The organism is Variovorax sp. AB1(2024), from assembly GCF_037482385.2.
Taxonomy (GTDB): domain Bacteria; phylum Pseudomonadota; class Gammaproteobacteria; order Burkholderiales; family Burkholderiaceae_C; genus Variovorax.
Genome location: NZ_JBBHKP020000001.1, coordinates 2,260,390 through 2,316,306, shown reverse-complemented (window position 1 = coordinate 2,316,306; position 55,917 = coordinate 2,260,390). Strand labels below are relative to the sequence as shown.

Below are 55,917 nucleotides of genomic sequence, written 5' to 3'. Positions count from 1 at the left end.
GCGGGGCCGGCGCTGCCGCCTTCGCCGTCGAGCGCCGCGCCGATGTCGTTGACCACCACCTTCGCGCCATGCGCCGCCATCGCCAGCGCGATGTCGCGCCCGATGCCGCCGCCCGCGCCGGTGACGACGACCACTTTTCCTTCAACCATGCTTGTCTGTGCTCCGGATGTTCGCCCGCGCAATCGGCGGGCAAATCCAGAATGCCACAGGAGCGGCGGGCACGGGTTTCGGGTTTCCGAAGAGGGGCTTCGGCAAGGCCCCTGCGGCCTACTGCCGCGCGGTACGGATGTTCGCCGGCAGCGCCTGCGGCCAGCTCGTGCGGAACGGGTTGATGTCCAGCCCGCCGCGCCGCGTGTAGCGCGCATACACCGCGAGCTTGGTCGGCTTGCAGCGGCTCCAGATGTCCGTGAACATGCGCTCGGCGCAGGGCTCGTGGAATTCGTTGTGGTTGCGAAAGCTCACGATGTACGCGAGCAGCCCGGCCTGGTCGATGGGCGGGCCGCTGTAGCGGATCTGCACGCTGCCCCAGTCGGGCTGGCCGGTGACGAGGCAGTTGCTCTTCAGCAGCCGGCTGGTGAGGGTTTCGTTCACGTGCACCTGCGTGGTGTCGCTGCTCAGCAGATCGGGGGCGGGCTGGTAGCGGGTGCACTCGATGTCGAGCCGGTCGAGGTCGAGGCCGTCGATCTCGTGCACCGGTTCGCGGTCGAACAGCTCGGGCGTGAGCAGTTTCACGCCGATGCCGCCCGACTGGTCGCTGCCGCGCCAGGCGGCCTCGGCGAGGTCGGTGCGCAGGTGCTCGCGCACGGCGTCGATGCTGGCGAAGGTGCTGTTGTTGAAGCTGTTCAGATAGAGCTTGAAGCTCTTGCTTTCGATGATGTTGGGCGTCTCGCACGGGATGGTGAAGTGCGCGATGGCCAGCTGCGGCTTGCCGCGCGCATTGAGCCAGCTCACCTCGAACGCGGTCCACAGGTCGGCGCCGAAGAAGGGCAAGGCGCCGGACCTGATGCCCATGGCCTCGCGCTGCGTGGCGCGCGCGATGGGGAACAGCAGCGAGGGGTCGTAGCGGTCCGCGTAGGCCGAGGCGCGGCCCAGTTGCGATTGCTCGGGGGTGTTGGGGTTGTGGTCTGTGCTCATGGCTTTGGATCTCGGGCTTCGGCCGCGTGCGCGAACGGTGCGATGTGGTTGGCGAGGATGGCGCACACCTCGGGCGGCAGGTCGTGGCCCATGCCGGGTACGGAAACGAAACGCGAGCCCGGAATGCGCCGGGCGGTGTCTTCGCCGCAGGCCATGGGCACGAGCGCGTCGGCGTCGCCGTGCAGCACCAGCGCCGGGCACTGGATGCGTGGCAGCACCTGGGGGCGCTCGTCGTCCGCGCCGATGGCGAGCATCTGCCGCATCAGGCCGGCCGGGTGGTAGGAACGCCGCATGCTGAAGGTCAGGCGCTCCGCCAGCTCCTGGTCGGTCTGCGGGTAGGCGGGGCTCTGGATCAGCCGCAGCAGCCTGATGCTGTGCGCCACCAGTTCGGCCTCGCTCTTGCCCAGGGGCCGGCGCATGAGCATGGCCGTCACCTCGCGGCGCGGCCCGGGCAGGCCGCGCGCGCCGCTGGAACTCATGATGCTCACGAGGCTGGTGCTGCGCCGTGGCGCGAAGGCGGCGATGCGCTGGGCGATCATGCCGCCCATCGAGGCGCCGACGATGTGCGCCCGCGCGATGCCCAGCGCGTCGAGCACGCCGAGCGAATCGAGCGCCATGTCCTGCAGCGTGTAGGCCGAGCGCACCTTGAGGCCGAGCCGGTGGCGGATGGTCTGCCACACCACGTTGCCGGTGCCCGCGTGGTCGAAGCCCTGGCTCAGGCCGATGTCGCGGTTGTCGTGGCGCACCACGCGAAAGCCCGCGTCCACCAGCCGCTGCACGAAGCCGTTCGGCCATGCCACCAGCTGCATGCCCAGGCCCATGATGAGCAGGATGACGGGGCGCCCTTCGCCTCCGGTGTCGTCGACTTCGATCTGCAGCCCGTTGGCAGTGACTTTCATCGGTTCCTTTTTGCCTACTTGAACTCGCGCTCGCGCAGCCACTTGGTGGCGACCCACTTCTCGCCCGCCAGCACCGGCGCGCCGCCGTGCAGGGTGCGGGTGGCGGGGTCGGGCCGGTCGTAGCTGAAGAACACGCCGGTGCCGCGCACCGGGGCCACCTCGAGGCCCACGTCGGGGAAGGTGGTGGCGCCGCCGCCCTCGGGCTCCTGCAGGTACATGACGAGCGTGGCCACGCGCTGGCCGCCGCGCTTGAGGATGGTGGGCGTGCCGGGCTCGCCGGGGTCGAAGTAGTCGTAGTGCGGGCGGTACTGCGCGCCGGGGGCGTAGCGCAGTATTTGCAGGCCCTCGCCGAACTCGAGCGGCCAGCGCAGCAGCATGGCGATGCGCTGCTCCAGGCGCGCGACGATCTCGTTCTCGCCGCGCTCGAAGAACATGCCGTCGCTGGTGCGGTCGACGTTGAGCACCTCGCCGCCGGTGCGCGTTTCCACGGTGAGCGAGCGCGCCAGCCGCACCCGCGCGGCGGCGATCAGGCCCTCGCATTCCTCGCCCGACAGCAGGTTGCCGAACACCACCACGCGCGGATGGCGCATGGTCTGCAGCACCTGCACGCGGCGGTCGCTGGCATCGAGGTACAGCGGCGCGCCGTCGAGGTCGGGGCCGGGCATTTCGGTGCGCACGGGCGGCAGCGCCACCTCGACGTTGGGGAAACCGGCTTCGAGCTGGGCCAGTGCCGTATCGGCGGCGGCGTCATGCCAGCCGGCCGCGCGCATGGACGCGCGAAGCGCCGGCACCGAGTGCCCGGCCGCGAGCTGGGCCACCAGCCATTCGCGCAGTTCCGGACTGATCGCTTGCGACATCTCAGTAAACCTCCAAGTTGCGCCAAGACTCAAGACGCATGAAACCACCGCTGCTCGCGCCAGGAACACCGCGGAACCGGCTTTGCCGGGCCGCCGGTGTTGCCCCTTGGAAGGGGGTTGGGGAAGCGACACGAAGTGCGCGAAGACTGGGGGTCATCCCAGCCTTCTCCTGAACACCAGCCTTTCGGCTGTCGACACTTGAGCGTCGAAACCATAACCCTCGAGGTCGAACTTTTCCAGTGCCTTGGGCGTCGCTGCCTTGTGCTGCGCCGCCCATCGGGCCAGCAGGCCGCGGGCGCGCTTGGCGAAGAAGCTGACGATCTTGTACCTGTCGCCCTTCCACTCCTCGAACACGCATTCGACCACACGGGCCTTGAGCACCTTCCTGTCGACCGACTTGAAGTACTCCTGCGAGGCCACGTTGACGACCACCGGCGTGCGGTCGGCCGCGAGCCGCTCGTTCAGGTGCTCGGCGATGCGCGAGCCCCAGAAGGCGTAGAGATCCTTGCCGTGGCGGTTGGCCAGCGCGGTGCCCATCTCGAGGCGGTAGGGCTGCAGCAGGTCGAGCGGGCGCAGCAGGCCGTAGAGGCCGCTGAGGATGCAGACGTGGTCCTGCGCCCAGTCGAGCTGCGCCCGGGTGAGCGTGCGGGCGTCCAGGCCGCCGTAGACGTCGCCGTCGAAGGCGAAGGCGGCCTGGCGGGCGTTCCTGGGCGTGCTCTTGCTCGACCAGGCCTCGTAGCGGGCCACGTTCAGCGCCGAGAGCTTGTCCGACAGGTGCATCAGCTCGGAGATCTGCTGCGGCGACTTCTCGCGCAGCAGCTTGATGAGTTCGACCGAGGGGCCGCGCGGGGACTCGAAATGGGGTTGGGTGGCGGGGATTTCGGCGGGGACCGGGGTGTCGTAGTCGAGCGACTTCGCGGGGGAGAGCAGGAACAGCATCCCGGAATTATGAGTGGCCGAAGTGACCGGAGGCAGCGCCGGTAAAATCACCGGCAATCCCACCTCGTTACGACGGCACCCGAGGGTGCCGTTTTGCATTCCCCATGAGCGAACCCACCACCTCCCCCGCCCAACCCGGCCTCGACAGCCTGTCGAAATCGTTCGAACCCGCCGCCATCGAGGCGCACTGGGGCCCGGAATGGGAAAAGCGCGGCTACGCCAAGGCGGGCTACCGCGGCACGCAGCAGCCCAGGGAAGGCGCCGAGTCGTTCGCGATCCAGCTGCCGCCGCCCAACGTGACCGGCACGCTGCACATGGGCCATGCGTTCAACCAGACGATCATGGACAGCCTCACGCGCTACCACCGCATGAAGGGCGCCAACACGCTGTGGGTGCCGGGCACCGACCATGCCGGCATCGCGACGCAGATCGTGGTGGAGCGCCAGCTGCAGGAGCAGAAGATCAGCCGCCACGAACTCGGCCGCAAGAATTTCGTGGCGCGCGTGTGGGAGTGGAAGGAAAAGTCGGGCAACACCATCACGCAGCAGATGCGCCGCATGGGCGACACGGTCGACTGGAGCCGCGAGTACTTCACGATGGACGACGACCTGTCGAAGGTCGTGATGCACACCTTCGTGAAGCTGTACGAAGAAGGCCTCATCTACCGCGGCAAGCGCCTGGGCAACTGGGACCCGGTGCTCAAGACGTCGGTGAGCGACCTCGAGGTCGAAAGCGAGGAGGAAGACGGCTTCCTCTGGCACCTGTCGTACCCGCTGGAAGACGGCAGCGGCGCGCTGACCGTGGCCACCACCCGGCCCGAGACCATGCTCGGCGACACGGCCGTGATGGTCCACCCCGAGGACGAGCGCTACAAGCATCTCATCGGCCAGCGCGTGAAGCTGCCGCTGGTGGGCCGGCTGATTCCGATCATTGCCGACGACTACGTGGACAAGGAATTCGGCACCGGCGTGGTCAAGGTCACGCCGGCCCATGACTACAACGACTACGCGGTCGGCCAGCGCCACAAGCTCGAGATGATCGGCGTGCTGACGCTGGACGCGACCATCAACGACAACGCGCCCGAAAAATACCGCGGCATGGACCGCTTCGTGGCGCGCAAGGCCGTGGTGGCCGACCTCGACGCGCTGGGCCTGCTGGTCGAGGTGAAGAAGCACAAGCTGATGGTGCCGCGCTGCGCGCGCTCGGGCGCCATCGTCGAGCCGATGCTCACCGACCAGTGGTACGTGGCCATGACGCGCCCCGGCGCCGACGGCCAGTCGATCGCGCAGAAGGCCATCGACGTGGTGAAGTCGGGCGAGGTGCGCTTCGTGCCCGAGAACTGGGTCAACACCTACAACCACTGGATGGAGAACATCCAGGACTGGACCATCTCGCGCCAGCTCTGGTGGGGCCACCAGATTCCCGCCTGGTACGACGAGGAAGGCAACGTGTACGTGGCCGAGGACGAAGCCGCCGCGCAGGCCAAGGCGCCCGGCAGGAAGCTGACGCGCGACGAGGACGTGCTGGACACCTGGTACTCGTCGGCGCTGGTGCCCTTCTCTTCGCTGGGCTGGCCCGAAAAGACCAAGGAGCTGGAGCTGTACCTGCCCTCCACCGTGCTGGTGACGGGCTACGACATCATCTTCTTCTGGGTCGCCCGGATGATCATGATGACCAAGCACTTCACCGGCAAGGTGCCGTTCAAGGACGTCTACATCCACGGCCTGGTGCGCGACGCGCAGGGCAAGAAGATGAGCAAGTCCGAGGGCAACGTGCTCGACCCGGTCGACCTGATCGACGGCATCGCGCTGCCCGAGCTGCTGGACAAGCGCAGCCAGGGCCTGCGCAAGCCCGAGACCGCGCCCACGGTGCGCAAGAACACGCAGAAGGAGTTCCCGGAGGGCATTCCAGCCTTCGGCGCCGATGCGCTGCGCTTCACCTTCGCGTCGCTGGCCTCGCTGGGCCGCAGCATCAACTTCGACTCGAAGCGCTGCGAGGGCTATCGCAACTTCTGCAACAAACTGTGGAACGCCACGCGCTTCGTGCTGATGAACTGCGAAGGCCAGGACTGCGGCCTGCTGGAGCACACCAAGGAAGACTGCAAGGTCGGCGGCCCGGCCCACGGCTACCTGAAGTTCAGCCGCGCCGACTACTGGATCGTGTCGCAGCTGCAGCGCGTCGAGGCCGAAGTGACCAAGGGCTTCGAGGAATACCGCCTCGACAACGTGGCCAACACGATCTACCAGTTCGCCTGGGACGAGTTCTGCGACTGGTACCTCGAAATCGCCAAGGTGCAGATCCAGACCGGCGACGACGCGCAGAAGCGCGCCACCCGCCGCACGCTCATCCGCGTGCTCGAAACGCTGCTGCGCCTGGCGCACCCGGTGATTCCGTTCATCACGGAAGAACTGTGGCAGAAGGTGTCGAAGGTCGCGGGGCGCGAGGGCGAGTCGATCATGGTGGCGGCGTATCCGCAGAGCCAGCCGGAGAAGATCGACGAGGCGGCCGAGGCTCACGTGGCGCGGCTGAAGAGCCTGGTCGACGCATGCCGCACGCTGCGCGGCGAAATGAACGTGTCGCCCGCGATGCGCCTGCCGCTGTACGCCGTGGCCGACGACGCCGAGGGCGCTGCCTTCCTGCGCGAAGCGGCGCCCGTGCTGCAGGCGCTGGCCAAGCTCAAGGAAGTGAAGGTCTTCGACGACGAGGCCTCCTGGCAGGCAGCCGCGGAAGCGGCGCCGGTGGCGGTGGTTGGCGCCGCGCGCCTGTGCCTGCACATGGAAATCGACAAGGCGGCCGAGAAGCTGCGCATCGGCAAGGAAATCGCTCGCATCGAGGGCGAGATCGCCAAGGTGCACGGCAAGCTCGGCAACGAGGCCTTCGTGGCCAAGGCGCCGCCGGCCGTGATCGAGCAGGAGCGCAAGCGCCTGGCCGATTTCACCGCCACGCTGGAGCGCCTGCGCGACCAGCTTGTGCGCCTCGGCTGACAGACGGACAAAATACCGGGCGTTTAGGATGCTGGTTCGGCACTTGCTTGCCGCTCCTGCGACCACTCCCGGGACCCCCCCCCTTTCTTTCTTCCAACGAACCGACGCCGAACTGCCCATGTCCACACCATCGACACGTATCCGCAAGGCTGTATTTCCCGTTGCGGGCTTTGGCACCCGCTTTCTGCCCGCCACCAAGGCACAGCCGAAGGAAATGCTGCCGGTGGTCGACAAGCCGCTGATCCAGTACGCCGTCGAAGAGGCCTACGCCGCGGGCATCCGCGACATGATCTTCGTGACCGGCCGCAACAAGCGCGCCATCGAGGACCACTACGACACCGCCTACGAGCTCGAAAGCCAGCTCGAGGCCAGCGGCAAGACCGCCCTTTTGAACATCGCCCGCTCGGTCATGCCCGACGACATGACCTGCTCCTACGTGCGCCAGCCGCGCATGCTGGGCCTGGGCCATGCCGTGCTGTGCGCCGAGCACCTGGTGGGCAACGAGCCCTTCGCCGTGCTGCTGGCGGACGACCTGATGGTCGGCCCCAAGGGCGGCGAACCCGTGCTGGCGCAAATGACCGCGGCCTTCGCCCGCCTCGGCGGCTCGCTGCTGGCGGTGCAGGAAGTGCCGCTGGAGCACGTCAAGCGCTACGGCATCGTGGCCGGCGACCCGATCGAGGAAGGCCTGGTGAAGGTCAGCCACATGGTCGAGAAGCCGAAGCCCGAAGACGCGCCCTCGCGCCTGGGCGTGGCCGGCCGCTACATCCTGACGCCAGGCGTGTTCGCCGAGATCCGCAACCAGCCCAAGGGCGCGGGCGGCGAGATCCAGCTGACCGACGGCATCGCGGCGCTGATGAAGAAGGAATCGGTGTACGCGTACTCGTACAAGGGCATCCGCTACGACTGCGGCAGCAAGGAAGGCTTCCTGCAGGCGTCGGTGGAGCTGGCGCTGGCCCACCCTGAAGTGGGCGCGGAGTTCCGCGAATACCTCAAGAGCCTGAAGCTGTAACAGCGCTCGTCGCGCTTGTGCAAAGGGCCGCTTTCGCGGCCCTTTTCTTTTGCTTCCTCAGCGGCGCTTGAGCACGTGGATGAAGTCGGTGCCGACGGTTTCCTGCTCCATCAGCTCGTTGCCGGTCTGGCGCGCGAAGGCCTGGAAGTCGCGGATCGACCCGGGGTCGGTCGACACCACCTTCAGCAGCTGCCCGCTCGTCATCTCGTTGAGCGATTTCTTCGCCTTCAGGATGGGCAGCGGGCAGTTCAGCCCGCGCGTGTCGAGCTCGCGGTCAGCTTGCACTTCCACGCTCCTCGGGTTCCGGCGGCAGGTTCAGGCCTCGGCGGCGCTCTTCGTTTTCCGCCGCGGTGAAGAACACGGGCTCATGGCCGCGCGTGCGCAGCCAGTCGGCCAGCGCGTAGCCGGTGCCGGCCGGCCAGCACTTCAGGTCGGGCAGGTCGTAGAGGCGATAGTCGACCAGTTCAGGCGAAAGCTTCACCTCGCCGTCGGCCACCACGTGGTAGGCGATGATGACCTGGTTCATGCGCTGGAAGTCGTAGGCGCCGACGATCTTGAGGGCGCTGACGTCGAGGTTGGTTTCTTCCTTGACCTCGCGCGCAACGCCTTCCTCGGGCGTCTCGCCGGCCTCCATGAAGCCGGTGATCAGCGCGAACATCTTGCCCGGCCATGCCGCATTGCGCGCCAGCAGCACCTGGCCGCGGTACTCGACGATGGCCGCGAGCACGGGCGTGGGGTTGTTCCAGTGGGTGTGACCGCAGTTGGAGCAGCGCAGGCGCTCCTTGGGACCGCCGTCTTCCATCAGCGCGATCCACTCGAGCGGCGTGGCACAGACCTGGCAAAACTTGGGATGGGGCATGGGGTCTCTTTTCTTTTTATGGCGCCGCCTCGGTCAAGGCGGACGCGGGTTGGCTGAAGACGATCAGGCCGGGAACACGCCGGTGGAGAGGTAGCGGTCGCCGCGGTCGCAGACCACGAACACGATGGTCGCGTTCTCGACCGTCTTCGACACCTCGAGTGCGGCCCAGAGCGCGCCGGCAGCCGAGATGCCGCCGAAGATGCCCTCTTCGCGCGCAAGGCGGCGGCACATTTCTTCGGCGTCGTCCTGGCTCACGCTGATTTCCTGGTCGACCCGGCTCGGATCGAAGATCTTCGGCATGTATTCGGCCGGCCATTTGCGGATGCCCGGAATGCGCGAGCCTTCGGCCGGTTGCGCGCCGACGATGCGGATGGCGGGGTTCTTCTCTTTCAGGAAGCGCGAAACGCCGGTGATGGTGCCCGTGGTGCCCATCGCGCTCACGAAGTGGGTGACCTTGCCCTTGGTGTCGGCCCAGATCTCGGGGCCCGTGGTCTCATAGTGGATGCGCGGGTTGTCGGGGTTGGCGAACTGGTCGAGCACCCGGCCCTTGCCCTGCGCGACCATCTGCTCGGCGAGATCGCGCGCATATTCCATGCCGCCGCTCTTGGGCGTGAGCACCAGTTCGGCGCCGAAAGCCTTCATGGTCTGGGCACGCTCGACGGAGAGGTCCTCCGGCATGATCAGCACCATTCGGTAACCCTTGATGGCCGCGGCCATGGCCAGCGCGATGCCTGTGTTGCCGGAGGTGGCTTCGATCAGCGTGTCGCCGGGCTTGATTTCACCGCGCTCCTCGGCGCGCTTGATCATCGAGAGGGCCGGCCGGTCTTTCACCGAGCCTGCCGGATTGTTGCCTTCCAGCTTGCCGAGAATCACGTTGCCACGCTTGGCATTTTCTGCGGCATGGATGCGTTGCAGGGCGACCAGGGGGGTCTTGCCGATGGCATCTTCGATCGTCGGATAATTCATGGCAGCCACTGTGCCATAATTTTGGGCTTCGTTCAGAACCCTGCCCGGGTGGTGAAATTGGTAGACGCAGGGGACTCAAAATCCCCCACCGAAAGGTGTGCCGGTTCGATTCCGGCCCCGGGCACCACACTTTGGCTCGCCCCCAGGCTGCGCGGCACTTCGTGTCCGCTTCGCCTTCCCCCTGCCGGGGGCAACACCTGAGGCCCGGCTAAGCCGGTTCCTCGGTGTTCCTGGAATGGGCCTCTCCCACTACGACTGCCCGTTGGCCTCTATCAGGCCTGTATGCACCGTCGGGTGCGCCAGCCGCACCCGCAGTTCGCGCTTGAGCCGCGTGTTGTCCAGCCGGCGCGATTCCCCCATGAAGCTCAGCAACTGCAGCGGCAACTGCCGCTCGGCCTCGCCGCGGGCCACGCGCGGGGGGCGGGGCATGCCGTACAGGTCGGCGGCCAGGTCCATGTAGTCGCCCATCTTCAGTTCGGTGTCGTCCGACGCATGCACGATGCGCTGCGGCTTGCCGCGGAACAGCGCGGCCTCGCAGGCTCGCGCCAGGTCGTCGGCGTGGATATGGTTGGTGTAGACGTCGTCCTCGTGCCGCAGCACGGGGGTGCCGCGCTGCAGGCGGGCGCGCGGCGTGCCGTTCTCGCGGTCCGGCGCATAGATGCCGGGAATCCGCAGGATGCTGGCCCGGATGCCGGCACTGCGGCCCAGCCATCGCACGGCGCGTTCGGCGTCCACGCGGCGGTGCGAGCGGGGCGTGTCCGGCCGCACCCCGCGGGTTTCGTTCACGCGTGCGCCGCCGCAGTCGCCATAGACGCCGCTGGTAGAGCCGTAGACGAAGGTCGAAGGCACCGAGCGCAGCCGCAGCGCGCGAGCCAGCGCGGTGGTGCGCTGGTCGCGCCACCAGGCGGCGCCCCCGTCGCGGGCAGGCGGCGCCAGGTGCAGCACCCGGGTCGCGATGCCCGCCAGCCTGCGCAGGGTGGCCGCGTCGTCCAGGTTGCCCACCAGCGGGCGCACGCCGGCTGCCCGCAGGGCGGCCACCCGGTCCCTGGAGGAAGTGAGCGCCACCAGTTGCATGCGGCCCGAAAGATCGCGCGCGACACGCTGGCCGACGTCGCCGCAGCCCACGATGAGAAGGCGCTCGCGCCGGAAACGCGCCGGCAGAGCGCCGGAGGGGCTATTGATTGAAGGCAAAATCCTGTTCCTGTCCCAATTCAGTTGCTCCCGCGCTGTTTGCAGCGCCCAGGAGATTACCCCCCGAAGAATACCGATGACTGCTACCGCGCCGCATGAGGCAGGCTTTTCCATCACCGTCGAGCCCAGCGGGCGCCATTTCGTGGCGCAGGGCGATGAAACCATCCTCGCGGCCGGCATCCGGCAAGGCATCGGCCTGCCCTACGGCTGCAAGGACGGCGCCTGCGGCTCCTGCAAATGCAAGAAGCTCTCGGGCGAGGTCACGCTCGGCTCCCACCAGAGCAAGGCGCTGAGCGCCGAAGAACAGCTGGCCGGCTTCGTGCTGACCTGCTGCGCCCACGCCACCAGCGACGTGGTGCTCGAGTCGCGCCAGGTCACGGAAGCCGGCGCGCTGCCGATCCGCAAGATGCCCGTGCGGGTGATGGGGCTCACGCGCCAGTCGCACGACGTGATTCTCTTGCGCCTGCAGCTGCCGGCGGGCGAGCCGCTGCAGTTCTACGCGGGCCAGTATGTCGAATTCATCCTGCGCGACGGCGCCCGCCGGAGCTACTCGATGGCCAATGCGCCGCACACCGTCGGCGTGCCCGGCACGGGCATCGAGTTGCACCTGCGTCACCTGCCGGGCGGCAAGTTCACCGACCACGTGTTCGGCTCTATGAAGGAAAAGGAAATCCTGCGCATCGAAGGCCCCTTCGGCAGCTTCTTCCTGCGCGAAGACTCCGACAAGCCGATCATCCTGCTGGCCTCGGGCACCGGCTTCGCGCCCATCAAGGCGCTGCTGGAACACATGCAGTTCAAGGGCATCTCGCGGCCCGTGTCGCTCTACTGGGGCGGCCGCCGCCCCGAAGAACTGTACATGGACGCCTGGGTGCGCGAGCAGATGCCCAACATGCCCCAGCTGCGCTACGTGCCCGTCATCTCCAACGCCACGCCGCAGGACAACTGGACCGGCCGCACCGGCTTCGTCCACCAGGCCGTGCTGGAAGACTTCGCCGACCTGTCGGGCCACCAGGTCTATGCCTGCGGCGCGCCCATCGTGGTGGATTCGGCCAAGCGCGACTACGTGGCGCTGGCCGGGCTGCCCGAAGAAGAGTTCTTTGCAGACGCGTTCACCACCGAGGCCGACAAGGCCGTTCCCTGAAGACAACACAAGAAACATGAAGACGAGACACGTCCTTCTCACCCTCCTTGCAAGTGCCACCGCCCTGATGGGCACCGGCACGGCCATGGCGCAGCAGCAGCGCCCCATCCGCCTCGTCGTGCCCTACGCGGCCGGCGGCCCGATCGACAACACCGCGCGCATCCTGGCCGAACGCGTCAAGGACACGCTGGGCCCGGTCATCATCGACAACAAGCCCGGTGCGGGCGGCAACATCGGCGCGGACATCGTGGCGAAGGCACCGCCGGACGGCCTGACCATCGGCATCGCGGCCACCGCCACGAACGCGGTGAATCCGTGGCTCTACAACAAGATCCCGTTCAACGCCGCGACCGACTTCGCGCCCATCACCCAGATGGTCCGCGTGCCCAACGTGCTGGTGATGAACGCCGACACCGCGAAGCGCCTGAACATTAACAGCGTGGCCGACCTCATCCGCTACGCCAAGGCCAACCCCGCCAAGCTCAACTACGGCAGCGGCGGCAACGGCAGCGCGGGGCACCTGGCGGGCGAGCTGTTCAAGAAGGAAGCGGGCATCTTCGCGGTGCACATTCCGTACAACGGCGGCAGCCCGGCGCAGCTGGCGCTGATCTCGGGCCAGGTCGACTTCAACTTCGACAACCTCGCCACCGCCGCGCCGAACATCCGCTCGGGCAAGCTGAAGGCGATTGCGGTGACGACGCTGCAGCGCAGCAGCTCGCTGCCCGAGGTACCGCCCATCGCCGACACGCTCAAGGGCTTTTCCATCGACACGTGGTGGGGCCTGGTGGCACCTGCGGGCACGCCGCACGACGTGGTCGTGAAGCTGAATCAGGCGTTCGTCGCCGCGCTGAATGCGCCGGAAACGAAGACGCGCTTCGCCGGCCTGCTGGCGGAGCCGGTGGCCAGCTCGCCGGAACAGTTCGGCGCGTTCATGAAGAGCGAGCTGGCGAAGTACGAAGCCGTGGTCAAGGCGACTGGCGCCAAGGTCGACTGAAGGCGCCCCCTCGGGGGCCCTTGTTCATTCGCCCAGGTACGCGGCCCGCACGCGCGGGTCGCTCAGCAGGGCCTTGGCCTCGCCGCTCATGGTGATCAGGCCCGACTCCATCACGTAGCCGCGGTCGGCCAGCTGCAGCGCGCGGTTGGCGTTCTGCTCCACCAGCAGGATCGTGACGCCCTGCGAGGCCACGGTCTGCACCACCTCGAAGATCTTGTCGCACATGATCGGCGACAGGCCCATGGTCGGTTCGTCCAGCAGCAGCACCTTGGGGCGCGCCATGAGCGCGCGGCCCATGGCCAGCATCTGCTGCTCGCCGCCGGACATGGTGCCGGCCAGCTGGTCCTTGCGCTCGCGCAGGCGCGGGAAGGTGACGAACACGCGCTCCATGTCGCTGGCGATCTCGGCCTTGTCCTTGCGGATGTAGGCGCCGATCTGCAGGTTCTCGGTGATGGTCATGCGCGTGAACACGCCACGGCCTTCCGGCACCATCACCAGGCCCTCGGACACCAGGTCCCAGGCGCCGCGGCCCTTGATGCTGCGGCCCAGGAACTCGATGTTGCCGGCCCCGGCCGGCAGCGTGCCGGTGATCGCCTTCATGGTGGTGGTCTTGCCGGCGCCGTTGGAGCCGATCAGCGAGACCAGCTCTCCCTCGCGCACCTCGAAGTCCACGCCCTTGACGGCCTGGATGCCGCCGTAGCCCACCTTCAGGCCGCCGACCTTCAGCAGCGTCTTGCCGGCCGCCTTGGCCTGCGCGGCGCTGGCCAGGGTGTCTTGTTCGCTCGTCATCGTTGCTGTCGTCATTTCAGTGGCCTCCGGTGCCGAGGTAGGCCTCGATCACCTTCTCGTTCTTCTGCACGTCGTAGGGCGTTCCCTCGGCGATCTGCTTGCCGTAGTCCAGCACGGTGACGCGGTCGCACAGGCCCATGATGAGCTTGACGTCGTGTTCGATGATGAGGATGGTGCGGTTGTCGCGGCGGATGCGGTCGATCAGCTCGCGCAGCGCCACCTTCTCGGTGGAGTTCATGCCCGCGGCCGGCTCGTCCAGCGCGATGAGCTGCGGATCGGTGGCCAGGGCGCGCGCGATTTCCAGGCGGCGCTGGTCGCCGTAGCTCAGCGTGCGCGCCTTGTAGTCGGCGAACTTGCCGATGCCCACGTAGTCGAGCAGCTCCTGCGCGCGCTTGGCGATGGCGGCCTCCTCGGCCTTGAAGCTGCCCGTGCGCAGCATGGCGCCGAACACGCCCGAATGGGTACGGATGTGGCGCCCGACCATCACGTTCTCCAGCGCCGTCATTTCGGCGAAGAGGCGGATGTTCTGGAAGGTGCGCGCAATGCCGGCCTTGGCCACTTCGTGCACGGCCGTCGGCTGGTAGGGCTTGCCGGCGAGCTCGAAGGTGCCGCTGTCGGGCGTGTACAGGCCGGTGATCACGTTGAAGAACGTGGTCTTGCCCGCGCCGTTGGGGCCGATCAGCCCATAGACCTGGCCGCGCTTGATGGTGATGCCCACGTCCGAGAGCGCCTGCAAGCCGCCGAAGCGCTTGGAGATGCCGCGTACGTCGAGGATGGTGTCCGTGGTCGTCGTCATGTTGATTTCTCCTTCGGCGTTCACGGATTGATCGACATGGGACGCGAGGCCGCACCGGGCAGCTCGTCGGCGGGCGTATCGATGCCCGGCGCATGGGTCTGCAGCGAGCCCGGGGCCACGGCCGCATGGGTCGGGTCGACGGGGGCGCCGCCCTTCTTCGTCAGGGACTTGCCATGCTCCGGCGACGGCCACAGGCCGCGCGGGCGCACCAGCATGATGACGATCATGGCCAGCGCGATGAACAGCTGGCGCAGGATGGATGCGTCGAGGCGGCCGTCGGTGGCCGCCTGCAGCGGGCCGGCCACGTAGCGCAGCACCTCGGGCAGCGCGGCCAGCAGCACCGCGCCCAGGATCACGCCGGGAAGATGCCCGATGCCGCCGAGCACCACCATCGCCACGATCATCACCGACTCCATCAGGCTGAAGGACTCGGGCGACACGAAGCCCTGGAAGGCCGCGAACATCGCGCCCGACACGCCGCCGAAGCTCGCGCCCATGCCGAAGGCCAGCAGCTTCATGTTGCGGGTATTGATGCCCATGGCCTTGGCGGCGATCTCGTCTTCGCGGATGGCCATCCAGGCGCGGCCGATGCGCGAGGTCTGCAGGCGGTGCGAGATGATCACGGTCGCGACCACGAGCGCCAGGAACAGGTAGTAGTAAAGCGACACCGAGGAGATCGTGAAGCCGTCGAACTTCCATGCCTTGCCGAGGTCGAGGCCCCAGAACTTGATGGAGTCGATGGCCGTGATGCCCTTGGGCCCGTTGGTGATGTTGACAGGCTGGTCCAGGTTGTTCAGGAACACGCGGATGATTTCGCCGAAGCCCAGCGTGACGATGGCGAGGTAGTCGCCGCGCAGCTTGAGCGTGGGCGCGCCCAGCAGCACGCCGAGCACGGCGGCCACCACCAGCGCCAGCGGAATCACGATCAGCAGCGAGGTGTGCATGCCGTTCGGGAACATCTGCGCGAACCACGGGAAGGTCTCGGTCAGGTGAGACGAGCCCATGAGCGCGAAGAGATAGGCGCCCACCGCGAAGAAGGCCACGTAGCCCAGGTCGAGCAGGCCGGCGTAGCCGACCACGATGTTCAGGCCCAGTGCCAGCAGCACGTAGAGCAGAGCGATGTCGGCGATGCGCACCCATGCGTTGCCCTGCATCTGCAGCAGCAGCGGCAGGGCGAGCACGGCGATGGCGCCGATGACGTAGAGCGCGAGGTTCTTGCTGTTCTTCATGGCTCGCTCCTTACGCACGGTCCGCCACGCGTTCGCCGAGCAGGCCCGACGGACGCAGGGTGAGCATGACGATCAGCACGATGAACGCGAAGATGTCGCTGTAGTTGCTGCCCAGCACGCCACCGGTGATGGTGCCGATGTAGCCCGAGCCGATGGCCTCGATGAGCCCCAGCAGGATGCCGCCGACCACCGCGCCCGCGAGGTTGCCGATGCCGCCGAACACCGCCGCGGTGAAGGCCTTGAGGCCGGGCAGGAAGCCCATCGCGTGCTGCGCGATGCCGTAGTTCGACGCGTACATCACGCCCGCGATGGCCGCGAGCACGGCGCCGATGATGAAGGTGGCCGAGATGACCATGTCGGGGCGGATGCCCATGAGGGCGGCCACGCGCGGGTTCTCCGCGGTGGCGCGCATCGCGCGGCCGAGCTTGGTGTAGTTGACCAGCCACATGAGCACCACGAGCGAGAACGCCGTGACGCTGAGGATCATCACCTGCGTGGGCGAGATCACCGCGCCGCCCACGTGGATGGGGTCGGTCGGCAGCAGGTTGGGATAGGCCTTGTTGGTCGGCTTCCAGATGATCATCGCCAGCGTCTGCAGCAGGATCGACATGCCGATGGCGGTGATCAGCGGCGCGAGCTTGGGGCTGTTGCGCAGCGGCCGGTAGGCCACTTTCTCGATCACGAAATTGAGGGTTGCCGCGACGATGCAGGCAATGATCAGGGCAATGAGCAGAACCAGCCAGCCCGGTGTGTTGGGCATGCCGTCCTTCATGAGGCCGATGATGGTCCAGCTCGTCAGAGCCCCCACCATTAATACTTCTCCGTGCGCAAAGTTGATCAGATTGATGATGCCGTACACCATGGTGTAGCCCAAGGCTATCAAGGCATACATGCTGCCGAGAACCAGACCGTTGATGATCTGCTGCAGCAAAATGTCCATATCGCGTTCCCTATGTGTTGCACCGTTGCGGGGTGCCATTCACCCACCGGGGCACCGGTTTGGCGCCCCCAGCTTGATAAGCAAAAAACCAGCCAACATGTGTCGCCGGCGGATTTGTGGGCGGGATTGTAGTCACGCGCCAGCGCTGATTTGGTGCGTGTTGACCGGGGTTTACCCGCTCACCTCATGCTGTATGCGCGTGAGTACATGCACGGCTTGCGTGCATGTTGCAAGACCGTATCAGTCGTTGCCTTCAGCGTTCAGGCGACGCAGCTCCCGGAGCTTCTCGCCGATGCGGATCTCGAGTCCGCGGTCGACCGGCTCGTAGAAGACCTGGCCTTCCAGGCCGTCGGGAAGGTAGCGCTCGCCGGCGGCGAAACCGCCCTCCTCGTCGTGCGCATAGCGGTAACCCTTGCCGTAGTCGAGCTCTTTCATGAGCTTGGTGGGTGCATTGCGCAGGTGCATGGGCACCGGGCGCGTGCTGTCCTTCTTCACGAGGGCGCGCACTGCGTTGTAGGCCTTGTAGACCGCGTTCGACTTGGGCGCGATCGCGAGGTAGACCACGCACTCGGCCAGCGCCAGTTCGCCTTCGGGGGTACCCAGCCGTTCGTAGACCTCGGCCGCGTCGAGCGCGAGGCGCAGCGCGCGCGGGTCGGCCAGGCCGATGTCCTCGCTCGCCATGCGCACCAGCCGGCGAGCCATGTAGCGCGGGTCGGCGCCGCCGTCGAGCATGCGCACGAACCAGTAGAGGGCGGCATCGGGGTCGCTGCCGCGCACGGACTTGTGCAGCGCGCTGATGGTGTCGTAGAACTGCTCGCCGCCCTTGTCGTAGCGCCGCATGCGCTCGCCCAGCACACGCAGCAGCCATTCGTCGGAGATGTTCGAGAGCTTCTCGGCGCGCGCCGCTACGGCCAGTGTCTCGAGGGTGTTGAGCAGCCGGCGCGCATCGCCGTCGGCATAGGCCACGAGGCGGTCGACCGCTGCAGCGTCGATGGCGGGCACGGCCTGGATGTCCTGCGCGCGCGCCACGATCTGCTTGAGATCGCCTTCGTCGAGCGACTGCAGCACGTACACCGCGGCACGCGAGAGCAGCGCGGAGTTGACCTCGAACGACGGGTTCTCGGTGGTCGCGCCGATGAAAGTGAAAAGGCCCGACTCCACGTGCGGCAGGAACGCGTCCTGCTGGCTCTTGTTGAAGCGGTGCACTTCGTCGACGAAGACGATGGTGCGCTGCTGCGTGAGCCCGTCGCGCGCTGCGGTGGCAAGGTCCACCGCTTCGCGGATGTCCTTCACGCCGCCGAGCACCGCGCTGATGCTGAGGAACTGCGCGTCGAACGCATCGGCCATGAGCCGCGCGATGGTCGTCTTGCCGGTGCCGGGCGGTCCCCAGAGGATGCACGAGTGCGGCTGGCCCGACTCGAACGCGATGCGCAGCGACATGCCCGGCCCCAGCAGATGCTGCTGGCCGATCACTTCGCCGAGCGTGCGCGGACGCAGGCGCTCGGCGAGGGGTTGATGCGCGCTGGTGGCCAAACCCGTGGTGCGTCCTGGCTTACTGCTTGACGACGTCGGCACCGGCGGGTGCCTTGAAGTCGAACACACCGGCCGGCAGCGACGGATTCACTTCGACCTTGTTGAACTTGAGCACCGAACGCTGGCCGAAGCTGTCGAGAATCTCGAGCGCCGCGAGCGCATCGCCCTGGAAGCCCACCTGCACGCTCTGCAGCTGGCCGTCCTTGTTCTTAGGCGTGGCCTTGACCCATTGCAGGCCGTCGCGGTCGGGCATGGCCTCGAGCGTGAAATCGGCCTGCAGCGCCTTCAGGTCGGGCGCGGCGGCAATCAGCGCGGCGGGCGTGGAGCCCAATGCCTGAGCCTGTGCGCGCTGCGTGACCTGGTTCAGGTCGGCGTCGTAGAGCCACAGCGTCTTGCCGTCGGCCACGATGCTTTGCGCGAAGGGCTTCTGGTAATCGAACTTGAATTTGCCGGGGCGCTGGAATTCGAAGGTGCCGGTCGAAGTCTTGGTGCGGCCCGGCTGGCCTTCGCGCGACGGCGCGGTCACGGTCTGGGCGAAGTCGGCACGGCCGGACTTGACCGTCTTCACGAAGGTTCCGAGGCTCTCGAGCCCGCCCGCCCACGCGTTGGCGGAACACATGAGGCCGATCAATAGCCAATGACGCAATTTCAATTTGAATTCCTCGCAATAGCTTTTGGGCTGTGCCACGGAGCGTGACACTCGACTTCGACCCTAACCGCCGCGAATTGCGGCAGGTGTAGGTCTTGATGAAGATTTGCAATGCCGGATGGCTTTTTGCAAATTTCCTTTCAGCCCGTAACCTGAAATACCGGTTCGTCCCCGCGAATTATTCGGCCGCGCGCGCCGGCACCAGGATTTCCCGCTGGCCGCTGCCGCTCATGGCGCTGACCAAGCCGGCCTTTTCCATGTCCTCGACCAGGCGGGCCGCGCGGTTGTAGCCGATCTTCAGGTGCCGCTGCACGAGCGAGATACTGGCCTTGCGGTTCTTGAGCACGACTTCCACCGCCTGGTCGTACATCGGGTCTTTCTCGGCATCGCCGCCGCCGAGCATGTCGCCGTCACCGTCGCCATCGACCGTGCCGCCTTCGAGCACGCCCTCGATGTAGTCGGGCTCGCCCTGGCTCTTGAGGTAGGCCACCACGCGGTGCACTTCCTCGTCGCTCACGAAGGCGCCGTGCACGCGGATCGGCAGGCCGGTGCCGCTGGGCATGTAGAGCATGTCGCCCATGCCGAGCAGCGCTTCGGCGCCCATCTGGTCGAGGATGGTGCGGCTGTCGATCTTGCTCGACACCTGGAACGCGATGCGGGTCGGGATGTTGGCCTTGATGAGGCCGGTGATCACGTCGACGCTGGGGCGCTGCGTGGCCAGGATCAGGTGGATGCCCGCGGCGCGCGCCTTCTGCGCGAGGCGGGCGATCAGCTCTTCGATCTTCTTGCCGACCACCATCATCAGGTCGGCCAGTTCGTCGATCACCACGACGATGTGCGGTTCGCGCTTGAGCGGTTCCGGATCGTCCGGCGTCAGGCTGAAGGGGTTGTAGATGAACTCCTCGCGCGCCTTGGCTTCGTCGATCTTGGTGTTGTAGCCGGCCAGGTTGCGCACGCCCAGCTTGCTCATGAGCTTGTAGCGGCGCTCCATCTCGGCCACGCACCAGTTCAGGCCGTGGGCCGCCTGGCGCATGTCGGTGACCACGGGCGCCAGCAGGTGCGGAATGCCTTCGTAGACCGACATTTCGAGCATCTTCGGGTCGATCATGAGCAGGCGGACGTCGCGCGCCTCGGCCTTGTAGAGCAGCGAAAGGATCATTGCGTTGATACCCACCGACTTGCCCGAGCCGGTGGTACCGGCCACCAGCACGTGCGGCATCTTCGCGAGGTCGGCCACCACGGGGTTGCCGATGATGTCCTTGCCGAGGCCCATGGTGAGCATCGACTTGCCTTCGTTGTAGATCTGCGAGCCCAGGATTTCGCTGAGCTTGATCGACTGGCGCTTGGCGTTCGGCAGTTCGAGCGCCATGTAGTTCTTGCCCGGGATGGTCTCCACCACGCGGATGGACACCAGCGAGAGCGAACGCGCGAGGTCCTTCGCGAGATTGACGATCTGCGAGCCCTTGACGCCGGTGGCGGGCTCGATTTCATAGCGCGTGATGACAGGGCCCGGCGAAGCGAGCACCACGCGCACCTCGACGCCGAAGTCCTTGAGCTTCTTCTCGATCATGCGCGAGGTCATCTCGAGCGTGTCGGAAGAGACGGTTTCCTGGCGCACTTGGGCGGCATCGAGCAGGTCGACCTGCGGCAGCTTGCTGTCGGGCAGTTCCTTGAAGAGCGGCTTCTGGCGCTCCTTGACGACGCGATCGCTCTTGGGCACCTCGGTCATCGCGGGCTCGATCTGCACGGGCGGCGAAGGGACGCGGCGCTTGGGCCGCGGCTCGATGCGGATTTCGTCATCGTCGTCCGCGAAGGCCGACGACGCGGAAGACATGGACGGCTCGCCTCCCCTGATGTCCGACGCACCGCCGCCGCGCGTGAACGCGGGCTCGTCGGCCTCGGCGCGCTCGCGGGCCGCCTGCTTGCCCATGGCGATGTCGGCGGCCATCTCGCGCTTCTCGCGGCGCGACTCGAAGAGCGAATAGGCGCGTGCGCCGATGCGCTCGGCGATCAGGCTCCAAGAGAAGCGGAACACCAGCGCCGAACCGATCACGCCGCCGGCGATGGCGACCAGCGCCGAGCCGGTGAAGCCGAGCCAGCGCACGCTGGCCGGCCCCACCAGGGCACCAATCGCGCCGCCGCCGGCACCGCCCGGCAGGTGGCCTTCGAGACGGTACAGGCGCGACCATTCGAGCATCGCGCTCGCGCACAGCAGCAGCGCAAGACCGAACCAGAAGGCGAGGCGGCTGCGGTTGAAGCGGCCGCGCGGCGCCTGCTCGGCCGCCGAAGTCGGTTCGCCACCGCGCAGCCAGCTGGCCAGCGAAGACAGCCACGCGCGCAGCCCGGCCGCAAGGCACCACCACACGGAAAAGCCCGCGGCAAAGTAGCTGCCATCGGCCAGCCAGGCGCCGAAGCGGCCACCCCAGTTCTTGATTTCGCCCCCGGTGCCCGATGTCGACCACGCGGCATCGGACAGCGTGAAGCTCAGCATTGAAAGCAGCCAGAACAGCAGCGCTGCGAATCCAGCAATCAGCGTGATTTCGTGGGCGAAGCGCATGGCGCGCGTGCGCACGGGTTGCCCGTCGGCGGCAGAGGAAGATTGAAGCGTATTGAGCGAATAGGTCATGAAAAACGCGGCACCCGGTCCAGAAAATCGGGGGCCGGACACACGAACACTACAACAAAAGGCCGGAGCCGCCCGCAGCGGACCCGGCCCCGGAAGCTCAAGCCAGGGACAGGAGCCGTTCCTTGACGATCATCGACCCGTCGTCCAGGGTCTGCACGAAGCCGCGCTCCTCGAGGTCCTTCATGACGCGGCTCACCATTTCGCGCGAGGCGCCGACCATCTTGGCCAGATCCTGGCGGGAGATCTTGTCGCGCACCTTGAGGATGCCCGCGCCGTCTTCGATGGCGAACTCGAGCAGCGAGCGGGCCACGCGGCCGTACACGTCCATCAGCGCCAGCGATTCGATCTTGCGGTCGGCGTGGCGCAGGCGCTGCACGAGGCCACGCATGATGTTGTAGGCCATCGAGGAGTTATCGGGCAGGCAGCGCGCGAAGGCGTCGCGGCCCAGCATGAGCACGTCGCACTGGATCTCGGTACGCACGGTGGCCGAGTGCGGCTCGTCGTCGATCAGGCTCATCTCGCCAAGGTAGTCGCCAGGATGCAGCGTGGCCAGGATGACCTCGCGGCCGCGGCTGTCGGCGCTGGTGACGCGGGCACGCCCGGTCAGGATGATGTAGAGCGCGTCGGACTTCTTGCCCTGCTCCACGACGACTTCCGCGCGCTTGAAGCGCTTCTTGATGATCGCGTCCGCGATGCTGGCGGACTGCGTGGCCGTCAGCGACGCGAACAATGGAACGCGCCGAAGCAATTCGAGGTTGGACAGCATCGACATTTATCAATCCCTGCTACAGCGCGCGGAGCGGTCCAAAAGGCAGGCCAATGGATTACTACAATCGCGCGCATTGAAAACACCGTTCACCCGGTGTTGAACCGGGCGGTGATACTCCATATATATCGCTACCACCCTGAAAATGTACACGCTGAATCAGCGTATATCCTAGGTTTTCTACTCATGTCCGCTCCCCAACACGCCAAGGTTTTGATTCTCGGCTCCGGCCCCGCCGGCTACACCGCCGCCGTCTACGCAGCCCGCGCAAACCTGCAGCCGCTGCTCATCACGGGCATCGCCCAGGGCGGCCAGCTGATGACCACCACCGAGGTCGACAACTGGCCGGCCGACGTTCATGGCGTGCAGGGACCGGAGCTGATGCAGCGCTTCCTGGAGCATGCAGAGCGCTTCAAGACGCAGATCGTGTTCGACCACATCAACAAGGTCGACCTGAGCAAGCGCCCGTTCACGCTGACCGGCGACAGCGGCACCTACACCTGCGACTCGCTGATCATCGCCACGGGCGCTTCGGCGAAGTACCTGGGCCTCGACTCTGAACAGAAGTTCATGGGCCGCGGCGTCTCCGCATGCGCCACCTGCGACGGCTTCTTCTACCGCGAGCAGGAGGTCTGCGTGATCGGCGGCGGCAATACCGCCGTGGAAGAAGCGCTCTACCTCGCCAACATCGCCAACAAGGTGACGCTGGTGCATCGCCGCGACAAGTTCCGTGCAGAGCCCATCCTGATCGACAAGGTCAAGGAAAAGGTCGCCGAAGGCAAGATCGTGCTGAAGCTGCACAGCGAACTCGACCAGGTGCTGGGCGACGACACCGGCGTGACGGGCATCCGCATCAAGAATACGCAGACCGGCGCCACCGAGCAGATCGACCTGAAGGGCTGCTTCATCGCCATCGGGCACCATCCCAACACCGACATCTTCCAGGGCCAGCTGGAAATGAAGGACAACTACATCCTGACCCGTTCCGGCCTGCAGGGCTTTGCCACGATGACCAGCATTCCGGGCGTCTTCGCCGCCGGCGACGTGCAGGACAACGTGTATCGCCAGGCCATCACGAGCGCCGGTACCGGCTGCATGGCGGCACTCGACGCACAGCGCTTCCTGGAACAGGACGGCACGCTCTGAGAGGCGGGCCCTCCAAAAGGGCTATAATCCGAGGCTTTGCCGAAACAGGGCTCTCTCACGAGTCGCGGCAAAGTCGGGGTACCGCCACCCGTTTCTGGCGAGGTCAAGCTGCAAAACACCTGCAATCGCCACGATTGCGCCGGTGCCAGCTGTTCAAGAAAGAGTGTCCACATGGCACGCGTATGCGACGTAACGGGCAAAGGCCCGATGGTCGGAAACAACGTTTCCCACGCCAACAACAAAACCAAGCGCCGGTTCCTGCCGAACCTGCAATACCGCCGTTTCTGGGTCGAGACTGAAAACCGCTGGGTTCGCCTGCGCGTTTCGAGCGCCGCGCTGCGCCTGATCGACAAGAACGGTATCGACTCCGTGCTCGCAGACCTGCGCGCACGCGGCCAAGCTTAAGGAGCTGAATCATGGCAACGAGCAAAGGCGGACGCGAAAAGATCAAGCTGGAATCCACCGCGGGTACCGGCCACTTCTATACGACCAGCAAGAACAAGAAGACGATGCCTGAAAAGATGTCGATCATGAAGTTCGACCCCAAGGCGCGCAAGCACGTCGAATACAAGGAAATCAAGCTGAAGTAATTCAGCCCTGGTTCCCAACACAAGAACCCGCTGCTTACCCAGCGGGTTTTTTGTTGCCTGTCGAATCGCAATCGACGAACGCAAAAAGCCGACCCGGAGGTCGGCTTTTTGATTTGGAGGCGAGAGCGGTTGTTAAGCGCGCGCGGCCCGCAGACGCGTCGAGAAGTCACGCAGACCCGCAATGCCGCTGGCTTCCGCACGGTGGCACCAGGCCGCCAGATCGGCTGCCAGTTGCTCGCGCGACTGCGAAGTGTTCATCCAGAGCTGACGCAGCTCCTCGCGCATCGTGACCATCTTGTCCAGCACCGGGTGTGCGGCACGAGCCTGGGTGACATGCGTGCGGGCCGAAGCAGGCACCTTGTCGTCGTCGCGATGCAGCCAGCGCTTGGCAGCCTTGAGCACCGACAGGTCGGCACCCTTGTTCTTGAGGGCTTCCAGTTCCTGGCTGGTGGCACGGCGCATTTCGCGCGCATAGCCGGCCATGACTTCGTAGCGGTTGGCAATGACGGCTTCGAGCGTCTTCTCATTGGCCACGGGCTGGATGTCGCCCATCAGCATCTTCGGCGGCACCTTCTTGACCTTGGCCCAGCCCAGCTTCTGCAGCGCCTGGATGTAGATCCAGCCGATGTCGAACTCGTACTTCTTGACCGAGAACTTGGCCGAGGTCGGGTAGGTGTGGTGGTTGTTGTGCAGCTCTTCGCCGCCGATGATCAGGCCCCAGGGCATGATGTTGCGGCTGGCGTCGGGCGCCTCGAAGTTGCGGTAGCCCCAATAGTGGCCGATGCCGTTGATGATGCCGGCGGCGGTGATGGGAATCCACAGCATCTGGACAGCCCACACGGCCATGCCGAGCGTGCCGAACAGCGCCAGGTTCAGGATCAGCATGAGGCCCACGCCTTGCCAGCTGTAGCGCGAATACAGGTTGCGCTCGATCCAGTCATCGGGCGTGCCGTGACCGTAGCGCTCCATCGTTTCCTTGTTCCGGGATTCGGCGCGATAGAGTTCGGCGCCGCGCCAGAGCACTTCGTCGATGCCCTTGACCTGCGGGCTGTGTGGGTCGTCCTGGGTTTCGCACTTGGCGTGGTGCTTGCGGTGAATGGCAACCCATTCCTTCGTCACCATGCCGGTGCCGATCCAGAGCCAGAAACGGAAGAAGTGCGAGGGAATAGGGCCCAGATCCATGGCCCGGTGCGTTTGCGTCCGGTGCAGGAAGATGGTGACCGCGGCAATCGTGATGTGCGTGGTGACGAGCGTGTACAGCACGACTTGCCACCATGCGATGTCCCACAGGCCGTGTCCGAGCCATTCGATGGCCGCGTTCAAAACGGCGGAGTCAGGAAGCAACATTGAGTCAGGTACTCCATGGCCACACGAAGGTGCAGCCTTCAGATAACCCGCGATTTTAAAGGCGAGGGCCTAGAACAAGCCCTTTAAACCTTCAAGAAATGCGCTGATTAACCCTAGTTTGGAGTGCAATCCCTATTTGCGGTTCCATACGGCGGCAAAGAAACCGTCCGTCGAGTGGCGATGCGGCCATAGCCGCAGATAGCGCCTGCCATCCTCGCCGCCCGCGCACAGGGCCTCGAAACCCTCCACTTTGAGCCCTTGCAGCAGCTCAGCGGCGTCCACGGGCACGAAATCAGGGTTCGCGGCGCCAAAAGCCTCGGCAATGGCCTCGTTTTCCTCCGGCAGCACACTGCATGTGGCGTAAATCAGACGTCCGCCCGATTTCACCAGCCGTGCCGCGCTCTGTAGGATGGCGGCCTGCTTGACCGTCAGTTCTTCCACCGCCTTGGCCGACTGGCGCCATTTCAGGTCCGGATTGCGCCGCAGCGTGCCCAGTCCCGAGCAAGGCGCATCGACCAGGACGCGGTCGATCTTGCCCGCCAGGCGCTTGATGCGGTCGTCGCGCTCGTGGGCGATCGCAGCCGGATGCACGTTCGACAGCTTGCTGCGCGCCAGCCGTGGCTTGAGCGCGTCGAGCCGGTGGGCCGACGTGTCGAAGGCGTAGAGCCGGCCGGTGTTTCGCATCGTCGCGCCGATGGCCAGCGTCTTGCCGCCGGCGCCTGCGCAGAAATCGACCACCATTTCGCCGCGCTTGGCGTCCAGCAGCAGTGCCAGGAGTTGAGAGCCTTCGTCCTGCACCTCGATGGCGCCGCGGGCAAAGGCGTCCAGCTTGGTCAGCGCCGGCTTGCCTTCGATTCGCAAGCCCCAGGGCGAGAACGGCGTTGCTTCCGATTTGATAGCAGCCTTCGCAAGCTCGGCCTTCACGTCCGCGCGTTTATCGGTCAGCGCATTGACGCGCAGGTCGAGCGGCGCCGGCTGCTGAAGGCTCTCGACCAGCGGCCAGAAACCGTCGCCAAGCTGGGCCTTGAGCGGCGCTACCAGCCATTCCGGCAGGTTGTGGCGATGGCGCTCGAGCAGGTCGTCGGGTTTCACCGCGTCGCAGTTGTCAAGCCAGCGTTTCTCGGTGTCGTTGAGCGCGCTTTTCAGGAAATCGCGCGGGCCGTAGAAGCCGAGGATCGCCATGCGGCGCTCCTTGGAGCCGGTGCCCGAAGGCGAAAGATGGTCGAACAGAAGCTTCTTGCGAAGCACGGTGTAGACGGTTTCGGCGAGCGTCGCGCGCTCGCGCGGGCCGAACTCGCGGTGGTCGCGGAAAAACCGCGAAACGACCTGGTCGGCCGGGTGATCGAATTTCAGGACAAGGCCGACCAGATCGGCGGTGGCCTCCAACAGGGCTTTGGGGTGCATGCCCCGATTGTCTCAGCCAGCGGAGCCGGCGGACTGAAGGGCTATGCGCTGCGCGTCCAGACCACCCCGAAAGCCTCGCGCTCGATGTCTTCCAAAGTAGGCGAGTGCCCCGCCCACAGCACCAGCGTGGCGCCGGGCAAAGTGAGCGTCTGCTCCAGTTGGCGGCACATGTGCCAGCGGTCTTCGTCGTCCAGCCCGGGCAGTTCGATGAACACGACGTACGCACGGCGCCACGGAAATTCCCGAAGGTTCTTGCGCACCAGCCAGGCCCGCGACGCCGGCAGGCAGCGCACGAGGTCGGCCCGCAGTTCGCCCAGTTCGTAGTCGTTCAGGTCATGGCGCGATATCTGGCTGAAGAACGGCGTGGCGGTGATTTCTTCCCAGGCACGCGCCTCGGCTTCCTCCGCTTCCTTGAGCCGGCCGCGCCACAACTTGAGCGCCATCTCGTCGTGCGGCCCGGCGTCCGGGTCTTCGAGCGAGGCTACGGCGCTCTTGGCGGCCCACCAGCGGCTGGCCGCGCCGGAACCGTGCAGCCGCTCGAGCACCACCAGCCGGGCCGCGCGGTCGCTCGCGGGCAGCATCTGGGCCAGCCCGCGCAGCGCGCCGGGATGCTCGGGCGCGATCTGCAAGGCGTTCTCGTAGCGCATCCGCACCGGCGCCGAGGGGTTGAGGCGGCGCTCGGAATCGGCCCATTCGACCATTTCGTCCGGCGTGTTGCGCTCACCGCGCGCGGCCAGCACGTCGATGCGTTCGCGGATGCGCGCACGGTGGGCGTGGTGCTGCCTCCAGTCGGCGGCGTGGGCGCGGCACCAGCGGTTGTCGAAATATTCGATCCATTTCTTCCGGTCAGCCAGCAGTTCCAGCGCGGGACGCGCCGACCATTCGGGCAAGACCGCCTTCTGCTCGAGGGCCTCCAGCCGGTCGCGCAGGACCGGATGGGTGTCCTCCAGGTCGCTCACGCGGCGCATCGCCTCGCGCAACGCCTGGCGCGCGAAATCGTCGGCCGGCGGCGTGCGCACCCGCTTGCGCAGGGCGGCGAACGGCCCCGGCGGCAGCGGCTCGCGTTCGGCGCGCGCCCAATGCCAGGGCCAGAACTCGTTGGCGTACCAGTTTCCCTTGATCGCGATCTCGGTCAGCGCCGCGGCGGCCACCGAGGTGCCCAGCAGCCGGCCCGAGATGCGGTCGGCCTCGTATTCGTCCTGGCGGGCCAGCGCGAAAGTCTTGGCCGCGAAGCGCGGGAAGTACCAGCGGAAGAAGGCTTGCGAGACCAGCGCCATCACGCCCTCGTCGCGCTGCAGGCTGGCATCGAGCTTGAGCCACGACAGCCGCGTGCGGTAGATCCAGGCGCTGAGCTTGCCGTGGTTGCCGCGCAGGTGGCCGTATTCGTGCGCCAGCACCGACAGCAGCCGCCGCCGGTCGAGCATCATCAGGAGCGGCAGGCCGATGTTCAGCGAGTTGACGGCGCCGCCGAACAGCCCGAAACGCGGCACCTGCCGGATGCTGGCGTTGAATTCGTCGTCGAGGTAGACGTGATGGACCGGCGGCCCCTTGATCTTCGACCGGATGCGGTCGAGCGCCTCGAAGAGCGCGGGTGCGTCGTCGCGCTGCAGTTCCACGCCCTCGGGTTCGTCGAAGCGCACCCACAGCGCGCGAAGCGTGGCCCAGAGCAGGCCGCCCGCGAACAGCAGCAGCCAGCCGCGGGTGAAGGTGAAACGTTCCTCGCGCACCGGCAGCAGCACCCAGGCGATGAGGCCCACCGCGAGCCCCAGGCAGCCGAGCACCCACAGGTAGCCGAGCGCGGCAAAGGCCGCCACGCTGCGTCGATAGCGCGCACTGTCGTCCGCGCTGGCATGCTCGCTCAGTCGAACCAGGTGAACAAAATCAGCGCGATCCATCCGACTCCCGTCAAATCAAGCCACGACAGTTTTTGAAGAAAGAAGCCCCCGTTGAACAACGACGACGACCTCCCTCCCCTGATCGAAACACCTCCCGGCCGCTACCGCCACTACAAAGGCGGCGAATACGAGGTGCTCGGCACCGTCCGCCACAGCGAGACCCTGGAGCCGATGACGCTGTACCGCGCCTTGTATGGAGCCCACGGACTCTGGGTCCGCCCTGCCGCGATGTTCGGCGAGACCGTCGAGATAGACGGCGTGCCGCGGCGGAGATTCACGCCGATCTAGCCATCACGGCCCGGCCCGGGCCGGCTCTGAAGGAATGCGTCAGCCGCAGCGGACCTCGGTCACGCGGTTGCGCGCATCGACGTCCAGGTTCAGGCGTCCGCCGTTGAGTTCCATCGTCGCTGCCTCGCCGGGCTTCAGCACCCGCACGACGCCAGCTCCGGCGCGCACGCGGGCGGCGGCTTCCAGCTGCGGCGTCAGCGGCTGGCCGACCGCGAAGCGGGCACCATCTGCGTTGCACTGATAGACCGGTGCCGGGGGTGGCACGGGCGCGGCGGGCGCAGGAGCGGGTGCGGGGGCCGGGGCGGCGCAGCCCGCGAGCAGGGCGACAGCGCCGGCGACGGTCAGCAGCAGCGATTTGGTTTTCACTTCGAACTCCCGAAAACCCGCGAATATAAAACAACTTTACGGGTTGTGACTCGATGTATCAGCCAGCCATCCGGCGATCGCTCGTGGATACAACAGGTGCTCCTGCGCGAGCACCCGGCCGGCCAGCGTGGCGGCCGTGTCGTCGGGCAGCACCGGCACCACGGCCTGCGCCAGGATCGGGCCGTGGTCGAGTTCGGTCGTCACCTGGTGGACGGTCACGCCGGCCACCTTGCAGCCCGCCTCGATGGCGCGCTGATGGGTGTGGAGCCCCGGGAAAGCGGGCAGCAGCGAGGGATGGATATTTATCAGCCGCCCCGCATAGCGTCCGACGAAGCCGGGCGTCAGGATGCGCATGAACCCGGCCAGCACCACCAGCGCGGGCGAATGGGCGTCGACGGCTGCCGCCAGGGCCTCGTCGAAAGCCTCGCGGGTCGCGAACTCGGTGTGCGGCACCACGGCGGTGTCGATGCCGTGCGAACGGGCAATGGCCAACCCGCCGGCCTCGGCCTTGTTGCTGATGACCGCGGCGATGCGGGCGCCGAAGCGCTCGGCCCAGCGGTCGCGTTCGGCGGCGCGCACGATGGCCGCCATGTTGGAGCCGCCGCCGGAGATCAGGATCACGATGTTCTTCATGGGAGGCGGGATTATCCGCGCCGTGCTTGTCGCGACGCGGACACCGTTTCACAGCACGACCGTGCTAAAACTCACGGTTCCGGAGACACACCGCGTCTGCGGTGAACCGATCAACACAGCGAGGCACGCATGGATTTGAGCTTCACACCCGAAGAACAGAAGTTCCGCGAAGAGGTTCGCGCCTGGGTCAAAGAAAACCTTCCCCAAGAGATTTCGCACAAGGTGCACAACGCGCTGGAGCTGACGCGCGACGATTTGCAAGGCTGGGCCAAGATCCTCGGCAAGAAGGGCTGGCTGGGCTACGGCTGGCCGAAGGAATTCGGCGGCCCGGGCTGGACCGCCGTGCAGCGCCACCTGTTCGAGGAAGAAACCGCACTGGCCGGCGCGCCGCGCATCATTCCGTTCGGCCCCGTCATGGTGGCACCGGTGATCATGGCCTTCGGCAATGCCGAACAGCAGAAGCGCTTCCTCCCCGGCATCGCCAGCGGCGAAGTCTGGTGGAGCCAGGGCTACAGCGAGCCCGGCTCGGGTTCCGACCTCGCCTCGGTCAAGACGAAGGCGGAGCGCAAAGGCGACAAATACATCGTCAACGGCCAGAAGACCTGGACCACGCTCGGCCAGTACGGCGACTGGATGTTCAACCTCGTGCGTACCAGCAACGAGGGCAAGCCCCAGACCGGCATCAGCTTCCTGCTGCTCGACATGAAGTCGCCCGGCGTCACCGTGCGCCCGATCAAGCTGCTCGACGGCGGCCATGAAGTGAACGAGGTGTTCTTCGACAACGTCGAAGTGCCCGCCGAAAACCTGATCGGCGAAGAGAACAAGGGCTGGACCTACGCCAAGCACCTGCTCTCGCACGAGCGCACCAACATCGCCGACGTGAACCGCGCCAAGCGCGAGCTCGAGCGCCTCAAGCGCATCGCCAAGAGCGAAGGCGTGTACGAAGACCAGCGCTTCCGCGACGAGATCGCCAAGCTCGAAGTCGACATCGTCGCCCTCGAGATGATGGTGCTGCGCGTGCTGTCGGCCGCCACCTCGGGCAAGAACTCGCTCGACGTGGCCGGCCTGCTCAAGATCCGCGGCAGCGAGATCCAGCAGCGCTACAGCGAACTGATGATGCTGGCAGGCGGCCCCTATTCGCTGCCGCTGATCCGCGAGGCAATGGAAGCCGGCTGGCAAGGCGACTTCCCGGGCGGCAACCCGGCGCTCGCGCCGCTGACGTCGACCTTCTTCAACATGCGCAAGACCACCATCTACGGTGGCTCGAACGAAGTGCAACGCAACATCGTCGCGCAGACGGTTCTGGGCTGAGGAGACACGAACATGGATTTCAATTTTTCCGACGACCAGGAACAACTGCGCGACGCCGTTCGCAAGTGGGTCGACAAGGGCTATGACTTCGAGCGCCGCCGCGGCATCGAGGCCAAGGGCGGCTTCTCCCGGGAAGCCTGGGACGAACTGGCCGAACTCGGCCTGGGCGGCCTCTACATCAGCGAAGACGACGGCGGCCTGGGCATGGGCCCGGTGGCCGGCATGGTCGTCATGGAAGAACTCGGCCGCGGCATCGTGCTGGAGCCCTTCGCGCAGACGCTGATCGCCGGCGCGGTGCTCAGCGGCTATGCCGACGCGAACACCAAGGAAGGCTGGCTGCCGCGCATCGCCGGCGGCCAGGCCATCGTGGTGCTGGCCTACCAGGAGCGCAAGGCGCGCTACCGCCTGGACGTGTGCGACGCCCACGCCGCGAAGAGCGGCAGCGGCTGGTCGCTGAACGGCGCCAAGAGCGTGGTGCCGGTCGGCGACGAAGCCGACGCCTACCTCGTGCCCGCCAAGGTCGACGGCAAGATCGCCCTCTTCCTCGTCGAACGCAGCGCCAGCGGCGTCGAAGCCCGCGGCTACGGCACGCAGGACGGCGGCCGCGCGGCCGAGGTGGTGTTCGACAAGGCCGACGCCACGCTGGTCGCGCTCGACGGCCTGGCAGCGCTCGAATACGCGGTGGACGTCGGCATTGCCGCCACCTGCGCCGAGGCAGTGGGCGTGATGGACAAGACCGTGGCCCTCACCGTCGACTACATGAACCAGCGCAAGCAGTTCGGCGTGACCATCTCGACCTTCCAGGCGCTGCGCCATCGTGTCGCCGACATGAAGATGCAGCTCGAACTGGCGCGCTCGATGAGCTACTACGCCACGCTCAAGCTCAACGCCCCGGCCGACGAACGCCGCCAGGCACTGGCACGCGCCAAGTACCAGCTCGGCGTTTCCATGCGCTACGTGGCCGCGAACTCGGTGCAGCTGCACGGCGGTATCGGCGTGACCGACGAATACATCGGCAGCCACTACTTCCGCAAGCTCACGCAGCTCGAGCTGACTTTCGGCGACACGCTCCACCACCTGGGTGAAGTGTCGGCCCGCATGCAGGACACCGCCGGCGTCTTCGCCTGACGACGACGGCGACACACCCGCAATCCGGCAACGCCGGTTTCACGGTGTTCCGATAGCATCCAACGCCCGCCCGCCTTGCGCCGACGGGCGTTTTCACGTGGACTCCAGCCCCAGGAACGAAACATGCAATCCCGCCGCACCCTTCTAGCTATGGCCGTCATCGGGACCGCCGCCACCGCCATGCTGACCGCCTGCGCCACCTCTTCATCGCCCTCGCCGTCGTATGCAGAGCGGCCGCCCGTCGTGTTCGTCCACGGCAACGGCGATTCGGCCGCGCTCTGGCAGACGACGATCTGGCGTTTCGAGTCCAACGGCTGGCCGGCCGACCGGCTGTTTGCCTTCGACCAGCCGAACCCGCTCGCGCGCGACGACGATGCCGTGGCCCAGCCCGGACGCAGTTCGACGGCCGAATCCGCGGCGTTCCTCAAGGCGCAGGTCGACAAGGTGCTGAAGGCCACGGGCGCCGCCAAGGTGGTGCTGATCGGCAATTCGCGCGGCGGCAACACCATCCGCACCTACGTGCAGAACGGCGGCGGCGCGGCCGTGGTGAGCCACGTGGTGCTGGGCGGCAACCCGGCGCACGGCATCTGGGCGGTGAAGGGTTTCCGCGAGAACAACGAGTTCTCGGGGCTGTCGGGCTTCATGCAGCAGCTCAATGCGCCCAAAGGTCCGGACGGCCAGGAAGTCACACCAGGAGTGACGTGGATGACCCTGCGCTCCGACAACAACGACAAGTACGCGCAGCCCGACGGCGTGTGGATCGGCGCCCCCGGCAAGCCGACCAACATCGGCTTCGACGGCCCTGCGCTCAAGGGCGCGACCAACGTCGTGCTGCCGCGCGTGGATCACCGCGAGACTTCTTTCTCGCCCGCGGCATTCGCGGCCACATGGCAATTCCTGACCGGAGAAGCACCGCGCACCACCGCCGTGGTGCCGGACACCAAGGTCGTGCTCGACGGCCGGGCGATCGGCGCCGAAAACCTCGCGCTGAACGGCGCGCAGGTCACGGTGTATGCCGTGGACCCGGCAACCGGCGCGCGGCGCGGCGAGGCCGTGCACACCAAGCCGGTCGGCGCCGATGGCCGCTGGGGCCCGTTCAACGCGCGCGGCGACACCGCCTATGAATTCGTCCTGAGCGCACCGGGCTACGGCACCACGCACATCTACCGCAGCCCCTTCCCACGCAGCGGCAGCTTCGTGCACCTGCGGCCGGAGCGCATCACGCCGGCCGACAACGGTGCGAGCTCCGTCGTCGTCTTCACGCGTCCGCGCGGCTACTTCGATGCCCAGCGCGACACCATGCGCTTCGACGGCAAGAGCCCGCCTCCCGGCGTGCCGCCCAAGGGCGCGGGCGTGGCCACCTCCAGGCTGCGGCTGGAGGGCGGCGGCGCGCCGCGCGCGGTGGCGGGCGAATTCAACGGCGAGCGCATCACCGGCCTGACGTGGCCGGCCGCCCAGGAGCACGTGACGGTGCTCGAGCTGACCTACTGAAGAGGCACCCGCCATGACCGACTCCGCCGCCCCCTTCGTGCTGCAGTCGCGCGACGCGCGCGGCGTTGTCACGCTGACGCTCAACCGCCCGGCCTCGTTCAACGCGCTGTCGGAAGGCATGCTGGGCGCGCTGGAGCAGGCGCTGGCCGGCATCGCAGCCGACGAGAGCGTGCGCGCCGTCGTCATCGCGGCAGCCGGCAAGGCTTTCTGCGCCGGCCATGACCTGAAAGAAATGCGCGCCAAACCATCGCTCGGCTACTACCGGCAGCTGTTCGAGCGCTGCGGGGCGATGATGCTGTCGATCCAGAAGCTCGACGTGCCGGTGATCGCGCGCGTGCACGGCATCGCGACCGCGGCGGGCTGCCAGTTGGTGGCCGTGTGCGACCTGGCGGTGGCATCGAGCGAAGCCCGCTTCGCGGTCAGCGGCGTGAACGTGGGGCTGTTCTGCGCCACGCCCAGCGTCACGCTGTCGCGCAACCTCGGGCGCAAGGAAGCCTTCGAGATGCTCGTGACGGGCGAATTCATTGGCGCGGAAGAAGCGCGCGAGAAGGGGCTGGTCAACCGGGTGGCGGCATCCGCTGAACTCGACGCGGCCGTCGAGGCGCTGGTGGCGAGCATCGTCGCCAAGCCGCGCAAGGCGCTGGCGCTGGGCAAGGCCCTGTTCTACCGCCAGCTCGAAACCGGCATCGAGGCCGCCCTGGCAGACGCCAGCCGGACCATGGCCTGCAACATGATGGACGAGAGCGCGCTGGAAGGCGTTCAGGCCTTCATCGAGAAGCGCCCGCCTTCCTGGAAGCGCTGAAGCTAGGTGTCGTGCAGCCGCGAGCTTTGCGGCAGGTGCGCCATCAGGAACTCCATCTGGTCGGCCAGGATGCGCCGGTTGCGCAGGATGAAGTCTTCCCAGAGGCTGGGCACGTACGGCGCGTAGAGTAGCGGCATGCCGGCCTGCTCGGGCGTGCGGCTGCTCTTGCGGTGGTTGCACGGCTTGCAGGCCGTGACCACGTTCATCCAGGTGTCGATGCCCCGCTGGGCAAAGGGAATGATGTGCTCGCGAGTGAGCTCGTCTTCATGGAAGTGCCCGCCGCAGTAGGCGCAGACGTTGCGGTCGCGCGAGAACAGCTTGCTGTTGGTCAGCCCCGGCCGCTGCGTGAAGGGATTGATGCGCGGCACGCCCTTGGTGCCGATGATGCTGTTGATCGCGATCTGCGATTGCTCGCCCGTGATGGCGTTGTGGCCGCCACGGAACACAGCCACCTGCGCGCCCACTTCCCAGCGAACTTCGTCCGCCGCATAGTGGATCACCGCCTGTTCCAGCGAAATCCATGACTGGGGCAGCCCTTGGGCCGACAGCTTCAAGACCTTCACACACGCCTCCTCGAAAAGTGAGAGAACACGGAAAGACCAGGGACACGGAGCGCGTTGCAGACCCACGCCGATCAACGCACTGCGTCACAATATACCGGCTTTGTGACAAATCGGCCTGATTCGCCCAATCGACGGGCGAAAGGCGCTATCAAAAAGATACTCACCGATGCAGGTTTTCCGCGGCTTCCGGCACCCGGGCGTAGCCCCCGCCTGCGCCCTCACCATTGGCAATTTCGACGGCGTGCACCGTGGCCACCAGGCCATGCTCGCGCTCTTGCAGACCGAGGCCCGCCAGCGCGGGCTGCCGAGCTGCGTGCTCACCTTCGAGCCCCATCCGCGCGACTACTTCGCCGCGCTCACCAAGAAGCCCGACCTGGCGCCGGCGCGCATCGGCACGCTGCGCGACAAGCTCAGCGAGCTGGCCGCCTGCGGCGTGGCACAGACCATCGTGCTGCCGTTCGACAGCCGGCTGGCTTCCCAGACGCCGGAAGAATTCATCCAGAACGTGCTGGTCGACGGCCTGGGCGCGCGCTATGTGCTGGTGGGCGACGATTTCCGCTTCGGCGCCAAGCGGGCCGGCGACTACGCCATGCTCGACGCGGCAGGCGACGCCCGCGGCTTCGACGTGGCGCGCATGAACAGCTACGAGGTGCACGGCCTGCGGGTTTCCAGTTCCGCCGTGCGCGAGGCGCTGGCCGAAGGCCGCATGGCCGACGCCCAGACGCTGCTCGGGCGGCCCTACACGATCTCCGGCCACGTGGTCCACGGCCGCAAGCTCGGCCGCGCGCTGGGTGCATCGGCGCCGGGCCTGGACGACGGTTTCCGCACCCTCAACCTGCGCTTCAAGCACTGGAAGCCGGCCGCCAGCGGCATCTTCGCGGTGCTGGTCCACGGGCTGGCCTACCAGCCGCTGCCGGGCGTGGCGAACCTGGGCGTGCGCCCCTCGCTGGACGCCAACGACGTCAACGGCGGGCGGGTTCTGCTGGAAACCCATTGCCTGGAGTGGCCCTCGCATCTGGGGACCGAAGGGGCCTACGGTAAAATCGTGCGCGTGGAACTCCTGCACAAACTGCACGACGAATTGCGCTACACCAGCCTCGAGGCCCTCACAGCGGGCATCGCGAAGGATGGGCGCGACGCACGTGCGTTCTTTGCGTCCACCCACGCCGAAACCCACCGCCAGACCACGCGCGACCGAATTTAGCCCTGCACGCCCGTGCTGCCGCCCTTCGACAAGCTCAGGGCGAACGGCTATACCTTCCGCACCGACACGCTTCATGCAGTTCGGGCTGAGCCTGTCGAAGCCCCCTAGAAGCCTTCTGCTTCGCACCCCAACATGTCTGACGCTGCTTCCCCCAAAGATTACCGCTCCACGCTGAACCTGCCCGACACCCCCTTCCCGATGCGCGGCGACCTGCCCAAGCGCGAACCGGGCTGGGTGAAGGAATGGAACGACGAAGGCCGCTACCACCGCCTGCGCGACGCCCGCCACGGCGCGCCCAAGTTCATCCTGCACGACGGCCCGCCGTACGCCAACGGCCAGATCCACATGGGACACGCGGTGAACAAGATCCTCAAGGACATGATCACCAAGGCGCGCCAGCTCGAAGGCTACGACGCGCTCTACGTGCCGGGCTGGGACTGCCACGGCCTGCCGATCGAGAACGCCATCGAAAAGCAGTACGGCCGCAACCTGAGCCGCGACGAGATGCAGGCCAAGAGCCGCGCCTTCGCCACCGGGCAGATCGCACAGCAGATGGCCGACTTCCAGCGCCTGGGCGTGCTGGGCGAATGGGACCATCCCTACAAGACCATGGACTTCGCCAACGAGGCCGGCGAGCTGCGCGTGTTCAAGCGCGTCATCGAGCGCGGCTTCGTCTACCGCGGCCTGAAGCCGGTGTACTGGTGCTTCGACTGCGGCTCCTCGCTGGCCGAGTTCGAGATCGAATACGCCGACAAGAAGAGCCAGACCATCGACGTCGCCTTCAAGGCGCACGAGCGCGAGAAGGTGCTCAAGGCCTTCGGCACCGACCACACGATCCTGGGCGACATCTTCGCCGTGATCTGGACCACCACCGCGTGGACCATCCCCGCCAACCAGGCGATCAACCTCAACCCCGAGCTCGAGTACTCGCTGGTCGATACCGAGCGCGGCCTGCTGATCCTGGCCAACTCGCTGGTCGAGATGTGCATGACGCGCTATGCGCTCGACGGCAAGGTGCTGGCCACGGTCAAGGGCGAGAAGCTGGGCGGCCTCGAATTCGAGCATCCGCTGTATGACGCGGACGCCGGCTACAGGCGCCTGTCGCCCATCTACCTGGCCGACTACGCCACCGCCACCGACGGCACGGGCCTGGTGCACTCCTCGCCCGCCTACGGCGTGGACGACTTCAACTCCTGCATCGCCCACGGCCTGGCATACGACGACATCCTGAACCCGGTGCAGGGCAACGGCAGCTACGCGCCCGACTTCCCGCTGTTCGGCGGCCAGAACATCTGGAAGGCCGTGCCGGTCATCATCGCCGCGCTGCGCGATGCCAACCGCCTGCTGACCACCGAGACCATCACCCACAGCTACCCGCACTGCTGGCGCCACAAGACGCCGGTGATCTACCGCGCCGCGGCGCAGTGGTTCGTGCGCATGGACGAGGGCGAAGGCGTGTTCACCAAGGACAAGGCGCCCAAGACGCTGCGCCAGACCGCGCTCGACGCCATCGAGCAGACCAGCTTCTACCCCGAGAACGGCAAGGCCCGCCTGCACGACATGATCGCCGGGCGGCCCGACTGGTGCATCAGCCGCCAGCGCAGCTGGGGCGTGCCGATCCCGTTCTTCCTGCACAAGGACTCGGGCGAGCTGCATCCGCGCACCATGGAAATCCTCGACCAGGCCGCCGACATCGTCGAGAAGGGCGGCATCGAGGCCTGGAGCCGCGTCACGGTCGAGGAAATCCTCGGCGCCGAAGACGCACCGCACTACACCAAGAGCACCGACATCCTCGAGGTGTGGTTCGACTCGGGCTCGACCTTCTCCCACGTGCTGCGCGGCACGCACCCCACGGTGCACCACGAGACGGGGCCGGAAGCCGACCTGTACCTCGAAGGCCACGACCAGCATCGCGGCTGGTTCCACTCGTCGCTGCTGATCGCCTGCGCGCTGGAAGACCGCGCGCCGTACCGCGGCCTGCTGACGCACGGCTTCACGGTCGATGCCAAGGGCATCAAGATGAGCAAGTCGCTCAAGAACGGCATCGACCCGCAGGAAATCAGCAACAAGCTGGGCTCGGAAATCATCCGCCTGTGGGTGGCCGCGAGCGACTATTCGGGCGACATCGCCGGCGACGACAAGATCCTCGCCCGCGTGGTCGATGCCTACCGCCGCATCCGCAACACGCTGCGCTTCCTGCTCGCGAACACCAGCGACTTCGACATCGAAAAAGACGGCGTGCCGCTCGACCAGCTGTTCGAGATCGACCGCTACGCGCTGTCGCGCGCGGCGCAGTTCCAGGCCGAGATCCTCGCGCACTACAAGGTGTACGAGTTCCATCCGGTGGTGGCCAAGCTGCAGATCTACTGCTCGGAAGACCTGGGCGGCTTCTACCTCGACATCCTGAAAGACCGCCTCTACACGACGGCCCCGGGCTCGCTGGCACGGCGCAGCGCGCAGACGGCGCTGTGGCACATCTCGCAAGCCATGCTGCGCTGGATGGCCCCGTTCCTGAGCTTCACGGCCGAAGAGGCGTGGAAGTTCGTGGGCACCGGCAAGCCGGGCGAATCGATCTTCACGCAGACCTACAGCAAGTTCGACGCGCCCGACGAGGCCCTGCTCGCCAAGTGGAACCGCATCCGCGAGATCCGCGACGTGGTGAACAAGGACATCGAGACGGTCCGCGCCGAAGGCAAGGTCGGCTCGTCGCTGCAGGCCAACCTGCAACTGACGGCACCGGCCGGCGACTTCGCGCTGCTGGATACGCTGGGCGACGACCTGAAGTTCGTCTTCATCACCTCGGCCATCGCGCTGGCGGCCGGCGAGACGCTGTCGACGGTGGTGACCCCGAGCGCCGCGCAGAAGTGCGAGCGCTGCTGGCACTACCGCGACGACGTGGGCCACGATGCGGCCCATCCGACAATCTGCGGGCGCTGCACCAGCAACCTGTTCGGCGCCGGCGAATCGCGGAGCTTTGCCTGATGGCCGCCGCCCGCTCCATGTCGGCCTCGCGTTCGCGCGGCAGCAGCATCTGGCCCTGGCTGGGGCTGGCGGTGATCATCGTGATCATCGACCAGTTCACCAAGACGCTGATCCTGGGCTACTACAAGCTCGGCGACGCGACCTACGTGACGAGCTTCTTCAACGTCGTGCGCGCGCACAACACGGGGGCCGCCTTCTCTTTCCTCGCGGATCACTCGGGCTGGCAGCGCTGGCTGTTCACGGCCATCGGCGTGGCGGCGGCGGTGTTCATCGTGTGGATGCTGAAGTCGCACGCGGGGCAGAAGCTGTTTTCGTTCTCCATGGCCTGCATCCTGGGCGGCGCCATCGGCAACGTGGTCGACCGGATGATGCACGGCTACGTGGTCGACTTCCTGAGCTTCCACGCGGGGAACTGGTACTTCCCTGCATTCAATGCCGCGGACAGTGCGATCACGCTCGGGGCCATCTGCCTGATCCTGGACGAGATCCGGCGGGTTCGCCGGGGCAAGTAGGTTTACTCAGGGGCCCCGCGGGGCCCCTTCTTCTTTGGGCTTTTCCCTCGCCCAGGCCCTTCGGGTTTTTCCCCCTTTCAGGCGATGTCATAACAAAGTCATACTGCGGCGGTCCAATGTAATCGATTACATGAACACCGCAAGATGAGTATTCAAGACGTTGCAGCCAAAGCCGGGGTCTCCGTGGCCACGGTCTCGCGCGCCTTCAACTTTCCCGACAAGGTCACGCCCGCCACCCGCGAACTGGTGGAGCGCGTGGCGCAAGAACTCAACTACCTGCCCAACGCCAGTGCGCGCACCCTGCGCACGCAACGCAGCCGCGTGCTCGGCATCGTGCTGCCGACGCTGCTGAACCCGACCTTCGCCGAATGCCTGCAGGGCATCGCGCGGGCCGCCGTGGCGGGCGGCTACGCGATCATTCCCGTCACCACCGGCTACCGGCTCGACGAGGAAGAGCGCGCCGTCCACCTGCTGCTGGCGGGCAACGTCGACGGGCTGATCCTGGTGGTGTCGAACCCCTCGACCTCGGCGGCGCTGCCCCGGCTCCAGGCCGCCGGCGTGCCCTACGTGCTGGCCTACAACCGCCATGCGGAGCACCCCTGCGTGTCGGTCGACAGCGAAGGCGCGGTGGCCGACGCGGTCAGCCGGCTCGTGCTGCTGGGCCACCGGCGCATCGCGATGGTCAGCGGCACGCTGGCCGCATCGGACCGTGCGCAGCAGCGCTACCGCGGCTACCTCAAGGGCATGGCCGACACCGGGCTCGACGCACAGCCGGTGATCGAAGTGCCCTTCGTCGAGACCGCCGTCGACGCGCTCTGCACCCACCTGCAGGCACGCCAGCGCCCCACCGCGCTGATCTGCTCGAACGACCTGCTGGCCATCCGCAGCATCCGCGCCGCCCACCTCGGCGGCCTGTCGGTGCCCGAGGACCTCAGCGTGGTCGGCTTCGACGGCATTGCGCTCGGCGAAGACCTCACGCCCGCGCTCACCAGCATCACCCAGCCCAACAGCGACATCGGCCGCCAGGGCGTCGAACTGCTGATCCAGGCGATTGCCGGCGGCACCACGCTGCGGGCGGATTCGAGCCTGCTGCTTCCCCATGCCTTCCGAGACGGCGAGTCGTGCGCTTCGGTGCGCGAAGACAACAACGCCGCGACTTTCTGACCTCACCAACCTCTTTCTCCGACTCATCCTCCAAGGAGCTCCCGCATGTCCTCCCGCTTCCACCGCCTGGCCCGCCTGGGCCTGATCGCCGCCACGCTCGCCGCCGGCAGCGCCATGGCCCAGACCGCCATCTGCTACAACTGCCCGACCGAATGGGCCGACTGGGGCACCCAGCTGAAGGCCATCAAGGCCAAGACGGGCGTCACCGTGCCGCCCGACAACAAGAACTCGGGCCAGTCGCTGGCCCAGCTGGCGGCCGAGAAGGCCAGCCCCGTGGCCGACGTCACCTACCTCGGCGTGACCTTCGCGGTGCAGGCCGCCAAGGACGGCCTGGTCGAGCCCTACAAGCCGGCAGCGTGGAAAGACATTCCCGACGGCATGAAGGACCCGGCCGGCAACTGGTTCACCATCCACTCGGGCACGCTCGGCTTCATGGTCAACGTCGACGCGCTCAAGGGCAAGCCGATTCCGAAGTCGTGGGCCGACCTGCTCAAGCCCGAATACAAGGGCCTGATCGGCTATCTCGACCCGGCCTCGGCCTTCGTGGGCTACGTCGGCGCGGTCGCGGTGAACGAAGCGCGCGGCGGCACGCTCGACAACTTCAAGCCGGCCATCGACTACTTCAAGGCGCTGCAGAAGAACGAGCCGATCGTGCCGAAGCAGACGTCGTATGCGCGCGTGCTGTCGGGCGAAATCGCGATCCTGCTCGACTATGACTTCAACGCCTACCGCGCCAAGTACAAGGACAAGGCCAACGTCGCGTTCGTGATCCCGAGCGAAGGCACGCTGGCCGTGCCCTACGTGATGAGCCTAGTCGCCAAGGCCCCGCACGCGGCCGACGCCAGGAAGGTGCTCGACTTCACGCTGTCCGACGAAGGCCAGGCCATCTGGGCCAAGGCTTACCTGCGGCCGGTGCGCGCGAGCGCGATGCCCAAGGAAATCGAAGCCCAGTTCCTGCCCGCCAGCGACTACGCCCGTGCCAAGAGCGTGGACTACGGGCGCATGGCTGCCGCGCAACGCGCTTTCTCCGATGAGTACTTGAAGGAAGTGCGCTAACTCTGTGTGCTTCGTTGCGGGGGCGCTCTTTTCGGGGCGCGCTCACGCCGACGGGGTGCCTTGCTCCGCGAATGTCCCCCGGAGCTGCGCCCCTCCTCCTTTATTTCGCTGCGCAAGGCACCCCGCCGTCGTGATCGTTCAGAGCACTGGTTGATCAGCCGCAAACCAACGGCGCGTCCAGTGCACAGGACGTCGGGTGCTCCCCGCAGCGAAATAAAGGAGGAGCCCGCAGGGCGGGGGACATTCGCGGAGGGGAGTACCCGATGGCCTGTGCACACGCCCTGAACAGCACCGACCGAAACACAACAAAAAGGCAAGAGATGAAGTCTGAAAACGCCTGGAACCCAAGCTGGCGCCTGCTGGCCTGCGCAGCGCCCGCTGCCGCCTTCTTCGCGGCCTTCTGGCTGCTGCCGGTCGTGCGCCTGGTGACGCTGCCCGCCGACAAAGGCTGGGCAACCTATTTCGCCGTGCTCACGGATTCACGCTACCTCGCGAGCATGGCCAACACGGTGGTGCTCTCCATCACGGTCACCCTCGCCACCCTGGTACTGGGCGCGGCAGTGGGCATCTACCTCGCGCGGCATGCCTTCGTCGGCAAGCGCATGCTGCTGTCGCTGCTCACGCTGCCGCTGTCGTTCCCGGGCGTGATCATCGGCTTCTTCGTGATCCTGCTGGGCGGGCGCCAAGGCGTGGTCGCGGACCTCAGCGACAGCCTGATCGGCCAGCGCATCACCTTCGCCTACGGCCTGCTCGGGCTGTTCCTGGCGTACCTTTATTTTTCGCTGCCGCGCGCCATCGCCACCTACGCAGCCGCAGCCGAGTCGATGAACACCCAGCTCGAGGAAGCCGCGCGTTCGCTCGGCGCCTCGCGGCTGCGCGTGGCACGCGACGTGTGGATGCCCGAGCTCGCGCCCACCACGCTGGCCTGCGGCGCGATCCTGTTCGCCACGTCGATGGGCGCCTTCGGCACGGCCTTCACGCTGGCCAGCAAGTTCGAGGTCATTCCCATCACCATCTACAACGAGTTCACCAACTACGCCAACTTCGCGCTCGCCGCGTCGCTGTCGATCTCGCTGGGCATCGTGACCTGGCTGGTGCTGTTCGTGGCGCGCCGCTTCGGCGCCAATCCCGTCGCACGCTGAGGCACATCCACCATGCGAAAGAACACTCAGGCCAAGGCGCCCTTCCTGCTCGCCGTCACGCTCATCGTGAGCCTCTTCATGATCGCGCCGATGCTGCTGTCGGTGATGGCGGGCCTGGTCAACAACTACAGCACCGGCCTCAAGAGCGGCTTCACGCTGCGCTGGCTCGGCGAGGTGTGGGAGAACTACGGCGGCACCGTCGGCTGGTCGCTCGCGCTGGCCGTGGCCTGCGTGATCGGCACCGTGCTGATCGGCGTGCCCTGCGCCTATGCGCTGGCGCGCAGCCGCTCGCGCGCCGCACGCATCTTCGAGGAACTGCTGACGCTGCCGGTCGCGGTGCCTGGCCTGGCCACGGCGCTTGCGCTGATCCTCGCCTACGGGCAGCTCACGGCCTTTCGCCAGAGCTTCGCCTTCATCCTCGTGGGCCACATCGTCTTCACGCTGCCGTTCATGGTGCGCACCGTCAGCTCGGCCTTCGAGCGCGACGACCTGCTCGCGCTGGAGGAAGCCGCGCGCTCGCTGGGCGCGAACTTCCGCCAGCGCTTCATGGGCATCCTGGTGCCGGCCGTGTTCCCCGCCATCGTGGCCGGCAGCCTGATGGTGTTCACGCTCTCGGTCGGCGAATTCAACCTCACGTGGATGCTGCACACGCCGCTCACGCGCACGCTGCCCGTGGGGCTGGCCGACAGCTATGCCTCGATGCGCATCGAGATCGGATCGGCCTACACGCTGGTTTTCTTTGCCGTCATCCTTCCGGTGCTGTGGGCCCTGCAGTACCTTGCCAACCTCATGCAGAAACGCCATGGAACTTGAACGCATCACCATCGACATCGCCAACTGCGCAAAGACCTATGCCGACGGCACGCGCGGCCTGCAGCCGACCAACCTGCGGGTGGAAGCCGGCGAAGTGCTGGCGCTGCTGGGCCCTTCTGGCTGCGGCAAGACCACGCTGCTGCGGCTGATTGCCGGGCTGGAGGCGCCCGACGCGGGCAGCCGCATCGTCTTCGGTGACCAGGACGTGACCCAGCGCCCGGTCGAGCACCGCGGCGTGGGCATGGTGTTCCAGAGCTACGCGCTCTTTCCGCAGATGACGGTGGCGGCCAACATCGGCTACGGCCTGCGAATTCGCGGCGTCTCGCCCGAAGAAGAGAAGCGCAGCGTGGGCGAGCTGGTCGACCTGGTGCGCCTGGGCGGCCTGGAGAACAAGCGCCCCGCCGAGCTTTCTGGAGGCCAGCGCCAGCGCGTGGCCCTGGCGCGCGCCGTGGCCGTGCGCCCGCGCGTGCTGCTGCTCGACGAGCCGCTGGCCGCGCTCGACGCCAAGCTCAAGGAATCGCTGCGCGACGAGCTGGCCGAGCTGCTGCGCCGCCTGCACATCACGGCCATCCACGTCACGCACGACCAGCAGGAGGCCCTGGCCATCGCCGACCGCCTCGCGGTGATGCGCGCCGGCCGCATCGTGCAGGTGGGCCGCGGCGAAGACCTCTACCGCGCCCCCGCGCACCCCTTCGTGGCCGAGTTCCTGGGCCGGGTCAACCGGCTGGAGCGCACGGCCGAGGCCATTGCGCAGGGCGTCGTGCGGCTCGGCGGAACCACCCTGCCCTGCCCGGGCGCCTGGCGCGACCATGCAACCCTGCTGGTGCGCCCCGAAGACATCGAAGTCGGCGCGCCCCAGCTGGACTGGGCCGCCGGCATCGTCGAGCGCCGCACCTTCCTCGGCGACCGCGTCCAGCTGCACCTGCTCGCGCAGGACCAGCCCCTGCTGGTGGCCGACGTGGGTCGCGACAAGCCCTTCAAGCCAGGCGACACCGTGGGCTTTCGCATCCACCCCGACCGCCTGATGACGTCGCAGGAGACCACCACCGCATGACGACAAGCAACACACCCCAAGACACCACCTTCCTGGTCCAGCTGACCGACCTGCACATCCGCGAGCCGGGCCGGCTGGCCTACGGCCGCATCAACACCGCGCCCTACCTGGAGCGCGCCGTGCAGTCGGTGCTGGCGCTGCGCCAGCCGCCCGACGCGGTGGTCGTCACCGGCGACCTGACCGACTTCGGCCGCGCGGCCGAGTACGAACACCTCGCGCGCCTGCTGGCCCCGCTGGCCATGCCGGTCTACCTGATGCCCGGCAACCACGACGACCGCGACCAGCTGCGCCGCAGCTTCCCCGGCCACGCCTACCTGGGCACGGGCGCCAGCACCGACGGCTTCATCCAGTACTCGGTGCGCGTCGGCCCGCTGCGCCTGCTCACGCTCGACACCTGCGTGCCCGGCGCGAGCCACGGCTCGCTGTGCGAGAAGCGCCTGGCCTGGCTCGAAGCGCAGCTGGAAGCCTGCCGCGGCGAACCCGTGGTGATCGCCATGCACCATCCGCCGTTCGAGACGCTGATCGGCCACATGGACGAAATCGGCCTGCTCCAGGGCTCGGAGGCGCTGGAGGCGCTGGTCTCGCGCTACCCCAACGTCGAGCGCATCATCTGCGGCCACCTGCACCGCGCCATCGACGTGCGCTTCGGCGGCACCATCGCCTCGACCTCGCCGGCGCAGGCGCACCAGGTCTGCCTCGATCTGGCGCCGGACGCGCCCTCGGCCTGGACGCTGGAACCGCCCGGCTTCCGCGTCCATGCGTGGCTGCCGCGCAACCGCCGGCTGGTGACGCATCTGGCGGCTTGCGGTAGCTTCGAAGGCCCCTATCCCTTCCACGATAACGGAGCGCTTATCGACTGATTCGCTATCTTGTGGAAAATGGGGTCAAAACGAACCAAAACGAAAAGGATAGAACCCGACACCCATGAAGCATCTTCTGAACCTGCTGGCGGCAGTCGCATTGCTGGTGTGGGGTACGCACCTCGTTCGTACCGGCGTGCTGCGCGTATTCGGCGCCAACCTGCGCAAGATCCTCGTGCAGAGCATGCGCAACCGCTTCACCGCAGCCCTTTCGGGCATCGGCGTGACCGCCCTGGTGCAATCGAGCACGGCCACCTCCCTCATGACCTCGTCCTTCGTCGGGCAGGGCCTGGTCACGCTGCCGGCTGCGCTGGCGGTGATGCGCGGCGCCGACGTGGGCACCGCGCTGATTTCCGTGCTGTTCTCGGCCGACCTGTCCTGGCTGTCGCCGATGTTCATCTTCGTGGGCGTGGTGCTGTTCATCACGCGCTCGGCCTCGGTGGCGGGGCGCGTGGGCCGGGTGCTCATCGGCCTGGGGCTCATGCTGCTGGCGCTGCAGCTGGTGGTGGAAGCGACCGAGCCGCTGTTCTCGTCGCCCGCCGTGCGCACGCTGCTGGCCTCGCTCAACAGCGACGTGCTGCTGGAGATCACCATCGGCTCGGTGCTGGCCATCGTGGCCTATTCGAGCCTGGCGGTGGTGCTGCTGGTGGCGGCCATGGCCACCTCGAACGTGGTGCCGCTGGACGTGGCGCTGGGCCTGGTGCTCGGCGCCAACCTCGGCAGCGGCCTGCTGGCGGTGCTGACCACGGCCAAGTCGGCGGTGTCGGTGCGGCAGGTGACCGTCGGCAACCTGCTGTTCAAGGCGCTGGGCGTGGCCATCGTGGCGCCCTTCATCGGCCTGTGGATCCGCCACGTGCAGCCCGAGCTGCCGAACCAGGCGCACGGCGTGGTGCTGTTCCACCTGGGCTTCAACGTCATCATCAGCGTGGGGTTCATCGGGCTCACCCAATGGGTGGCCAAGCTGGTGACGCGGCTGCTGCCGGCGCCGCAGCAGCCAGCCGGAACCATGCGGCTGCATCACCTCGACCCGTCGGCGCTCTCGACCCCTTCGCTGGCTATTTCGAACGCGGCGCGCGAGGCGCTGCACCAGGCCGACATTGTGGAGACCATGCTCATCGGAACGCTCGACGTGATCCGCCACAACGACCTGCGGCTGGCGCAGGAGCTGCGGCAGCTCGACGATGCGGTGGACGAGCTGTACTCGGCCATCAAGTACTACATGACGCGCATCTCGCGCGAGGCGCTGGGCGAGGAAGAAAGCCGGCGCTGGACCGACATCATCAGCTTCACGATCAACATGGAGCAGATCGGCGACATCATCGAGCGGGTAATCATCGACATCGAGGACAAGAAGATCAAGCCGCAGCGCAACTTCTCCGAAGCCGGCATGGCCGAGATCGTGGAGCTGCACGGCCGGCTGATCGCCAACCTGCGGCTGAGCATGAGCGTGTTCCTGAACGGCAACGTGCGCGACGCCCAGAAGCTGCTCGAAGAAAAGGCGCGCTTCCGCGACCTGGAACGGGCCTACGCCACCACCCACCTGGACCGCCTGTCCGACCGGACCACGCTGAGCATCGAGACCAGTTCGCTGCACATCGACCTGATCAGCGACCTGAAGCGCATCAACTCGCACATCTGCTCGATCGCCTATCCGATCCTGGAGTCGGCCGGGGCGCTGGCGCCGAGCCGGCTGAAGGATCCCCAGCTGGGCCAGCTGGAGAGCTGACCTGACAGCGCCCCGGCCGGAAGGAAGCTACTTCTGCGCGGCAGGCTTCAGCGCCGGCGCGGCTTTCTGCCCCCGCCGCGCATAGCGCTGCGCCAGCACCGCGCACACCATCAGCTGCATCTGGTGGAACAGCATCAGCGGCAGCACGATGGCGCCCACGGCATGCGAAGCGAACAGCACCTTCGCCATGGGAATCCCGCTCGCGAGGCTCTTCTTGGAGCCGCAGAAGACGATGGTGATCTCGTCCGCCGTATCGAAACCCAGCTTGCGCGCGGTGAAGGTCGTGAGCGTGAGCGCCAGTGCCAGCAGCACGGCGCACACCAGCAGCAGGCCCAGCAGCGCGCTCACGGGAATCTGCTTCCAGAGCCCCTCGATCACCGCCGCGCTGAACGCGGTGTAGACCACCAGCAGGATCGATCCCTGGTCCACGAACTTGAGCACCGCCGCGCGCTTCTGCACCCACTTGCCGATGACCGGGCGCAGCAAATGGCCGGCCAGGAAGGGCACCATCAGCTGCAGCAGGATGCGGCCGATCGAGTCGAAGGACGAGGTCGCGCCGCCGTTGTGCGGCAGCACCACCAGGTTCACCAGCACGGGCGTGATGAACACGCCCAGCAGCGTGGATGCCGAGGCGCTGCAGATGGCGGCCGGCATGTTGCCCCGGGCCATCGCGGTGAAGGCGATGGCCGACTGCACCGTCGCCGGCAGCACGCACAGGAACAGCACGCCGGTGTAGAGCTCGGGCGTCACCAGCGGCGACAGCACGGGCTTGAGCGCGAGCCCCAGCAACGGGAACAGGACGAAGGTGCTCGCGAACACCAGCAGGTGCAGCCGCCAGTGGGTGATGCCCGCCATGATCGCCTCGCGCGACAGCTTGGCGCCGTGCAGGAAGAACAGCAGCCCGATGGCGACCGTGGTCAGGCCTTCGAAGAAATGCGCCGTGCGCCCGCTGGCGGGCAGCAGGCTGGCGATGGTCACGACCGTGACGAGGGCGAGCGTGAAGTTGTCGGGGAGGAAGCGTGAACGGGCCATGGAACGCATTGGACGCCGGCGGCATTCAAAAGAGAAATGGATTTATCTGATGGATATATGATTCGAGCGCATGAATGTCACGCTTCGCCAGCTTCGCGTGTTCCGCTCTGTGGCCGAGGGACGCAATTTCAGCCGCGCCGGCGACCAGGTCGGCCTGAGCCAGCCGGCGGTCAGCCGCTCGATCCTGGAATTGGAGTCGCAGCTCGGGCTCAAGCTGCTCGACCGCACCACCCGCGAGGTGGTTCTGACCGAAGCCGGCCAGTCGCTCGCGGCCCGGCTCGACCGCGTGCTCGACGACCTCGACCAGACCCTGCAGGACGTGGCCGGCCTGGCCAGCGCGCGCGGCGGCAAGGTACGGGTGGCGAGCAGCCCCACGCTGTCGGCCAACCTGATGCCCGGCTGCATCGCCACCTGCGCGGTGCAGGCGCCGGGCATCCAGTTTCTTCTGCTCGACCGCATCCAGCAGGACGTGCTCGACAGCGTGCGCAGCGGCGAGGTCGATTTCGGCGTGGTCATCGAGCCCTCGGAGGCCGAGGACCTGCATTGCGAAGCGATCCTCGACGACCCATTCGTGCTCGTGGTGCCGCCCGCGCACCGGCTCGCGCAGAAGGCATCGGTGCGCTGGACCGCGCTGGACGGCGAATCCCTGGTGCTGCTCGACCATGCCTCGGGCAGCCGACGGCTGATCGACCAGGCGCTGGAGCGGCATGGCGCGCACTGCGAAGTGAAGCAGCAGCTCGGCCACCCGACCACCGTGTTCCGCATGGTCGAGGCGGGCATCGGCATCAGCGTGATGCCGGAGCTTTCATTGCCGCCGGAGGGTTTGCCGCAGCTCGTGGTGCGGCCGCTGGTGCCGCGCGTTCAGCGGGCGATCATGCTGATCCGGCGCCGCAACCGGGCGCTTTCGCCGCTCGCGGAGCGGGTGTGGGGCATCGTGCGCGAGACCGCCGCGCTCAGTGCGTCAGCGGAGCCCGGTTCGACGACGCAGAAGGATGGCTGAGCCGCGCCTGCCGCTGCCGCACGCAGAAATCGATCAGGTCTTCCACCTCGGTGGCCTTGTCGAACACCGCGTCGGCGCCCAGCAGGGCGCACTTACGGCGCATCTCGGGCGTCGCATAGTTGCTCAGCACCACCATCTTCTGCATCGGATGACGGTCGCGGCAGGCTTCGAGCACGCGGAAACCGGTGCCGTCCTTCAGGAACAGGTCGATGATGGCCAGGTCCCACTGGGTCGGGTTGCGCGTGAGCCAGCGCAGGCCCTCGGCTTCGGATTCGGCCTGGCCGATGGGGTCTACCCGCGCTACCTCGCGCAAGGTGCCCACCAGGTTCTCGCGAATGGTGGGGTTGTCTTCGACGATGTATGTGCGAACGGTGTTCATGCGGCTTTGCCTCTGAGCTTTGGCCCAAGGCTACAAAGTGCGCCAGTCACAAGTCGAAGGCATGACACCACTGCCCGGGTAGGACAAGACTGTCCTTTCCGACTTATCAGAGCGTGAGGATCGTGCAGCCCGTGGTCTTGCGCGCCTCGAGGTCGCGGTGCGCCTGCTGCACGTCGTCCAGCGCATAGCGCTGGTCGATCGGGATCTTCACCGCGCCGCTTCGCACCACCGCGAACAGGTCGTCGGCCATGGCCTGGGTGCTCTCGCGCGTGGACATGTGGGTGAAGAGCGTGGGCCGCGTGACGTACAGCGAGCCCTTGGAGGCCAGCGTGCCCAGGTTCACCGGCGGCACCGGACCCGAACCGTTGCCGAATACCGCCAGCAGGCCGAAGGGCCGCAGGCAGTCGATCGAGCCTTCGAAGGTGTCCTTGCCGACCGAGTCGTACACCACCTTCACGCCCTTGCCGCCAGTGATTTCCTTCACCCGCGCCGCGAAGTTCTCGGTGCTGTAGTTGATGGCGTGCGCCGCGCCGTGTTCGAGCGCCAGCTTGCACTTGGCGTCGCTGCCGGCAGTGCCGATGAGCTGCAGGCCGAGCACCTTGGCCCACTGGCAGGCGATGAGGCCCACGCCGCCCGCGGCAGCATGGAACAGGATGAAGTCGCCGGCCTGCAGGCCTTCGGCGGGCAGCGTCTTCTTCAGCAGGTACTGCGTGGTGAGGCCCTTGAGCATCATGGCCGCGCCGGTCTCGAAGGAAATGTCGTCGGGCAGCTTGCACACGCACTTGGCCGGCATCACGCGCAGTTCGCAGTATGAGCCGGGCGGCGGGCTGGCATAGGCGGCGCGGTCACCGGCCTTCAGGTGCGTCACGCCCTCGCCTACCGCCTCGACGATGCCGGAGGCTTCCATGCCCAGCTGCAGCGGCATGGCAAACGGATAGAGCCCGCTGCGCTGGTAGGTGTCGATGAAGTTCAGGCCCACCGCCTTGTGGCGGATGCGGATCTCGCCGGGGCCGGGTTCGCCGACCTCGACCTCGACGATCTTCAGTTCTTCGGGACCGCCGGGGCGATCGATACGGACGGCTTTGCTCTTCATGATGGCAGTCTCCACGCGCAGGAAAAAAGAAGAGGGGCATCCTGCCATGCTTGCCTTTCCCGCGACAGCACGGGGCATTGCCGACCGGTAGAGTCGGCGCCCATGCAGACACAGCCGCAGCGCCTCACACCCCTCGTCGTTTTCATGCTGGTCGTTCCGCCGCTTCTGTGGGCAGGCAACGCCGTCGTCGGGCGCCTCGTTCGCGAGCTGGTGTCGCCGCTCACGCTGAACTTCGTGCGCTGGATCATCGCGTTCGTCATCGTGCTGCCGCTGGCCGCGCCGGTGCTGCGCCGCGACAGCGCCCTGTGGCCGCACTGGCGGCGCTACGCGCTGCTGGGCCTGCTCGGCATCGGGCTCTACAACGCGTTCCAGTACCTCGCGCTGCAGACCTCCACGCCGATCAACGTCACGCTGGTGGGCTCGAGCGCGCCGCTGTGGATGCTGGCGACCGGCGCCCTCTTCTTCGGTGCACGCATCAGCGCGCGCGAGGTCGGCGGCGCACTGCTGTCGATGGCGGGCGTGCTGCTGGTGCTCAGCCGCGGCGAATGGCGGCAGTTGATGGCGCTGCGGCTGGTGCCGGGCGATCTCTACATGATCCTTGGCTCCATCGCGTGGGCCTTCTACAGCTGGATGCTGGCGCGCACGCACGAACCCAGGGGCGTGCGGCAGGACTGGTCCGCCTTCCTGATGGCGCAGCTGGTGTTCGGCATCGCGTGGTCGGGCGCGCTGGCGGCCGGCGAATGGACGCTGACCGACGCGCACATCGACATCGGCTGGCCGCTGGTGGCCGCCATGCTGTTCATCGGCATCGGCCCGGCGGTGCTCGCCTACCGCTGCTGGGGCACCGCGGTGCAGCGCGCGGGCCCGCAGGCCGCGAGCATCTTCATGAACCTCACGCCGCTGTTCGCGGCGGTGCTCTCCGCCGCGTTCCTGCGCGAACTGCCGCACTGGTACCACGGCGCGGCGTTCCTGCTGATCGTGGGCGGGATCGTGGTAGCGTCGCGGCGCTGAAGGCGCCGCCGCCGGTCAGTACGTGCCGGGGTAGGCGCCGCCGTCCGCCAGCACGTTCTGGCCGGTCATGTAGCCGGCCTGCATGCTGCACAGGAACGCGCAGATGGCGCCGAACTCGGCCGGGGTGCCGAAGCGCTTGGCAGGAATGTTCTTCTTGCGGGCTTCCCACACGGTGTCGAAGTCCTGGCCCGTCTTCTGCGCCGTGCCGGCCATGGTGCCCTTCAGCCGGTCGGTGTCGAACGAGCCGGGCAGCAGGTTGTTGATGGTCACGCCCTGCGCCGCGATGGGCGTGCGCGCCACGCCGGCCACGAAGCCGGTGAGGCCGCTGCGCGCGCCGTTCGACAGGCCCAGGATGTCGATCGGCGACTTCACCGAGCTCGACGTGATGTTCACGATGCGCCCGAAGCCGCGCTTGGCCATGCCGTCCACCGTGGCCTTGATGAGCTCGATGGGCGTGAGCATGTTGGCGTCGACCGCCTTGATCCACGCTTCGCGGTCCCAGTTGCGGAAGTCGCCGGGCGGCGGGCCGCCGGCGTTGGTGACGACGATGTCGAAGTCGTGGCCCAGCGCGAATACCGCCGCGCGTCCGGCTTCGGTGGTGATGTCGGCGGCCACGTGCTTCACGAACGGGCCCGATGCGCCCGCAGCCTCGGCCAGCTTCTTCGCCGCGGCTTCGAGCGCCTCGGCGCCGCGCGCGACGATCACCACGTTCACGCCCTCGCGCACCAGCGCCTCGGCGCAGCCGTAGCCCAGCCCCTTGCTCGCGCCGCACACCAGTGCGGTCTTGCCTGCAATACCCAGATCCATGTCGTGTTTCTCCAATGATTGCAGCAAGGGGCTTCAGCGCCCCTTGCGCGTGAAAACGAAAATGCCCGCGATGACGAGCACGGTGCCGGCCGCGATCCACGGCGTGAACGGCTCGCCGAGTATCAACACCCCCATGAGGATGGTCGACAGCGGCCCGATCATGCCGGTTTGCGCGGCCACCGCGGGGCCGATGCGCTCGATGGCCATCATCACCATGAGGACGGGCACCGCCGTGCACAGCGTGGCGTTGAGCACCGACAGCCAGATGACCTCGGGCGCGAGCCCGAAAGCCGCGCTCATGGGCCGCGTCAGCACGAACTGCAGGATGCACAGCACGCAGGCCACGGTGGTCGCCAGCCCCACGAGCCGCAGCGAGCCCAGCCGCTTGACGAACTCGCCGCTGTAGACGAGGTAGCCGGCATAGCTCACGGCGCTCAGGAACACCAGGAAGGCGCCCCAGGCCGCGGCACCGCCGCCCTTGCCGCCGCCACCGGTCCACAGCTCGTGGCCGAACACCAGCAGCACGCCGGCGTAGCTCACGACCATGCCGAGCACCTGCGGCCGCGTCGGGCGGCGCCGGTACAGCAGCCAGCCGAAGAACAGCACCAGCGTCGGGTTGAGATAAAGAATGAGCCGCTCGAAGCTAGCCGAGATGTAGGCCAGCCCCGCGAAGTCGAGGAAGCTCGCGAGGTAGTAGCCCGAGAAGCCGAGCCCCACCACGCCGAGCCAGTCGCGCGCGGTGAGCGACGGCTTGCCGCGCCCGGCCCACCATGCCATGACCGCGAACAGCGGCAGCGCGAACAGCATGCGCAGCATGATGAGCGTCACCGCGTCCACGCCGTAGCGGTACGCGAGCTTGACGATGATGGCCTTGCCGCTGAACGCGATGGCGCCCAGCGTGGCCAGGATCAGGCCGGTCGCGATGCCCTTCCTGGCGGCATCGTGGGAGGGTCGAGGGGGCATGCCGGCCGTCGCGGCTGTCTTGTTCATCCCCCGATCATCGCGGCAAGCTCAAACCCTCGCTCGTGCTCAGTAACCCGCGGCCACGCCGTCGCGGCGCGGATCGCTGGCGGCCACGTAGCCTTCGACCGAAGGCTCGCCCGCGCGCCAGATGAACTGGCCCGCGCCGAAGTCCTGGTAGGAGTCGTTGATCACTTCCAGGTGGTGGCCCAGGTCGCGCAGGCCCTGCACCGTGGCCGGGTTCATCGCCGCCTCGACGTTGATTTCCAGCCCCGCGTTGAAGCGCCAGCGCGGTGCGTCGCAGGCGGCCTGCGGGTTCTGCTTGTAGTCGAGCATGCGCACCAGCGTCTGCATGTGGCCCTGCGGCTGCATGTTGCCGCCCATCACGCCGAAGCTCATGACCGGCTGGCCGTCCTTGGTGAGGAAGGCCGGGATGATGGTGTGGAACGGGCGCTTGCCCGGCGCCACCACGTTGGGGCTCTCGGCCTTCAGGCTGAAGCCGTGGCCGCGGTTCTGCAGGCTGATGCCGAACTCGGGCTCCACGCAGCCCGAGCCGAAGCCCATGTAGTTGCTCTGGATGAAGCTCACCATCATGCCGCTCTCGTCGGCCGCCGTGAGGTAGATGGTGCCGCCCTTCACCGGGTTGCCGGCCTTGAAGTCCTGCGCCTTCTTCACGTCGATGAGGCGCGCGCGCGAGGCGAGGTAGGCGTCGTCGAGCATCTGCTCGGTCGTCACTTCCATGGTCTTGCGCTCCGACACGTAGCGGTACACGTCGGCGAAGGCCAGCTTCATGGCCTCGATCTGCAGATGCTGCGACTGCACCGAATCGACCGGCAGCGAGGCGATGTCGAACTTCTCCAGGATCCCCAGCGCGATCAGCGCCGCGATGCCCTGGCCGTTCGGCGGGATCTCGTGCAGCGTGTGGCCGCGGTAGTCGCGCGAGATGGGCTTGACCCACTCGGGCTGATAGGCCGCGAGGTCGGCCACGGTGAGCGCGCCACCCTGCTCGGCCGAGAACTTGGCGAGCGCCTCGGCGATCTCTCCGCTGTAGTAGGCCTCGCCCTTGGTGCGGGCGATGGCCTTGAGCGCGCGCGCGGCGGCGGTGAAGCGGAACAGCTCGCCCACTTCGGGCGCGCGGCCCCAGGGGAGGAAGGTCTGCGCAAAGCCCGGCTGCGACTGCAGCACCGGCGTGGCCGCGGCCCACTTGCCCTGCACCACCGGCGGCACCAGGTAGCCGCGTTCGGCGATGTCGATGGCCGGCGCCAGCAGGTCGGCGAAAGGTAGCTTGCCGAAGCGCTCGCTCATCGCGACCCAGCCGCGCACCGCGCCCGGCACCGTGACCGAGTCGATGCCGCGCATGGGCGGATTGGCCGCGTCGGCACCGTACTTGGCCTTGAAGTATTCGGGCGTCCAGGCCTTGGGCGCCGGGCCCGAGGCATTGAGGCCGTGCAGTTCCTTGCCGTCCCACAGGATGCAGAACGCATCGCTGCCCAGGCCGTTGCTCACCGGCTCGACCAGCGTCATCACCGCCGCGGTGGCAATGGCCGCATCGACCGCGTTGCCGCCCTGCTGCAGGATGCGCAGCCCGGCCTGCGAGGCCAGCGGGTGCGAGGTCGACACCACGTTGCGCGCGAAGATCGGGATGCGGGTCGAGAGGTAGGGGTTGTTGAAGTCGAAGTTCATTTCGATGTGCTCTGCGTTATTCGTTGGTGATCTTGCGGTCGACCACGATCTTTTTCCACTTCGCTGCGTCCACCGCCACCATCTTCGCGAACTGGTCGGGCGTGCCCGGCGTGGCGGGCTCGATGCCCAGGCGCGCGAGCTTTTCCTTCACTTCGGGGTCGGCCAGCGAGTCGT

54 protein-coding genes and 1 tRNA gene (2 of these 55 cut by a window edge) are annotated in these 55,917 nt (G+C 67.0%); 25 read left to right on the top strand and 30 right to left on the bottom strand.

All coding sequences use genetic code 11. From position 1 onward, the window contains the following. From WIX39_RS10815 to yaaA, 5 genes are all read right to left on the bottom strand, one after another. On the bottom strand, positions 1-149 hold the beginning of the coding sequence (locus tag WIX39_RS10815) for an SDR family NAD(P)-dependent oxidoreductase (protein WP_106935372.1). The gene continues 757 nt to the left of window position 1, outside the view; 149 of the gene's 906 nt are visible here — the first part of the coding sequence; it begins with the start codon at positions 147-149; the stop codon falls past the left edge of the window. A gap of 118 nt (positions 150-267) precedes the next feature. Then, positions 268-1,134, bottom strand: coding sequence for an NADPH-dependent 7-cyano-7-deazaguanine reductase QueF (gene queF / locus WIX39_RS10810; protein WP_106935373.1), 867 nt, complete (start codon positions 1,132-1,134; stop codon positions 268-270). Further along, complete coding sequence (locus tag WIX39_RS10805; RefSeq protein ID WP_106935374.1) at positions 1,131-2,033, bottom strand: alpha/beta fold hydrolase; 903 nt, start codon at positions 2,031-2,033, stop codon at positions 1,131-1,133. Before WIX39_RS10805 ends, queF begins: the two co-directional genes overlap by 4 nt. A gap of 14 nt (positions 2,034-2,047) precedes the next feature. Next, positions 2,048-2,890 carry a 2OG-Fe(II) oxygenase gene (locus WIX39_RS10800; protein ID WP_409195031.1) on the bottom strand — a complete coding sequence of 281 codons (843 nt, stop codon included), beginning with the start codon at positions 2,888-2,890 and terminating at the stop codon, positions 2,048-2,050. Between the two features lie 153 nt (positions 2,891-3,043). Next, complete coding sequence (gene yaaA, locus WIX39_RS10795) at positions 3,044-3,829, bottom strand: peroxide stress protein YaaA (protein WP_409195030.1); 786 nt, start codon at positions 3,827-3,829, stop codon at positions 3,044-3,046. A 104-nt stretch (positions 3,830-3,933) separates the two neighbouring features. On the opposite strand from yaaA, the gene WIX39_RS10790 reads away from it, so the two are divergent. Both WIX39_RS10790 and galU read left to right on the top strand, forming a co-directional pair. Continuing rightward, entirely contained in the window at positions 3,934-6,813 is a 2,880-nt protein-coding gene (locus WIX39_RS10790) for a valine--tRNA ligase (RefSeq protein WP_409195029.1), read from the top strand. Positions 6,814-6,931: 118 nt separating this feature from the next. Next, positions 6,932-7,822: a UTP--glucose-1-phosphate uridylyltransferase GalU gene (gene galU, locus WIX39_RS10785; RefSeq protein WP_409195028.1), complete on the top strand. Its 891-nt coding sequence runs from the start codon at positions 6,932-6,934 to the stop codon at positions 7,820-7,822. A gap of 57 nt (positions 7,823-7,879) precedes the next feature. Here the strand turns inward: galU and WIX39_RS10780 are convergent, their stop codons facing one another. From WIX39_RS10780 to cysM, 3 genes are all read right to left on the bottom strand, one after another. After that, on the bottom strand, positions 7,880-8,107 hold the full coding sequence (locus tag WIX39_RS10780) for a sulfurtransferase TusA family protein (protein WP_106937528.1): 228 nt from the start codon (positions 8,105-8,107) through the stop codon (positions 7,880-7,882). Further along, positions 8,097-8,681 carry an NUDIX domain-containing protein gene (locus WIX39_RS10775; protein WP_081265761.1) on the bottom strand — a complete coding sequence of 195 codons (585 nt, stop codon included), beginning with the start codon at positions 8,679-8,681 and terminating at the stop codon, positions 8,097-8,099. Before WIX39_RS10775 ends, WIX39_RS10780 begins: the two co-directional genes overlap by 11 nt. A 63-nt stretch (positions 8,682-8,744) precedes the next feature. Continuing rightward, entirely contained in the window at positions 8,745-9,647 is a 903-nt protein-coding gene (gene cysM / locus WIX39_RS10770; RefSeq protein WP_081265760.1) for a cysteine synthase CysM, read from the bottom strand. Positions 9,648-9,689: 42 nt separating this feature from the next. Between cysM and WIX39_RS10765 the strand changes: the two genes are divergently transcribed. Continuing rightward, a tRNA-Leu gene (locus tag WIX39_RS10765) sits at positions 9,690-9,774 on the top strand. 122 nt (positions 9,775-9,896) lie between these two features. Here the strand turns inward: WIX39_RS10765 and WIX39_RS10760 are convergent. Then, positions 9,897-10,838: an SDR family oxidoreductase gene (locus WIX39_RS10760; RefSeq protein WP_081265753.1), complete on the bottom strand. Its 942-nt coding sequence runs from the start codon at positions 10,836-10,838 to the stop codon at positions 9,897-9,899. Between the two features lie 76 nt (positions 10,839-10,914). Between WIX39_RS10760 and WIX39_RS10755 the strand changes: the two genes are divergently transcribed. Both WIX39_RS10755 and WIX39_RS10750 read left to right on the top strand, forming a co-directional pair. Then, positions 10,915-11,979, top strand: coding sequence for a CDP-6-deoxy-delta-3,4-glucoseen reductase (locus tag WIX39_RS10755; RefSeq protein ID WP_409195027.1), 1,065 nt, complete (start codon positions 10,915-10,917; stop codon positions 11,977-11,979). Positions 11,980-11,995: 16 nt separating this feature from the next. Beyond that, a complete protein-coding gene (locus tag WIX39_RS10750) occupies positions 11,996-12,973 on the top strand; it encodes a Bug family tripartite tricarboxylate transporter substrate binding protein (protein WP_409195026.1) in 978 nt (325 codons plus the stop codon). Between the two features lie 24 nt (positions 12,974-12,997). On the opposite strand, the gene WIX39_RS10745 is transcribed toward WIX39_RS10750, so the two are convergent. The 8 genes from WIX39_RS10745 to WIX39_RS10710 form a co-directional block, all read right to left on the bottom strand. Next, positions 12,998-13,762, bottom strand: a complete 765-nt coding sequence (locus WIX39_RS10745; protein WP_081265852.1) for an ABC transporter ATP-binding protein — start codon at positions 13,760-13,762, stop codon at positions 12,998-13,000. 16 nt (positions 13,763-13,778) lie between these two features. Beyond that, positions 13,779-14,558: an ABC transporter ATP-binding protein gene (locus WIX39_RS10740; protein ID WP_081265853.1), complete on the bottom strand. Its 780-nt coding sequence runs from the start codon at positions 14,556-14,558 to the stop codon at positions 13,779-13,781. A gap of 20 nt (positions 14,559-14,578) precedes the next feature. Then, complete coding sequence (locus WIX39_RS10735; protein ID WP_106935458.1) at positions 14,579-15,787, bottom strand: branched-chain amino acid ABC transporter permease; 1,209 nt, start codon at positions 15,785-15,787, stop codon at positions 14,579-14,581. A 10-nt stretch (positions 15,788-15,797) separates the two neighbouring features. After that, entirely contained in the window at positions 15,798-16,727 is a 930-nt protein-coding gene (locus WIX39_RS10730; protein ID WP_081265749.1) for a branched-chain amino acid ABC transporter permease, read from the bottom strand. A 240-nt stretch (positions 16,728-16,967) separates the two neighbouring features. Continuing rightward, positions 16,968-18,260 (bottom strand): replication-associated recombination protein A, encoded by a 1,293-nt coding sequence (locus tag WIX39_RS10725; RefSeq protein ID WP_081265748.1) that lies wholly within the window; start codon positions 18,258-18,260, stop codon positions 16,968-16,970. Positions 18,261-18,279: 19 nt separating this feature from the next. Continuing rightward, positions 18,280-18,879, bottom strand: coding sequence for an outer membrane lipoprotein chaperone LolA (gene lolA, locus WIX39_RS10720; RefSeq protein WP_409195025.1), 600 nt, complete (start codon positions 18,877-18,879; stop codon positions 18,280-18,282). 208 nt (positions 18,880-19,087) lie between these two features. Continuing rightward, positions 19,088-21,535, bottom strand: a complete 2,448-nt coding sequence (locus WIX39_RS10715) for a DNA translocase FtsK (protein ID WP_106935460.1) — start codon at positions 21,533-21,535, stop codon at positions 19,088-19,090. A gap of 97 nt (positions 21,536-21,632) precedes the next feature. Then, the gene (locus WIX39_RS10710; protein ID WP_409195024.1) at positions 21,633-22,307 is read right to left on the bottom strand and encodes a Crp/Fnr family transcriptional regulator; all 675 of its coding nucleotides are present in this window, start codon (positions 22,305-22,307) and stop codon (positions 21,633-21,635) included. Between the two features lie 180 nt (positions 22,308-22,487). Between WIX39_RS10710 and trxB the strand changes: the two genes are divergently transcribed. From trxB to rpmG, 3 genes are all read left to right on the top strand, one after another. Further along, positions 22,488-23,447 (top strand): thioredoxin-disulfide reductase, encoded by a 960-nt coding sequence (trxB, locus tag WIX39_RS10705; protein WP_081265744.1) that lies wholly within the window; start codon positions 22,488-22,490, stop codon positions 23,445-23,447. A gap of 171 nt (positions 23,448-23,618) precedes the next feature. Continuing rightward, a complete protein-coding gene (gene rpmB, locus WIX39_RS10700; RefSeq protein WP_081265743.1) occupies positions 23,619-23,852 on the top strand; it encodes a 50S ribosomal protein L28 in 234 nt (77 codons plus the stop codon). 11 nt (positions 23,853-23,863) lie between these two features. Continuing rightward, positions 23,864-24,037 (top strand): 50S ribosomal protein L33, encoded by a 174-nt coding sequence (gene rpmG / locus WIX39_RS10695; protein WP_007830291.1) that lies wholly within the window; start codon positions 23,864-23,866, stop codon positions 24,035-24,037. Between the two features lie 132 nt (positions 24,038-24,169). On the opposite strand, the gene WIX39_RS10690 is transcribed toward rpmG, so the two are convergent. The 3 genes from WIX39_RS10690 to WIX39_RS10680 form a co-directional block, all read right to left on the bottom strand. Beyond that, on the bottom strand, positions 24,170-25,384 hold the full coding sequence (locus WIX39_RS10690) for a DesA family fatty acid desaturase (protein WP_081265742.1): 1,215 nt from the start codon (positions 25,382-25,384) through the stop codon (positions 24,170-24,172). A gap of 132 nt (positions 25,385-25,516) precedes the next feature. Further along, positions 25,517-26,788: an RsmB/NOP family class I SAM-dependent RNA methyltransferase gene (locus WIX39_RS10685; RefSeq protein WP_106935461.1), complete on the bottom strand. Its 1,272-nt coding sequence runs from the start codon at positions 26,786-26,788 to the stop codon at positions 25,517-25,519. Between the two features lie 41 nt (positions 26,789-26,829). Beyond that, a complete protein-coding gene (locus WIX39_RS10680; RefSeq protein WP_106935462.1) occupies positions 26,830-28,683 on the bottom strand; it encodes a M48 family metallopeptidase in 1,854 nt (617 codons plus the stop codon). 51 nt (positions 28,684-28,734) lie between these two features. Here WIX39_RS10680 and WIX39_RS10675 point away from each other — a divergent pair, with 51 nt between their 5' ends. Next, the gene (locus WIX39_RS10675; RefSeq protein ID WP_106935463.1) at positions 28,735-28,971 is read left to right on the top strand and encodes a DUF1653 domain-containing protein; all 237 of its coding nucleotides are present in this window, start codon (positions 28,735-28,737) and stop codon (positions 28,969-28,971) included. Between the two features lie 39 nt (positions 28,972-29,010). Here the strand turns inward: WIX39_RS10675 and WIX39_RS10670 are convergent, their stop codons facing one another. Further along, complete coding sequence (locus WIX39_RS10670; protein WP_106935464.1) at positions 29,011-29,337, bottom strand: I78 family peptidase inhibitor; 327 nt, start codon at positions 29,335-29,337, stop codon at positions 29,011-29,013. Positions 29,338-29,373: 36 nt separating this feature from the next. Then, positions 29,374-29,970 carry a phosphoribosylglycinamide formyltransferase gene (gene purN / locus WIX39_RS10665; RefSeq protein WP_081265737.1) on the bottom strand — a complete coding sequence of 199 codons (597 nt, stop codon included), beginning with the start codon at positions 29,968-29,970 and terminating at the stop codon, positions 29,374-29,376. Between the two features lie 129 nt (positions 29,971-30,099). On the opposite strand from purN, the gene WIX39_RS10660 reads away from it, so the two are divergent. The 4 genes from WIX39_RS10660 (at position 30,100) to WIX39_RS10645 (ending at position 34,702) form a co-directional block, all read left to right on the top strand. Continuing rightward, positions 30,100-31,281 (top strand): acyl-CoA dehydrogenase family protein, encoded by a 1,182-nt coding sequence (locus WIX39_RS10660; protein ID WP_081265736.1) that lies wholly within the window; start codon positions 30,100-30,102, stop codon positions 31,279-31,281. Positions 31,282-31,293: 12 nt separating this feature from the next. Next, on the top strand, positions 31,294-32,409 hold the full coding sequence (locus WIX39_RS10655; RefSeq protein WP_409195023.1) for an acyl-CoA dehydrogenase family protein: 1,116 nt from the start codon (positions 31,294-31,296) through the stop codon (positions 32,407-32,409). Positions 32,410-32,532: 123 nt separating this feature from the next. Beyond that, positions 32,533-33,900, top strand: a complete 1,368-nt coding sequence (locus tag WIX39_RS10650) for an alpha/beta fold hydrolase (RefSeq protein WP_106935467.1) — start codon at positions 32,533-32,535, stop codon at positions 33,898-33,900. A gap of 13 nt (positions 33,901-33,913) precedes the next feature. Beyond that, positions 33,914-34,702: an enoyl-CoA hydratase gene (locus WIX39_RS10645; RefSeq protein ID WP_106935468.1), complete on the top strand. Its 789-nt coding sequence runs from the start codon at positions 33,914-33,916 to the stop codon at positions 34,700-34,702. Positions 34,703-34,704: 2 nt separating this feature from the next. Here WIX39_RS10645 and WIX39_RS10640 read toward each other — a convergent pair whose 3' ends face one another. After that, positions 34,705-35,265, bottom strand: coding sequence for an HNH endonuclease (locus WIX39_RS10640; RefSeq protein ID WP_081265732.1), 561 nt, complete (start codon positions 35,263-35,265; stop codon positions 34,705-34,707). Positions 35,266-35,431: 166 nt separating this feature from the next. Here WIX39_RS10640 and WIX39_RS10635 point away from each other — a divergent pair, with 166 nt between their 5' ends. The 10 genes from WIX39_RS10635 to WIX39_RS10590 all read left to right on the top strand — a co-directional run bounded on the left by WIX39_RS10635 (position 35,432) and on the right by WIX39_RS10590 (position 47,778). Further along, positions 35,432-36,469, top strand: a complete 1,038-nt coding sequence (locus WIX39_RS10635) for a bifunctional riboflavin kinase/FAD synthetase (RefSeq protein ID WP_106935469.1) — start codon at positions 35,432-35,434, stop codon at positions 36,467-36,469. Between the two features lie 132 nt (positions 36,470-36,601). Then, positions 36,602-39,451, top strand: coding sequence for an isoleucine--tRNA ligase (ileS, locus tag WIX39_RS10630; protein WP_409195022.1), 2,850 nt, complete (start codon positions 36,602-36,604; stop codon positions 39,449-39,451). Next, positions 39,451-39,963 (top strand): signal peptidase II, encoded by a 513-nt coding sequence (lspA, locus tag WIX39_RS10625; RefSeq protein WP_081265729.1) that lies wholly within the window; start codon positions 39,451-39,453, stop codon positions 39,961-39,963. The genes ileS and lspA overlap by 1 nt, the downstream gene beginning before the upstream one ends. 144 nt (positions 39,964-40,107) lie before the next feature. Then, a complete protein-coding gene (locus tag WIX39_RS10620; protein ID WP_409195021.1) occupies positions 40,108-41,127 on the top strand; it encodes a LacI family DNA-binding transcriptional regulator in 1,020 nt (339 codons plus the stop codon). Between the two features lie 45 nt (positions 41,128-41,172). Further along, positions 41,173-42,183: an ABC transporter substrate-binding protein gene (locus WIX39_RS10615; protein ID WP_285412231.1), complete on the top strand. Its 1,011-nt coding sequence runs from the start codon at positions 41,173-41,175 to the stop codon at positions 42,181-42,183. Between the two features lie 320 nt (positions 42,184-42,503). Continuing rightward, complete coding sequence (locus tag WIX39_RS10610; protein WP_409195020.1) at positions 42,504-43,325, top strand: ABC transporter permease; 822 nt, start codon at positions 42,504-42,506, stop codon at positions 43,323-43,325. A 12-nt stretch (positions 43,326-43,337) separates the two neighbouring features. Continuing rightward, complete coding sequence (locus WIX39_RS10605; RefSeq protein WP_106935474.1) at positions 43,338-44,138, top strand: ABC transporter permease; 801 nt, start codon at positions 43,338-43,340, stop codon at positions 44,136-44,138. After that, a complete protein-coding gene (locus WIX39_RS10600; RefSeq protein ID WP_081265724.1) occupies positions 44,128-45,192 on the top strand; it encodes an ABC transporter ATP-binding protein in 1,065 nt (354 codons plus the stop codon). The genes WIX39_RS10605 and WIX39_RS10600 overlap by 11 nt, the downstream gene beginning before the upstream one ends. Beyond that, entirely contained in the window at positions 45,189-46,052 is an 864-nt protein-coding gene (locus tag WIX39_RS10595) for a phosphodiesterase (RefSeq protein ID WP_106935475.1), read from the top strand. The genes WIX39_RS10600 and WIX39_RS10595 overlap by 4 nt, the downstream gene beginning before the upstream one ends. 64 nt (positions 46,053-46,116) lie before the next feature. Beyond that, entirely contained in the window at positions 46,117-47,778 is a 1,662-nt protein-coding gene (locus tag WIX39_RS10590; protein ID WP_081265722.1) for a Na/Pi cotransporter family protein, read from the top strand. A gap of 27 nt (positions 47,779-47,805) precedes the next feature. Here WIX39_RS10590 and WIX39_RS10585 read toward each other — a convergent pair whose 3' ends face one another. Then, positions 47,806-48,810: a bile acid:sodium symporter family protein gene (locus WIX39_RS10585; RefSeq protein WP_106935476.1), complete on the bottom strand. Its 1,005-nt coding sequence runs from the start codon at positions 48,808-48,810 to the stop codon at positions 47,806-47,808. Positions 48,811-48,880: 70 nt separating this feature from the next. On the opposite strand from WIX39_RS10585, the gene WIX39_RS10580 reads away from it, so the two are divergent. Then, a complete protein-coding gene (locus tag WIX39_RS10580; RefSeq protein WP_106935477.1) occupies positions 48,881-49,810 on the top strand; it encodes a LysR family transcriptional regulator in 930 nt (309 codons plus the stop codon). Here the strand turns inward: WIX39_RS10580 and WIX39_RS10575 are convergent. Together WIX39_RS10575 and WIX39_RS10570 are read right to left on the bottom strand one after the other, a co-directional pair. Then, positions 49,764-50,189 carry a response regulator gene (locus WIX39_RS10575; protein WP_081265720.1) on the bottom strand — a complete coding sequence of 142 codons (426 nt, stop codon included), beginning with the start codon at positions 50,187-50,189 and terminating at the stop codon, positions 49,764-49,766. The two genes, WIX39_RS10580 and WIX39_RS10575, sit on opposite strands and share 47 nt — an antisense overlap. Positions 50,190-50,295: 106 nt before the next feature. Next, positions 50,296-51,282: a quinone oxidoreductase family protein gene (locus WIX39_RS10570; protein ID WP_106935478.1), complete on the bottom strand. Its 987-nt coding sequence runs from the start codon at positions 51,280-51,282 to the stop codon at positions 50,296-50,298. Between the two features lie 102 nt (positions 51,283-51,384). On the opposite strand from WIX39_RS10570, the gene WIX39_RS10565 reads away from it, so the two are divergent. After that, the gene (locus WIX39_RS10565; protein WP_106935479.1) at positions 51,385-52,293 is read left to right on the top strand and encodes a DMT family transporter; all 909 of its coding nucleotides are present in this window, start codon (positions 51,385-51,387) and stop codon (positions 52,291-52,293) included. A 15-nt stretch (positions 52,294-52,308) separates the two neighbouring features. On the opposite strand, the gene WIX39_RS10560 is transcribed toward WIX39_RS10565, so the two are convergent. The 4 genes in view from WIX39_RS10560 to WIX39_RS10545 are tightly spaced (at most 39 nt apart) and all read right to left on the bottom strand, a layout consistent with a single transcriptional unit that may run on beyond the window. Further along, positions 52,309-53,100, bottom strand: a complete 792-nt coding sequence (locus tag WIX39_RS10560) for an SDR family oxidoreductase (RefSeq protein WP_081265718.1) — start codon at positions 53,098-53,100, stop codon at positions 52,309-52,311. Positions 53,101-53,133: 33 nt separating this feature from the next. Continuing rightward, positions 53,134-54,090, bottom strand: a complete 957-nt coding sequence (locus tag WIX39_RS10555) for a DMT family transporter (RefSeq protein ID WP_409195019.1) — start codon at positions 54,088-54,090, stop codon at positions 53,134-53,136. A 39-nt stretch (positions 54,091-54,129) separates the two neighbouring features. Next, positions 54,130-55,743, bottom strand: a complete 1,614-nt coding sequence (locus WIX39_RS10550; protein WP_106935481.1) for a gamma-glutamyltransferase family protein — start codon at positions 55,741-55,743, stop codon at positions 54,130-54,132. 16 nt (positions 55,744-55,759) lie between these two features. Continuing rightward, on the bottom strand, positions 55,760-55,917 hold the final stretch of the coding sequence (locus tag WIX39_RS10545) for a Bug family tripartite tricarboxylate transporter substrate binding protein (RefSeq protein ID WP_409195018.1). 814 nt of this gene lie beyond the right edge of the window; the window shows 158 of its 972 coding nt (coding positions 815-972); its start codon lies off the right edge, out of view; the stop codon is at positions 55,760-55,762.

Bases quoted from the DNA above. Each gene is read 5' to 3' on its own strand.
- WIX39_RS10740 (WP_081265853.1), bottom strand. From the start codon at position 14,558: ATGACGACGACCACGGACACCATCCTCGACGTACGCGGCATCTCCAAG.
- WIX39_RS10750 (WP_409195026.1), top strand. From the start codon at position 11,996: ATGAAGACGAGACACGTCCTTCTCACCCTCCTTGCAAGTGCCACCGCC.
- trxB (WP_081265744.1), top strand. From the start codon at position 22,488: ATGTCCGCTCCCCAACACGCCAAGGTTTTGATTCTCGGCTCCGGCCCC.
- WIX39_RS10755 (WP_409195027.1), top strand. From the start codon at position 10,915: ATGACTGCTACCGCGCCGCATGAGGCAGGCTTTTCCATCACCGTCGAG.
- WIX39_RS10610 (WP_409195020.1), top strand. From the start codon at position 42,504: ATGAAGTCTGAAAACGCCTGGAACCCAAGCTGGCGCCTGCTGGCCTGC.
- ileS (WP_409195022.1), top strand. From the start codon at position 36,602: ATGTCTGACGCTGCTTCCCCCAAAGATTACCGCTCCACGCTGAACCTG.
- WIX39_RS10635 (WP_106935469.1), top strand. From the start codon at position 35,432: ATGCAGGTTTTCCGCGGCTTCCGGCACCCGGGCGTAGCCCCCGCCTGC.
- rpmG (WP_007830291.1), top strand. From the start codon at position 23,864: ATGGCAACGAGCAAAGGCGGACGCGAAAAGATCAAGCTGGAATCCACC.
- yaaA (WP_409195030.1), bottom strand. From the start codon at position 3,829: ATGCTGTTCCTGCTCTCCCCCGCGAAGTCGCTCGACTACGACACCCCG.
- WIX39_RS10775 (WP_081265761.1), bottom strand. From the start codon at position 8,681: ATGCCCCATCCCAAGTTTTGCCAGGTCTGTGCCACGCCGCTCGAGTGG.
- WIX39_RS10645 (WP_106935468.1), top strand. From the start codon at position 33,914: ATGACCGACTCCGCCGCCCCCTTCGTGCTGCAGTCGCGCGACGCGCGC.
- cysM (WP_081265760.1), bottom strand. From the start codon at position 9,647: ATGAATTATCCGACGATCGAAGATGCCATCGGCAAGACCCCCCTGGTC.
- WIX39_RS10615 (WP_285412231.1), top strand. From the start codon at position 41,173: ATGTCCTCCCGCTTCCACCGCCTGGCCCGCCTGGGCCTGATCGCCGCC.
- WIX39_RS10605 (WP_106935474.1), top strand. From the start codon at position 43,338: ATGCGAAAGAACACTCAGGCCAAGGCGCCCTTCCTGCTCGCCGTCACG.
- WIX39_RS10730 (WP_081265749.1), bottom strand. From the start codon at position 16,727: ATGGACATTTTGCTGCAGCAGATCATCAACGGTCTGGTTCTCGGCAGC.
- WIX39_RS10555 (WP_409195019.1), bottom strand. From the start codon at position 54,090: ATGAACAAGACAGCCGCGACGGCCGGCATGCCCCCTCGACCCTCCCAC.
- queF (WP_106935373.1), bottom strand. From the start codon at position 1,134: ATGAGCACAGACCACAACCCCAACACCCCCGAGCAATCGCAACTGGGC.
- WIX39_RS10595 (WP_106935475.1), top strand. From the start codon at position 45,189: ATGACGACAAGCAACACACCCCAAGACACCACCTTCCTGGTCCAGCTG.
- WIX39_RS10655 (WP_409195023.1), top strand. From the start codon at position 31,294: ATGGATTTCAATTTTTCCGACGACCAGGAACAACTGCGCGACGCCGTT.
- WIX39_RS10570 (WP_106935478.1), bottom strand. From the start codon at position 51,282: ATGAAGAGCAAAGCCGTCCGTATCGATCGCCCCGGCGGTCCCGAAGAA.
- galU (WP_409195028.1), top strand. From the start codon at position 6,932: ATGTCCACACCATCGACACGTATCCGCAAGGCTGTATTTCCCGTTGCG.
- WIX39_RS10575 (WP_081265720.1), bottom strand. From the start codon at position 50,189: ATGAACACCGTTCGCACATACATCGTCGAAGACAACCCCACCATTCGC.
- lolA (WP_409195025.1), bottom strand. From the start codon at position 18,879: ATGTGTTCCGCCAACGCGTGGGCGGGCGGGCTCGAGAGCCTCGGAACC.
- WIX39_RS10565 (WP_106935479.1), top strand. From the start codon at position 51,385: ATGCAGACACAGCCGCAGCGCCTCACACCCCTCGTCGTTTTCATGCTG.
- WIX39_RS10660 (WP_081265736.1), top strand. From the start codon at position 30,100: ATGGATTTGAGCTTCACACCCGAAGAACAGAAGTTCCGCGAAGAGGTT.
- lspA (WP_081265729.1), top strand. From the start codon at position 39,451: ATGGCCGCCGCCCGCTCCATGTCGGCCTCGCGTTCGCGCGGCAGCAGC.
- WIX39_RS10790 (WP_409195029.1), top strand. From the start codon at position 3,934: ATGAGCGAACCCACCACCTCCCCCGCCCAACCCGGCCTCGACAGCCTG.
- WIX39_RS10745 (WP_081265852.1), bottom strand. From the start codon at position 13,762: ATGACGAGCGAACAAGACACCCTGGCCAGCGCCGCGCAGGCCAAGGCG.
- WIX39_RS10805 (WP_106935374.1), bottom strand. From the start codon at position 2,033: ATGAAAGTCACTGCCAACGGGCTGCAGATCGAAGTCGACGACACCGGA.
- WIX39_RS10690 (WP_081265742.1), bottom strand. From the start codon at position 25,384: ATGTTGCTTCCTGACTCCGCCGTTTTGAACGCGGCCATCGAATGGCTC.
- WIX39_RS10560 (WP_081265718.1), bottom strand. From the start codon at position 53,100: ATGGATCTGGGTATTGCAGGCAAGACCGCACTGGTGTGCGGCGCGAGC.
- WIX39_RS10715 (WP_106935460.1), bottom strand. From the start codon at position 21,535: ATGACCTATTCGCTCAATACGCTTCAATCTTCCTCTGCCGCCGACGGG.
- WIX39_RS10620 (WP_409195021.1), top strand. From the start codon at position 40,108: ATGAGTATTCAAGACGTTGCAGCCAAAGCCGGGGTCTCCGTGGCCACG.
- WIX39_RS10550 (WP_106935481.1), bottom strand. From the start codon at position 55,743: ATGAACTTCGACTTCAACAACCCCTACCTCTCGACCCGCATCCCGATC.
- WIX39_RS10585 (WP_106935476.1), bottom strand. From the start codon at position 48,810: ATGGCCCGTTCACGCTTCCTCCCCGACAACTTCACGCTCGCCCTCGTC.
- WIX39_RS10650 (WP_106935467.1), top strand. From the start codon at position 32,533: ATGCAATCCCGCCGCACCCTTCTAGCTATGGCCGTCATCGGGACCGCC.
- WIX39_RS10580 (WP_106935477.1), top strand. From the start codon at position 48,881: ATGAATGTCACGCTTCGCCAGCTTCGCGTGTTCCGCTCTGTGGCCGAG.
- WIX39_RS10685 (WP_106935461.1), bottom strand. From the start codon at position 26,788: ATGCACCCCAAAGCCCTGTTGGAGGCCACCGCCGATCTGGTCGGCCTT.
- WIX39_RS10735 (WP_106935458.1), bottom strand. From the start codon at position 15,787: ATGAAGAACAGCAAGAACCTCGCGCTCTACGTCATCGGCGCCATCGCC.
- WIX39_RS10600 (WP_081265724.1), top strand. From the start codon at position 44,128: ATGGAACTTGAACGCATCACCATCGACATCGCCAACTGCGCAAAGACC.
- WIX39_RS10680 (WP_106935462.1), bottom strand. From the start codon at position 28,683: ATGGATCGCGCTGATTTTGTTCACCTGGTTCGACTGAGCGAGCATGCC.
- WIX39_RS10710 (WP_409195024.1), bottom strand. From the start codon at position 22,307: ATGTCGATGCTGTCCAACCTCGAATTGCTTCGGCGCGTTCCATTGTTC.
- WIX39_RS10590 (WP_081265722.1), top strand. From the start codon at position 46,117: ATGAAGCATCTTCTGAACCTGCTGGCGGCAGTCGCATTGCTGGTGTGG.
- purN (WP_081265737.1), bottom strand. From the start codon at position 29,970: ATGAAGAACATCGTGATCCTGATCTCCGGCGGCGGCTCCAACATGGCG.
- rpmB (WP_081265743.1), top strand. From the start codon at position 23,619: ATGGCACGCGTATGCGACGTAACGGGCAAAGGCCCGATGGTCGGAAAC.
- WIX39_RS10800 (WP_409195031.1), bottom strand. From the start codon at position 2,890: ATGTCGCAAGCGATCAGTCCGGAACTGCGCGAATGGCTGGTGGCCCAG.